We start from the raw sequence: 52,879 nt of genomic DNA, 5'->3' as shown, positions 1-52,879 counted from the left end.
GCCCGGGCGGCCGGTGACGGCCCGCTGGCCGCTCGGGCGCTGGCGCTGCGCGCGCGGGTGGTACGCCCACACAGCCCGGCGGTGGCGCTCCAGATCGCCGGCTCCGCGGCCCGGATCGCCGGCCGCAGCCCGACCCGGGCACTCATCGCCGGCAAGGTGGCGACCAGCGCCTGTGCCGCCGCCGGGGACGCCGCCGGTGTCCGCGACGCGGTCGCCCGCGCCTGGGCGACCATGGCGGAGCTCGGCGAGGAGGCCCACGGCCGGCCCGGTTTCAGCCTCGACACCTACTCGCCGGCCGATCTCGCCCTCGCCTGCGCGGAGGCGCTCACCACCGTCGGCGCCGCCGACGAGGCGACGCCGTACCTCGACCGCGCGGCGTCACTCATCGCGCGCAGCGGCCAGACCGGCATGATCGTCTCGGTCCGGATGGCGCAGTCGCGGGCGGCTGTCGCCCGTGCCTGCCCCGACCGGGACGAGGCGATCGAACACGCCTCCGAGGCGGTGACGCTGGCCGCCCGCCGCCCCGCCGAATGGGTGGCCCGGCTCGTGCGAGACGTCTCCGACCTCGCGGAGATACGTACCGGGCACGGTTTCGACGAGCTGGTCGCGATCACCTCGGCCTGGATCTCCGAGCCTGAGCCGGCGCCGCTGCCCGGCGCCGGCGGCGGCGCCGACTTCGGCGCGATGGTCGCCGCCGCCCCTGGGCGCGGCGGGATCGTTCCCGCCCCGCGCGCGGAGGCGCCGGCCGGTTCCGGCGCGACCGACGAGATCTGAACCGCCCGGCGGAGATCTCCGATGCTCAGGCGGCCCGACGGGGGGCCGGCCGCCTGAGCGCGGTCAGGGCCCGACGGGTGCCCTGACCCTCGCCTGGGCCTGCGCTCCCGCACGCACGGTGATCGGCCCGACCCCGAGCACACCGACCACGGGCAGCCGGACCTCCCGGGACCCTTCGACCCGCACGGTCGCGGCGTCGACGAGCTCCGCGCTCAGGGCCGTCCGGCCGGAGGGGTCCGCCCGGGTCTCGTAGTCGGCGACGGTGTCCTCGATGTCACGCAGCGGCAACGCCTCGAAGTCCTCCGTCGCGCTGTAGATCGCGTTCTCGTCGATGCGCTCGACGGCGGCGAGCGCGGCGCCGTCCGCCGCGGACGCGACCGACCGGCGGGCCAGGTAGACCACCGAGACGTCGGTGACGACCACGGCGAGCATCGCCGCCAGCATGAGGTAGCCGAGCGTGAGGATCAGGATGGTCCCACCATCGGACGCACCCCTGCCCCGGTCCCGGCCCCTGCCCGGGCCGCCGGGCTGGGGCCGGGCTCCCCCACACCGCACCGAGTGCCGCTCAGCCAAGTGGGGTGACCCGCACCGGAATGCCGTTGAGCACGGCGGTACCCGACAGCGCATCCAACCGGGAGCCGTCGGTGAGGATGTTGGTGTTCACTCCGGCATGCTGCGCGGCGACCGACATCCTGGTCCCGGCAAGCCCGTGGCCCCACCCGTGGGGCAGGCACACGACTCCGGCCATCACCTCGTCGCTGACCTGCACCGCGACGTCCAGTGAGCCGACGGCGGAGGTGACGCGGGCGGAGCCACCGTCGCGCACCCCGTGGCGGGCCGCGTCGAGGGGGTGAACCAGCAGCGTGCAGCGGTTACGCCCCTTCGCCATCGCCGGGACGTTGTGCATCCAGCTGTTGTTCGTCCGCAGGTGACGACGCCCGATCAGGGTCAGCTCGGGTGCGTCCGAAGCAGGGCTGCGGCCTGCTTCCGAAGGCGATGCCACCTGGGGCGGTGCGTCCAGGGTGGCGCGCAGCCGGGCCAGCTCGGCCACGATCGGCTCCGGGCACAGCTCGACCGCCCCGCTCACCGTCCGCAGCGGGGCGGGCAGCCGCGGGGTGAGCGGGCCGAGATCGACCCCGTGCGGGTTCGCGAGCAGCGTGCTGAGGCGAAGCCCGTCCGGCCGGGCGCCGAATCCGTCGCCGAAGTGCCCCGTGCGCAGTGCGACGTCCAGCAGCAGCTCCGGAACGCTGTCACCATCCAGCTGGGCGCGTAGCTCGGTGACGTCACGCCCCAGCACCGGCGAGCCCGGTTCGCCGACGGCGCGCCGCAACGCGTCGCCGATCAGGGTCTCGTGGAAGGCCGCCACCGCGTCGGCACTCGGCACCCCCGCCTGCAGCCCCCCGTCGCCGCTGTCACTGTCGCCGGTGCCGGCGCCCAGCGCGATGAGCGCGAGCCTGGCCAGGATGTCGTGCTCGGCCATCCCGCCCGGATCGGGTGGCAGCACCGGTGGCGAGTAGGCCGCCACCGTCCGGACGGCCAGCGGGCCGAGGCTGAAGTCGTAGTGGCCCACGCGCGCCGAGTCGGTCGGCGGGAGCACCACGTCCGCATGCCGGGACGTCTCGTTCAGGTAGGGGTCGACACTCACCATGAAGTCGAGCTGGGCCAGGGCCGCGGCGAGCCGGCCGGAGTCGGGCGTGGACAGGGCCGGGTTGCCGGCGACGGTGAACAGGGCCCGCAGCTGTCCCTCGCCCGGGGTGTCGATCTCCTCCGCCAGCGCGGCGACCGGCAGCTCCCCCATGACCTCGGGCAGCTGGCGCACCCTGGTGTGCCAGCGCCCGATGCTCCACCCGCGGCCGCCGCCGGACCGCCCGGGCTGCCCCGCTGGCCCTGCCGGCACGCGGTCGGCCCGACCGTGCGCGCCGCGGCCGAACATCATGCCGCCGGGTGCGTCCAGGTTGCCGGTGAGCACGTTCAGAACCAGGGTCAGCCAGCTGGTCGTCGCCCCGAACTCGACGGTCGTGGTGCCCATCCGGCCGTAGACGGCGGCCTGCGGTGCCGCCGCCAGCTCGCGGGCGATCCGCCGGGTCGTGTCGGCCGGGATGCCGCAGCTCGCCTCGACGGCCTCCGGCGTGAACGGCGCGGCGAGCTCGACGACCCGCTCGACCCCCGTCACGTGGTCGGCCAGCGCGCGCAGCCGGATCAGGCCTTCCGCGGCGAGCACGTTGACGATCGCCAGCAGCCAGCGGGCGTCGGAACCGGGCCGGATCGGCAGGTGCTCGTCGGCGAGCGTCGCCGTACGGGTCCGCCGCGGGTCGACCACCACGACCTTCCCGCCCCGCGACCGGATCGCGGTCAGCCGGCCCGCGAAGTCGGGAGCCGTGCACAGGCTGCCGTTGGACACCGCCGGATTCGCCCCGAGGACCAGCAGGTAGCCGGTGCGGTCCAGATCGGGCACCGGGATCAGCGCGGGATGGCCGAACACCAGTCCACACGCCACATTCATCGGCATCTGGTCGACCGTCGAGGCGCTGAACAGCGAGCGGGTACGCAGCGCGCGGGCGAAAGGGCGCAGGTGCTGTGAACCGGCCATCGTGTGGGCGGTCGGATTTCCCCAGTAGAGCGCCACCGCGGCCGAACCGTGGGTGCCGACGACCCGACTCAGCCCGGCGTGGACGGCGGCGAAGGCCTCGGCCCAGCTCACCTCGCGGTGCGCACCGGTCGACCGGTCCCGAAGCAGCGGGCGGCGCAACCGGTCGGGGTCATTCAGCAGCGCGGGAAACGATGCGCCTTTGGGACAGAGGTAGCCGCGACTCAGCGGATGGTTCGCGTCACCACGGGCGGTCCTGACCCGACCGCCGGCAATCTGTAGTTCCAATCCGCAGGTGGCCTCGCACAACGGGCAGATCCGCAGCGCGGTGACCGATCCGGTCGTCGGGTTCACTGCCGGTTTGGTGGTCATGATCGGCAGGATCGCATATTCCCGGCACTTCCGCGCGCACCGGCCCCGCCACCTGCCCGGCTGTCGGCCGACGGAGACCGCCGGCCGACGGCCGACGGCTTCACCGAACTGACGCACCGCACCGATCCGACGGACGGAGATCCACCGCGGGGAGATCCGCCGGACCGCGTCCCCTACCGCCGGACCGTGCGCGCGATCCTTCACCCGCGGACACCGATTCCGATGGCCGGGGCGGCCCGACCGAAAAAGGAGGTGCCAGCCACAGCCCTCGCTCGGGATACCCACAAAGGTGATGGATCTCTCTTCATACCTACGCGGACCCGGCGAATCAGGAAGCCTTACGCTGCACAGACGTCCGTTTCACACCTGGCCGAGCAGCGCTACGGTGGTGCAGACCGGAAACAGTGTTACTGGGCCGTCTCCCGGCGGTGGGGTCGAAGCCGCGGAGTATTCCCGCCGTAACCGTGAAATCGCGCGCGCGAAGCTGGGGGCACCTGAGCGCGACCATGAGGAACGAGGTTGCCATGGCGCCGACTGGTCAGGCCGAGGTTGGCGAACGGGTTGCCTATCGTGGGCCACAGCCACCCGGCATGGTTTCGGATGTCGTCATCGCCGACGCCCTCGATCTGGACTGCGACGAGGAGCTCTGGGTTCCGCAGGCTCCCGGTGTGGACTTCCGTCCGCTGTTCCTGTGCGTCACTCAGGGGTACTACGTCAATCTGCTGAGGGTTCGGCGCAGCGGCGTGCTGTCGCGGCATCGGCATTCCGGACCCGTCCACGCGTTCACCCTGCGCGGGCGCTGGCGCTACCTCGAGCACGACTGGGTCGCGACGGCGGGCGGCTACGCTTTCGAGCCACCCGGCGAGACGCACACCCTGGTTGTCCCCGAGGACGTCGACGAGATGGTGACCCTCTTTCACGTCTCGGGGTCGTACGTGTACGTCGATCCCGACGGCAACACGGTCGGTTATGAGGACGTCTTCACCAAGCTGGAAACGGCCCGCCGGCACTACGACGCCATCGGGCTGGGTGACGAGGCCCTCGCCGACGTCGTGCGCTGAACGTCACGGTGCCGCGCCGCTGGAATGGCCGGCGACGTCCCACACCCTTATCTCACCTCCCTTGCATCCGCTGAAGACGGTGCGGTCGCCCGGCGCGAACGCGACTGCCAGCAAGTGGTCCTTGTGGTCGGTGGCGGACCTCGCCACCAGCCGCGGGGCCGCCGGATTCTCCACATCCCACAGGCGGATGGTCCGGTCCCAGCTGCCGCTCACCAGCCGGTTTCTGTCGCTGGAGAATGCCAGCGCCCACACTCTGCTCCTGTGCCCGGTCAGCGGCTTGCCGAGTGCCTTCGGATCGGTCGCGTTGGTCAGATCCCACAGGCGGATGTCGAGGTCCTTGCCTCCGGAGGCGAGCACGAGTCCGTCCCGGGAGAAGGCGAATCCGTGCACCTCGCCACTGTGCCCGCGAAGGGGCCGTGGGATCCGCGACGGGGCGTCAAGGTCCGCCAGGTCCCAGAGCTGGATCGCCTCGCCGTCGTAGCCCACGACGAACGTGGCGTAGGGGGCGAGCGTCGGCCGCGCCCAGGTGATCTTGCCCTGCCGGCTGTCGGCCACACTCGGCACCATGCCAGCCGTGCCCTGCACGGCGTCGAAGAAGCCGAGTCTGCGCGGGCTCGCCGGGTCGGCCACATTCCAGATCCGTACCTCGCCGTACTGGCCCCCGCAGACCAGGATGCGCGGGTCATCGCCGAAACTCACCGACGTCACCCGGTCCCTGCCGGCCGGCAGGCGGAGGTCGATCTCGGTCGGGTTCTCAGGGTCACGGACGTTCCACATCCGAACTTTCCGGTCCCAGTGCCCGCTCACGAGATCTCCCTTGGTGGACAACGCCAGCGACAGCACGCCTTCGCCGCGGCTCGGCAACACACCCACCTTCTGCGGGTGCGCCGGATCCGAGACATCCCACAGCAGGACCGTGCCATCGCTGCTGCCACTGGCCAGGGTCCGACCATCCGGGAAGACCACCAGAGAGGTGATCCAGCCGGTATGCCCAGGCAGTGGTGCGCCGAGCGGGCGTAGAACAGGTTCGTCCGGGGTGCTGTCACGGGCCCGGTTCACGGCGACCGCCGCGCCGACGCCGGCGGCCGCGACAGCCGCGGCGGCGGGCAGGCCGATCAGGAGGCTCCGCCGGTTCGGGTCTCGACCGCTCTTGCCGGGGACAGCAGTGGCGCGGTGCTTACGTCGCGCCGCACCGGGGCGAGGAGTCTGCGGCCCGCCCGGAACGGGGGTGTCGCGAGCAGGCAGATCAAGGCCCGGCAGATCAGAGCCCGGCAGATCAGGAGGAGCCGTGGCCGGGGCAGGCGTATCCGAAGCCGACGCACCCACGGCCGACGCGTCAGATGTCGACCCGGCCGGCGGTGGGGGCGCAGGCGAAGGCGACTCCCGCTCGGCAACCGCACGGACCGCCTCGTCCAGATAGAGCACCATGCCCGTGCGGGCGATCCACCCGCTGCCGTAGGAACTCGCAGCGGCCTCGGCCAGCTCCATAGCCAGTTCCCGGGCCGAGATCGGTCGCTGCGCCGGGTCCTCGGCGAGCGCCCGCAGCACCGCCGCCGTGACTGGCGCCGGCACATCCTCCGGCAGCAGGCGCCGCGCGGCGAGGTGGTCCTGCCACACCATCGGTGGCACGACGGCCGGCCCGTTCGCCGCCGCCACCGTGCCACCTGACAACAGCAGATGCAGGACCACTCCGAGTGAATAAAGGTCGGTGGCCGCGCTCAACCGGCCGGCCGCCAGCTGCTCGGGAGCCATGAAAAGCGGAGTGCCGACCACCGCACTGGCCATCGCCTCCGGGCCGGTCACCAGTTTCGCGATCCCGAAGTCGGCGACCTTCAACAGTCGCGCCGCGTCGAAAAGCATGTTCTCCGGCTTGATGTCACGGTGCAGAACACCGTGGCCATGTGCGCAGGTGAGCGCGCTGGCCACCGCCAGGCCGACCGCACATGCCCGCGGGCCCCCCAGGACATTCAGGTGTTTGCTGAGCGGCCCCCCGGAAAGCTTCTCCATGACAATCAGGCGAAGGTCGTCGAATTCGAGATAGTCGTACACCCGGACAATGTGCGGATGATCCAGGTTCGCCAGGATGACCGCTTCACTGGCGATACCCGCCGCAGCCCGGTCCTCCCCGAGCCCAGGCGCGAGCTCATCCCCGACCCGACCAGCTCCGGCGAGCACCTTGATGGCGACGTCGCGGGCCATACGGCGGTGCGAAGCAGCCAGCACCAGCCCGAAGCCGCCCGAACCCAGCTGCTCACCCAGCTCGTAGCCGGGCAGCGCCGCCGCCACCCGCGCCCGGTCAACCAGCACGGCGGAAACCCGTCATTCGACGGGATTTCCGGACCACCGCGGTGAGCCTACCCATTTCATGTGGCACGGCGCGGATCCTACGGCCGAGCACCTAAGCCCCGGAGAGGGGATACCCGTCCGGTTCCGAGCGGGCAGTTCCCGGCCGAAAGTAGCGGCGGCACGGCCGCGCGGTAAACCGGTCGATTCGATCTACGGCATCCGGTCGAGCTTCAGCACTGGAACACCGCGTAGCCAGGGATGCCATTCACCGAATTAGCCGTGACGAACCGCGTTTCCGGCGGCACGCCCCGTCCGCGGCGAGGCGGACCCCGGCCGTGTACACCCGCGGCGGTGACAGCACGGTCGGCAGGAGGCTCCCCGCAGCGGTCGCCACAGTGTCCTCACCCGCCGACCGCGTGTCCTCACCCGCCGACCGCGGTGTTCTCACCGCCGACCGCGGTGTTCTCACCCGGGCAGGAGTGCCTCCAGCGCGATGTTGTCCGGATCACGGAAGGCGAGCAGCCGCCCGAACGGCAGCTCCCGGGTCGGGGTGAACACGGCACCGATGCCGGCGAGTCTTGACGCCAGCCGGTCCAGGTCCGCCGGTTCCGACACCGCGAACGACAGATGGTCCAGGCCGGGCCGGGTCTCGTCGAAGGCGGTCGCGCCCGGTTGATCGTGTTGACGCAGGACGATGCTCAGCCCGCCGGGAAGCACTCCGTGTGCGAATGATGTCGTTTCACCGCGGTCGCGGAGCAGTTCCTTCCAGTCGAGAACGTCCCGATACCAGGCAGCGCTTCGGTCGAGGTCCGTCACGGTGAGGCTCAGGTGCGAGACACCATCAAATGCCATGGTTTCCTCCTGGAAGAGCCGGGAGACAGTCGGGAGACAGCCGGGACGACGATAGGACGAGAGGGCGGACGGGGAGATTCTCCGCGCTGTCAGTGGCCCGCGCCGAGCAGGGCGATCGCCTGGAGGAAGCGATCGGCGTGGCCGGCCTCCTCGCGTCCGCTGGCCCGCAGGAGGCGGGCGACCTCGGGGTCGGGCTCCGCGGCCGCCCACCGCTGGTAGTCCGCGTCTCCCGCGCGTTCCCCGGCGACGACGGCGGCCAGCAGTGCCGCGTCCACCATGGCGGGAGCCTCGACCGGGTAGCCCTCATCCAGGTCCGGCGTCGGCTGGAAGGGATGGCCGGTTTTGCGGGTGAGAGCGCGACGCACCCGATTGGCGTGCCCCAGCTCCTCCCTCGCGTTTCGGCGGACCAGTTCCGCGGCCTCGCCGTCGTCGATCCGGTCGGCCAGTCGCTCGTAGAGCCGGGCCGCGGTCCGCTCCAGCTTGTAGAGGGTCCTCAACTCGGGCACGCCCAGGTGGTCCATCGCGGCCAACGCCATCGCCGCGGACCGGAAGTCCTGCCCGTCCAATGTCCTCGTCTCCTCGGCGGTAGAGATCCACGAACGCGGACCGCGGGGTCGCGGGCCGGTCGCCAGGCCGGCCCTCGGCCCCTCTGCGTGCACGACAGTAGGGGGATCTCGACACGGGGATACGACCCGAACGGCCTGATTTCCCACTCCGGCGGCCAGATCGCTTTCGGGCGGGCGACGCTCCGAACTACGATCCGGTCGTGCCCGACGCGCCGCTGATCCCGATGCGCCGGAGCGTGACGGTCACCGCCGGTACGGTGGAACATCGCGCGACCGAACCGATTTCCTACTGGCACCGGCATGACCTGCATGAAATCGAGTACGCCGTCGACGGCCTGGCCGAGATCTACACCCCGCAGACGCATTACCTTCTGCCGCCACTGCACGCGGCGTGGATTCCGGCCGGCGTCGAGCATGCACCGTTGCTGCGGGACGTGACCACGATCGCGGTCTTCTTCGACCCCGCGGAGTTCGCCTTCCCAGAGACGCGAACGGCCATCATCGCCGTACCGCCGGTGCTGCGGGAGATGATGCGGTACGCGGTGCGGTGGCCCATTCACGGTGAGAGCGGGGCATGCGGGGAGAGCGGGGCATGCGGGGAGAGCGGGGCGACGGGTGACGGCGCCGAGGCCAGCGTCTTCTTCCACGCGCTGGCCGGGGTGGTTCGCCACCAGCTCGCCCAGGCGGCACCGCTGTCCCTGCCGATCTGCGACGACGTGATCGTCCAGGACGTGATCGCCTACACGGCAGGCCACCTCGCCGACGCCGACGCGGTCTCGGTGTGCCGGGCCGTCGGCATCTCCGAGCGCGCGCTGCGGCGCCGATTCGCGGCGGTGCTCGGCCAGACGTGGCGGGACCATCTGCGGCAGGCGCGGCTGTTCCGGGCCATGGCCATGCTCAGTACATCGACGATGTCCGTCGGCGAGATCGCCGCCGAGGTGGGGTTCGGCAGCGGCAGCGCGCTCGCCCGCGCCTTCCGCACCTGGACCGGGGAGAGCCCGTCGGAATACCGCGAACGCTGGCTCACACCGGGGCCCAGGACGCCCGAGGCCGCGCACCCGGGATGATGGGCCGCGTGGCCGGCTGGTCTTGGGCATGGGTACCGTCGCCGCGTCCGCGCCCCTGCCGCCGTGCGCAGCGTGCGGTTTCGAATCGGCCACCGTGCCACTCACCGAGGTCGCCGGGCGGCTCGCCGCGCTCGTCGCCGGACTAGCCGAGCGCCTCACAGCAAACCCCGTCGAACGGCTGCGGGCACGTCACGCGCCCGGCTGGACGGCTCTGGAGTACGCCGGGCATACCGCCGACGTCCTCGAACTGTTCGCGCGCCGTGTCGCGCATCTGCTCGCCGCCGACGAGCCGGAGCTCGAGGTCATCGAGCACGACGCGCTCGTCGCCGCGGGCCGCCACAACGACCGGACACCCGACGAGCCCTCCGACCGGCTCCGCTCCGGGCTCGCGGCGCTGACCGCCGAACTGGCCGGTGTCGCGGGCCATGGCTGGGAGCGCGGCGGCACAAGGGCAGGCGAGCGACGAACAGTTCGGGAGACCGCCTACCGGGCCGGCGGCCGTCGCCGGCCCCGCGGCCGTCGCGGTCACCAGGTGTGCGTGTCACACCCGGCCCGGAAAGCCTCAGCCGGCCTCGGTAGCTGCAAAGAGGGCGGATGCAGAGAGGGCGGATGCCGTCGCGGTGTCGACCGGCAGGAACGCCTCCAGCTTCAGCTCCGCGAGGGTCACATCGACGGCGGTGGCGAAGGACGTCACGGTCGTCATCAGGCGCAGTTCACCGCGCGACGACTCCAGGTGGAGCGGAACCGCGAAACCGAGAGACCCGTCGGAGGGCGCCAGCTCGGGAACGTAGCCGGCGAGTTCGGCGCGCAGCTGCGGCAGATGGCCCAGGCGCGCCAGGATGTGCCGCGCCCATTCGGCGAGGTTCCGTATCCGGGGCGCAATGCCGTCGGGATGCAGCGCGAGCCGGTATACGTTCTTGCCCGGGCCGACCAGCTCGGGCGCCGCGCCCTCGGTGATCAGGTCGAACGTGCCGTTCGCCGCGATGAGGTCACCGTTGCGGTCCACGACCAGCGCCGGGTACGGCAGGTGCCCACGAACGATGTGCTCGATCGCCGCGCGCACCGGGGCCAGCGCCGGGTCGTCGAGCGAGCTCTCCGGGTAGACGGGCGCGTACCCGGCGGCCAGCAGCAGCTCGTTACGCTCCCGCAACGGCAGTTCGAGTGATTCGGCCAGGCGCAGAACCATGTTCCGGCCGGGGACGGACCTGCCCGACTCGATGAAGCTGAGGTGGCGCTGGGTGGTTCCCGCCCGCAGTGCCAGGTCCAGCTGGCTGAGACGCCGGTCGGTACGGCGGTCGCGGAGCGCGCGAGGGAAGTCCACGGATCTGTTCTACCGGCGTCGGCTTCCCGGGAATTGCCCTCCGGGCATTCCCCACCGGCCATTCCCTGCCGGGAATTGTTGCCGCGCTCCGCGGCCGGGAGCATCGGCGCCATGAGCATCGGCGTACTGCTTCCGACCGGCGCCTCCCAGTGGGGCCCGGGCGATGACCCCCGCGACCTGGTCGCCTTCGGGCGCCGGGCCGAAGGCCTCGGTTTCACCTCGCTCTTCGTCAACGACACGCTGATCAGCCCACGCATCGAGGCGCTGACGATGTTGGCCGCGCTCGCCCCCGCGACCGAGTCCGTGGCCCTGGGAACGGGCGCGCTGCTGCCGTTCCTGCGCAGGCCGATCCAGGCCGCGCAGTCCCTGGCGTCGATCGACCTGCTCTCCGGTGGGCGGCTCACGGTGGCGGTGGGCGCCGGCTTCCCCGGCCCGTTCGGCCGGCCGTTCTACGACCTGTCCGAGGTGCCGTGGGAACGGCGCTTCACCCGACTGGACGAGACGGTCGCGTTGTGGCGGGCGTTGTGGAACGGCGCCGGCTCCTTCCACGGCGAGCTCCTCAGGTTCACCGACCTCCCGCCCGCGACCAGGCCGTTCCGGCCGGACGGCCCACCGATCTGGCTCGGCGGCGCGACCCCGGCCGCACTGGGCCGCACCGGCCGGATGTACGACGGCTGGCTGCCCTACCCGCCCGACCCCGCCGACTACGCGTCCGGGCTCCGGGACGTCCGCACGGCGGCGGCCGGCGCCGGTCGGGCCGACGGTGACATCACCCCCGCGCTGTTCGTCTCGGTACGGATCGACGACGACTCCGAACGCGGCCGCCGAGCGATGGAGGACTACGCCCGGGCCACCTACGGGATGCCGCTGGACGATCTGGCGAGGATCCAGGCGGTGCTCACCGGCTCGTCCGACCAGGTCCTCGCGGGCCTGGCCCGGTATGTCGCCGCCGGAGCGCGCCACGTCGTCACGCGGTTGGGTGCCCTGGACCTGACCTCGCAGCTCGACCAGCTTGAACGGGTCAGCGCGTTGATCCCCGCCCTCCAGGCATCAGCGGACCACGAACTCGCCCTATGAGCCGACAGCGCTGGTTCGCGACGCGACGACCGCAACTGTGGCGTAGGACATCGTGAGGCTGCCGCCCATCGCGTCGATCGCGGTGCCGATGCTCGCCAGGACCGCCGCCAGCCCATCCGGTGGGAGCAGCGTGAGCCCGCCGTGGGTCGGTAGCTGGTCCAGCCACTGGTCCCGGGTGTAGGTGCGCTCCCAGTCGAACCGCCACTGCTCCGGTTCGCCGAACCCGCCCGCACCACGGATACCGTCGGCGATCTTGGTGAAAAGCGCCTGGTAGGCGTCCAGGGCCTGGCGCAGCGGGTCGAGGTTGACCGGCGTGTCCGGCGCGGCCTGCCGGTAGGCAGCGCCGAGTGCGTCCAGTACATCCGGCGGGTACTGGAAGACGTGGTGGAAAGGGGCGAGCAGGCCACCGGGCCGGAGCACTCGGGCCGCCTTCGCCGCCCCGGCGACCGGGTCGACCCAGTGCCAGGCCGTGCCGGCGACGACCGCGTCGAAATCCCGGCCGGCCGGGTCCCAGTCCTCGAAGGTCGCCACCTCGACGTCGGTTCCGCGGCGCCGCGCGAACCGGGCCATCCTGGGGTCGGGCTCGACTCCCAGCACCCGGCATCCCGCCGCCTGGAACTGCCGGGCTTCGATGCCGGTACCGCAGCCGACATCAAGGATGTCCAGGACGTCGACCACGTCGCGCCCGGGACTCGCGGCGACGATCCGCTCCACGAGTGCGTCAGGATAGGTCGGGCGGGTCCGGTCGTAGCGCTCGGCGTCCGCCCCGAAGGACTCCGCGACCCGCCTGGCCTGATGAGGCGCGTTCCCCGATGGTCGCGCTTGGTCCTGCGAGCTAGTGGGCATGCGCCCACTCTAGTGGGCATGCGCCCACTAGGGAATGATCGGGGCCTTCACAGGAGGAGGACCCGGCTGTGCCGACAGGGGTACACATCCGCGACGTGCGCACCCAGTTGTTCGACGCCGCCGAACGGGTCCTGCGCCAGCAGGGGCCGAGCGCGTTGACCAGCCGGGCGGTCACCGCCGAGGCAGGGTGTGCCAAGGGCGTCCTGCACCGGCACTTCGACGACTTCGACGACTTCCTCGCCGAGTTCGTGCTCGACCGCGCCGGCCGACTCGGCACCGGTGCCGCCGCCCTGCGCGAGGCCGCCGGCACCGGAACCGTCGCCGACAACCTGACCGGTTCCCTGGCGGACCTGTTCTCCTCGGTGGCCGTGGCGATCGTCCCCCTCATCATCTTCCGGGACGAGCTGCGCGCCCGGCTGCGCCGGACCTGGCCGGTGGGCGTCCCGGTCCTGACGGAGGCGGCAGCCATGATCGCTTCCTACCTCGCCGCCGAACGCGACCTGGGTCGCGTCACCGCCGACGCCGACATCGACACGCTCGCCCCCGCGCTGATCGGGGCTGGGCATCTGCTGTTCGCCGATCGCACGGGCACGCCACCACAAACCGATGCCCTCCGCGCGACCGTGGTCGCGGTCCTCGCCGGGGCCCTGCGAGAAACAGCACCGTGAGGAACCAGCCGGCACGCGGCCGGAAGCACTGATCACACGATGGCGGGTGAATGAATCGTTTGATTGCGGATTCTGATCCGCCAGGCCGGGTGCCGGGATCCCGGGCAGGGTGCGGTGGTGAAGGGTCCAACCTGTTCCCCTCGCCCGGGTGATCGGCTGAGGTTCGCCGCGCAGGGATGCTGCCGACGGGCTTCCGGATGGCGGGCGAGCCCCGAAGCGAGGAGACAAGGGCGATGCCTGCCCCCGACCCGGCCCAGACGGTCCTCGACACGGTCCTCGACATGTTCAGCCTCGAGAACCGCAACGATCCGTACCCCTGCTACCACGCTGCCCGCGAGCTGGGTCCGCTCGTCTCGACCCCGTTCGATGTTCGCCTGGTCACCGGGCACGACGACTGCATGACGGTCCTGAGCGACCCTCGGTGGGGCCACGGATACTCCGCGGGGATCAGCCCCATCCGGCCCGGTGTCGTGGCCGAGAACATCCCGGGATCCTTCATCCGGATGGACCCACCTGACCACACACGCCTGCGCGGGCTGGTCAGCAAGGCGTTCACCCCGCGGGCGATGGAGCGGCTGCGCCCGCTTGTCGAACGGACCGCCGAACGCGCGGTGGCCAGTGCGCTCGCCACCACCGAGTTCGACCTCGTCGCCGATCTCGCCGCGGTCGTGCCCATCACCGTGATCTGTGAGCTGCTCGGCGTTCCGATCGAGGACCACCCGCGCTTCGACACCTGGGTCCGGGCGCTGGCGAGGGGCCTCGACCCGGATCCGCTGCTCGCCGAGGACGAGCTGCGCGGCCGGGAGATCGCCGCGGCGGCCTTCTCCGAGTACTTCCGCGGGCTGGTCGCCGAACGCCGCGCCCGGCCAGGGCCGGATCTGATCAGCCAGCTGGCCACGATCGACGACGCCGGGGACCGTCTCACCGAGAGGGAACTACAGGACATCTGCGTGCTGCTGCTCTTCGGCGGCTACGAGACGACGGTGCACATGACCGGCAACATGGTGCTGGCACTCAGCCGTCACCCCGCCCAGCTCAACCTGCTGCGCGAGCGGCCCGATCTGGTCCCCGCGGCCGTGGACGAGCTGCTTCGTTTCGATCCACCGGTCCATTTCACCAACCGGGTCGCGCTCCAGGATCGGCACCTGGCCGGCCGGGACTTCGGCCGCGGCGAGGCCGTTGTGATCCTGGTCGCCGGCGCCAACCGGGACCCCCGGGTGTTCCCCGACCCGGACCGACTGGACGTCACCCGCTTCGCCGGCCCCGCTTCGGCTCCTCGCCACCTGACGTTCGGCCTCGGCATCCACTTCTGCCTCGGGGCACAGCTCGCCAGGCTGGAGCTTGAGATCGTCCTGGCGACGCTGCTGCGCCACGCGCACGCCTTCGCCGTGCTGGATCCGGAGCCGAGCTATCGCGAGACCCTGACCATCCGCGGCCTTCAGAGCCTGCGGGTGCGGTTGGAGGGCTCACGGGCCTCGGAGCTGCCCCGCACGACCCAAAGCGCGACTCGAACAGCGCCGTAACTTCCTGGTGCGGATGAACCCCTCGGAATCGACCTCGGCGCAGTGGCCGCCGTCGTGCGCCACGCCTGCGCGGGCACGACGACGGCCGCCCGGACCGGACTCCCAGCACATCGTGGTGTCTGGGTACACCGGGCTTCTCGGGTATTCCGGCTACGTATGACGGCTCTCAGCCGCCATGCCCCCGGTCCGGCAGCCGCAGAGTCGCGACGATGCCGGCATGGTCGGACGGCCACAGCCCTGACGGCGTGCGGTCACTCTGCCTGTCCCCAACCCGGTGAATATCAGCCACGTCGAAGCCTCCGCGGAAGAGGACCAGATCAATTCGCGCAATCAGGGCGGAGACCGGATTACGCAGGTCAGGTGCCTGGCAGCAGGTGAAGCCAGGATTTCCGGGGTTCTTCTTGGTCCAGGCGTCGACAAAACCGGAATTGAGCAGGAACTGGTACGTGGGGAATGTGGGGTTCTGAGGGTCGTTGGCCGTGGTGTTGAAATCACCGGCGAAGACCACCGGGAGCCTGGTGTTCGCCGCGCTCGCGACAAGATCCTGTGCCTGTGCCAGCTGGGTGGTGAACGGCGGGGCCGCCTCCAGGTGCGTCGTGACGAACCGGAAGGCGCGGCCACCGACGACGGCATCGACCGACGTCCAGCCGTTACGGAAGGTAATCGAGCCGACCGCCGACTGGAACACCTGGTTGACCGCGAACGTCTGTGACTGCAGGTTCGACACCCTGATGCGACCGACCCGGGCGAGGATCACGTTCCGCGCGCTGATGCGCACATCGAAGCCAAGGGTGCTTGGGTATTCGGCATCGAGCTCGGGCACGATCGCCACCGGCTGGTAGGGCTGGCCCTGCGCGCGGAGCGCAGCGAGGAGAGCCTTGAGCTGGTCTGATTGCACGTTTGTCGCCGGTGCCGCCCCGGTACGTACGATGTCCGCCTCCTGCAGGGCGACCAGATCGGGCTGGTTCCGCACGATCTCGCGGGCGACCGCGGCGGCGCGCGCCTTCGGGTCTGACGCCAGAATCTGCTGGTATGTCAGCGTCACCGCCGCGACGAACTCCGCCGGCGTCTTCGCGTCGACAATGGCCTGGTAATCGCTGCCCACATACGTGTTCTGTGTCATGACACGGATGTTTGCCCTGCCGGGACCGTCCGCGAGCGCGGCCGCGTTAGGCAGCGTCGCGACTCCGACCAGCGAACCCGCTAGAAGTGCGCCGACGATACACCTAGACCGGACTTTCGAACCAAGCCCGGTGAATCGAGCAAATTTCATGGACCTCTCTCCAAAAATACCGCGCCAGCAGCGCCAGAATCTCCAGCGGATCTTCCCGCGGACGAGAGGAGCATCGGTTGCCGGACCACGAAGCCGGGCTCGACACGCCGGACCGGACTCGCGCTCCCGCGGGACTCCTGCGGAGAAGCCGGCCTCGCCGGACAATCAAATACGAGCCTCAGCCCACGTTCTCCACTGCCAAGATTCAAAGGCACGATTCAGAAGTGAGTGGGAACGCACCTGTGCACCGTGGCGTCGTCGATTCTCATCCGCGTTGTTCTCCGAGTCCGAGAATGACGGCACGCCCATCTCGGCTCCGATCCGTAGCCGAGGTCTTCCGCGATGAGGCGGTCGCCTACGCGGGCGCGATCTGGGCCGCGGGTGGTTCGGCCGACCTGCATGTCTGGGCCGGCGGTTTCCGCGATCCGACGGGATCACCCCGCAGGCGACGATCTCCGCGCAGGCGCACGCCAGCCGAGCCGCGTTCATCAGCCGCGTCCTGCGGGCAGCCGGATGACGAGCTGGCACCCGACCCGAGCGAGACCCTGACCAACGAAGAAAGTGAACACCCACTTGTGATGCTGTCTCATCCAAACTAACGTCCTGGTCAGCCAACGCGCCGACCAGGAGTTTGCGAATGACCACGCACGGACGTCTCGGCGGCAAGGTCGCCGTCGTCACCGGGGCCGGCTCGACGCCAGGCCCCGGCATGGCGACCGGTCGGGGCTGCGCCATTCTGCTGGCCCGCGAGGGCGCGCGAGTGGTGCTGGCAGACATCGACCCCGACCGCGCCACCGAGACCCAGACGATCATCGAGGGTGAGGGTGGGGAGGCGGTCGTCTTCGGCGGCGACATGACGAAGGCGGCGGACTGCGAGTCGATGGTCGCCACGGCCGTCGACGCCTTCGGCACGGTGGACGTCCTGGTGAACAACATCGGCGTCTCGGTGGCCGGCACCGTCGTCGACACCAGCGAGGCCGACTGGGACCGGGTGCAGGCGCTCAGCCTGCGCACGATGTTCCTCGCGAGCAAGAGCGTGGTTCCCGTGATGGCGGCCAGAGGCTCCGGGTCGATCGTGAACATCGGCTCGATCGCCGGGGCCCGCGGCGGCGGCTATGCCAGCTATGCCGCGGCGAAGGGTGGCATGCACGCGCTCACCGTTGACATGGCGTACGCGCACGGCAGGCAGGGAATCCGGGTGAACGCGATCGCCCCCGGCCACATCACGACCCCGTTGTTGTTCTCGGTCGTCGGTGTCACTCCGGAGGCGGACTACCGTCAGCGGATAGCGGCGGCGTCAACGATGCTGGGCACGGGCGGCGACGGCTGGGACGTCGGCTGGGCCGCCGTGTTCCTCGCCAGCGACGAGGCCCGCTGGATCACCGGGGTCGTCCTGCCGGTCGACGGCGGCGTGATGGCGGTGACACCGCTGATGATGGCGGACCATCTGCGGGCTGTGCATCCACCGCCACCAGCCTGAGCGCCTGCTCGTACTCCTGCGAATGTCGCTACCACGGAAAACTGGAGGTAGTGGAAGACGTGACCACGGAAAACGGGACAGGACAGTGGAACATGGTGGAGGAAAGGCCTGTGAGTGATACCAGGTTCGAGGTGCGACGGCATATCGCGGCGCCTCCCGAGAAAATTTTCGAGGTTCTCCGCGACCCGCGGGGTCATGTGGCGATCGACAGTTCCGGAATGCTCCAGTGGAGCGACGGAAAGCCGGCGACAGGCGTCGGCGACGAGTTCGTCGTGCACATGGACCGTGAGTCCCTCAACGACTACCCGCTCGGAAGGTACGAGGTCACCGTCGTCATCACGCGGTTCGTCGCCGACGAGCTGATCGAGTGGACCATCCGGGGGGTGATGCTCGATCCTCCACCGCGCCACCTGTATGGATACCGTCTCGAACGAAACGACGCCGGCACCATGGTCACCTCGTACTACGACTGGAGTGAGATCGACGAGGCGTACCGCACAAGAGGCGCCTTCCCCGTCATCCCCGAGGCAGCCCTTCGCGCCACACTCGGCATCCTCGCCCGCACCGTGGAACAGCCAGGACAGGCAGCCAGCTAGAAACAGAGCCGATCCTGCCGAACCGCCGCGACGCCGTCAGCCCGCCTGGTGCACAGGCGGGCCGACGATCGCAGCGTGCCGCCTCACCCACGGCGAGGAAGGATCACCCGGCGGGTTCTGTCGCCTCCGCGGCGCTGAGGCGCCCGGCGATCTCGTCGGGCTGCCAGACGCCGTGGGCGCCGGGCAGCCCGGCCAGGTAGGCGGCGATCCGCGCCGGCGGCCAGCCGTGGGACTCACGCAACCCGGCCGCCAGCATGTCCAGATAGGCCCCGGAAGGAGCGGTGGGAGCGACATCGGCCAGCGCCCACGGGGCGGTGAACGTGAGCAACGGCACCGGGCCCCAGTACCCGACGAGCAGCACCGTCTCGTACCGGCCGGGCCCGAGAACGGCCCGGCCGGCGCCGGGCCGAGCGGTCAGAGCGGTCAGGTCGAGGTCGCCGCCGGGTTCCCGGTGCATCTCCTGCGCCGCGACGTCGACGAACTGCTGACGGCTGAGCAGATACGCGCGGGCCGCGGCCAGCCCGGGCGCCGCCGGGTCGTAGAACGCCATGCCACCACCCCAGACCTTCGATTCCAGGGCGAAGTACACCGATCCCGGCAGCAGGAGCGGCGCGGCGGCACGCGGCGGACGGCGGTCACGGCAACCGGGGTAGGCGTGGGTCGTGCCCGGCATCGCCCCACCCGCCAGGTAGTAGGCCAGCCGCGACGACCGCAGGTTCGACCCGTAGCTCACATACCAGACCAGCGGCGTTCCCGGCCGATCCATCGCCTCCTCGTCCACCGCCTCCTCGGTCTCCGGGTCCACCGCCACCTTGGTCTCCTCGTCCACCACGCGCCGCCGGCCGACGTCCACGCGCGTCCCGTCCCGGACCGTTGGCGGTGTCATCCCCCGCCGCACCCCCGGATCATGGTCCCTACGGGAGACCGCGCCGCCGCGATACCGTGTCGGGCATCAGCGCAGCCAACGCCAACCGCGCCCGGGGGTCCACCGCGATGCCACGCCGCACCGTATGAGCGTCGGCGACCAGTGCCCATGCGGCTCCCGCCGAGGGTATGCGCGGTGCTGCGAGCCCTTCCATCTCGGGACCCCGGCGCCGACCGCCGAAGCGCTCATGCGGTCCCGCTACAGCGCCTTCGCGCGCGGTCTCGCGCCGTACCTGCTGCGTACCTGGCATCCGTCGACACGCCCAGATCGCCTCGACCTGGACGCCGGTCTGACCTGGCGCGCTCTGCAGATCGTCGACACCGTGAACGGCGGCCCCGGCGACGACACCGGTGTCGTGGAATTCCGCGCGATCGCGCGCACGGCGGACGGCGAGCGGCACGTGCAGCACGAACGCAGCACGTTCACGCAGATCGACGGCCAATGGCTCTATGTGGATGCCGGCACGGGACCGCTGCTCCGCGACCGATGATCCGGCCGCCGTCTCCGTCCAGCTCAGGGACGGCCTACGGCCGATTCCAGTCCGTTGAACTGCAACCGCATGCCCGCCCCATCATCCCAAGGGCCTCCGGAGGCAATCGATCCCGAGCAGGCAGAGAAGGAGGGCGGTCGCGTCACCCCCGGTCGCCGGGCCGATTCAGCCAGACGTCGAGGACCTGGGCTGCGGTGCTCGCGATCGTCTGGCCGGTGGTGTCGATGACCGTTGTGCCTGGCGGATCGTTCTGGTCGATCATTTCAAGCTGCCGGATCGTTCGGGCGAGCTGCGCCTGCGCACCGGATCCGATCTCTCGGCGGTGAATCCGGCTGGCGAGCGTCGGAAGGTCGGCGGTCAGGCGGACGACGGTGATGTCCGCACCGGGCACCGTGTCCGCAATCCAGGCCGTGTCCTCAGTGAGGGCGGCGAAGACACCGGTTAGCAGAAGCCGTGTGTGGCCGAGGGCTGCGAAGGTGGTCCAGATCGCGGCGAGGTTGCGTCGGGACAGCTCACTGGCGGGCAGTCCGGGAGGCGGCCAGGGGTGGACTCGGTCAAGCTCATCAGAGTCGATCACCGCGTGTGCCACGTTGAGGGCACTCAGCCGATGGGCGACCTCGTATGCGGTTGAGGATTTACCGACGCCTGCTGCGCCGCAGATCAGCAGGATGTGGGTGGCGGACATGCGCTGGATTCTCGGCGTGCTGTGGAGGCGGTCGCTATTCAGTTTCCACGCCCGCGCTTGCGGCCGAGCGCGGGCGCACCGAGGCCTGGTTCAGCGCGTTCCATCTGGCCGAGGAACGCAAGCGGCTGGGGTTGACCCAGCGTGAGGTGGCCGAGCTGATGGACGTCTCTCCGGGCCGGGTGAGCCAGATCGAGAACGGCGACCTCGACGCGAACGAGGTCGCGACGTTGAGCCGGTACGCCCGGGCACTCGGTGTCCGCCTGCGGATCATCTTCGACTACGGAAACGATCTCCGCCAGATCGCCTGACCGTCCGCGGCTCGGCTGAACATCGCGATGGCCACGCCTGGCCGGCGAGGGTGGCCAAGCGAGCTGACACAACCACCGTGATCACATTCCACGAGAAGCCCGTCGGACGCCGTAAAATCGCGCGATCAGACGTAACCCGCGAACTCCAGAAAGCATTGGCGCTACTGGGCTTCTCGCCTATCCGCACGGAAAGCATCCACCACCACGGTGAACTGGCCGTTCATTTGACGTTATCCGCTGCGCTCACCTGCGAAAAGCCTGATCCGGCGCGAACGAAAGCGCGTCAGTTCACCGTGGTGTTGTCGATCTTCCGTCGGAGTCTTCCTCCCATCCGGATGGTAGGGCTCCTGGGATGGAGCCCACCCCCGGCCCCGGACGCCCACCCGGCCGCACCAACCGGCGACAGGCAATCATCCGACCAGTCGGGAAGACCACGGGCAGGTCAGCAAGCTCAGAGGCAGGTGTGTGTGAGCTCCAGCGAGGAACCGATGGGGACGACGCTGCCGCCGGCCTGGCTCTGGGTCATCACATAGCCATATCCATTGGCGCACTCCGTCAACATGACGGCGACGATGCCCGCCTCATCGAGCGTGCTCCTGGCTTCGTCCACCGGCATCCCGAGGACATCTGGAACCACGACCATGCCCGGCGGCACTGGCTGGCCGTCGAGGCACTCGGCGGTGACGATGACGCCCTGGACCTGTGGGTACACGGTTCCAGGAGCGACCTGCTGTTCGATCACCTTGCCGTAGCGTAGGCAGTCCTCCGGGCGCAGCCACATGGTGAGGCTGGCGGCGGCGAAGGACTGGATGGCGTCGTCCTTCGACATGCCCACGATGTTCGGCACTTCGCTGCAGGCGATGGCCACGCCCAGCATGATCTGCGTATCCGCGTCGACCACGCTGCCCGCAACCGGGCTCTGGGTGATGATCGTGCCGAGTGTGAGGTCCTCGTTCGGCCGGCATGTCTCCTGCGACATGGAGTTCGCGAACCCGGCCGCGGTGAGCACGCTGGCGGTCTCGTACGGCCGGCGGCCGAGGAGGTTGGGTACGACTGCTTCGCCTGGTCCGGGTGACGGCGCGACTGTCGGAGACGGGGACTCCACGGGTGGGGACGACGGCTCCGGCGAGGGAGATCCCGTCGGGCTGGTCGTCGGGGCTGGAGACGTCGTCTGCACGGGTCCCCCCGGACCTCCCGCACCCGGGACGGGGATGGGGATGGGTTTGCACGCGGTGCCGACCAATGCGGTTACCGCGAACAACAGGTACGGGAGCAGACGGCGCACGAAATCCTCCGGCAAGCGCAGATACGACGGAGGCCACGTTAGATCCAAGCGTTGCCGAGGAAACGATCAGTATACAAATTTGTGCGAATGGTGGCCGTTGCGGGATGCGAACGGCGCGCAGCACAAGATTCCGACGATCTGCGCCTCCGCCGCGATGGACGACAGCCGAGACCGTGGACGACCCGGCGACGGTGCGAAGGTCACCGCCGAGTTCGACGACTCGAGCTACATCGTCGCCTGACCGCCACCCGCCCGACGGGGCCGGCTCCGCGGTCGGCCGCGGAGCCCGCGGCAGGCCCGTTTTTTGGCAGCACCGATCATGCTCGTAGATCCGCAAGAATACGGAGCTCAGTTCTCAGGGGTCGATCGCAACCCGCTCCAGGCGCGCGAGCCCGCCGGTTTCAAGGGCGACATGGACAATGCCGTCCCCGGTGACGGCAAGGCCGTGCGGTTCGCTGGACGGCGTCGGCAGATCGTATTCGTCGATCTTTCCGTCCGGGGCGATGTGCCCGATCCGGCCCGCAGCCCATGTAGTGAACCAGCAGCCGCCGACGGTCGGGTCGGCGATGATCGCGTGAGGCCGAGCGTCCCGGTCGGGAAGAGGAAACTCCTCAATCCTTCCATCGGGACTGATTCGGCCGATTTGGCCGGCGGCGATCTCGACGAACCAGATTGCGCCGTCGGTGTCGCGGCAGATCCCGACCGGGGCGGCGCCCGGGGTGGGCAACGGGTGAAGCGTGATCAGCCCGGCAGGGGTGATGCGGCCGATCGCGTTCCCCTGGTTGAGGGTGAACCAGACGGCCTGATCGGCTCCGGCGATGATCGCCGCAGGAAGGGCCTGGCTCACGGAGAGCGGGTACTCGGTAATCGCGCCGTCCGTGGTGATGCGTCCGATCTTGTCACTGTTCATCTCGGTGAACCAGAGGGCGCCGTCCGAGCCGGTTGTGATGCCGAAGGGCCCGCTGTCCGGGGTTGGGACAGGGAAGGATGTGGTCTCGCCGTCGAGGGCAATCCTTCCGATCCGGTGGTCACGGTTGCGGGTGAACCACATAGCGCCGTCCGGACCCTCGGTGATGATCGACGGCCCACAGGAGGCCGGGGCGAGCTGGTAGGAGTCAAGATGGCCGTCTCGGACCAGCCGCACGATCTGCCCGGCGTGGACCATCGTGACCCAGAGCGCCCCGTCGGGTCCGGCACTCAGGTCGTAGGGGCCAGCGTCAGGCCCAGCTATCCGCGTCTCGTGAATCACGGCGCTTCCATAGTTGGGAATCACGGGTCTCCTGGCGGAACAAGCATCGTCACCGAGGGCGAGGTTGCCGACTCGCCAGCCGGCACGGACCAATCCGACCGGATCATCGGCAGCTCTCCTATCACGACGACTGTAGCGTTAGGATCGTGTCACAGCTGCTCCCGTCAGGCAAGGGACTTTCGCGATGCTCCAACCCCACCCGGGCACCGCGCCGGACGGCACTCAACCACCGCCCAGCCCCTCAGGCGTTCGCATGCGTCCCGGTGGTCGCAGCGCCCGCATCCGGGCACTGGTTCTCGCGGCTGTGCGCGCCGACCTGGTTGAACACGGCTACGACAGCCTCACCATCGACACCATCGCTGACCGGTCCGGGGTGCACCGCACCACCGTCTACCGGCGATGGCGCGACGTCGGTGGCCTGCTCGCCGACGTCCTCACCGAAGCCACCGCCGACATCTGGCAGCCGCCGGATACCGGCACCCTGGAAGGCGACCTATCCGCGATCAACCGTGAGATCTATACCGCTCTCACCGCGGACCCGCCGATAACGACCGCGCTCATCGCCGCTTCCTTCCGCTCGCCGGACGCAGCTCGTGCCCTACAGGCCTTCTGGAGCGACCGCTACGCCCGCTGCCGACCGGTCGTCGATCACGCTGTCGCCCGCGCTGAGATCCCTGCGGATACCGATCCACACCGGCTACTGATAGCCGCCACCGCCCCGCTTTACCACCAGCTGGTCCTTCTCCGTGCACCGGCCAGCCCGGAACTCCCCGACCAGGCGGCCCACGACGCGGCGGTAGCAGCGACAGCCGGCGCCTTCACGTCCAGCAGCACCTCCCCTAGGCGCTCCGCTTAAACACTTCGGCTCATCAGACTAGAAAGACCCTGGTCAGGCACTTGACCGGTCAGCGCGATAGGCATCGATGACCACGGTGAGCTGGCCGTTCAATCCATGTTCTCCGCCGTGCTGAGCTGTGAAGAGAAACTTTGGACGTGAACGGAACCGCGCCAGTTCACCGTGGTGTTGTCGAGCCTCTGCCGATCTCTTCTTCCGAGCCTCGGAGTGGCAGGTCGACTCTGAACGCGGTCGTTCCCAGTTCGGAGTCGACCTGCTCGGTGAGGCACAGGGTCGTTGGTTCTGATCGTTGTTCAGCCGCCGGATTTGATGATCTCGTAGAGAACGGTCCAGTTCTCGGTTCCGCGGCCCGCGACGACAGCCTGGTCGTAGTGCGCCCTGACGGCTTCGGGAAGACGGATGTCTATACCAGCCCGCTCGCTTGTCCAGACGATGTGGTTCGCCGTGGCGCCCATCATCCGCGCGGTGCTGAGGTCGCCGGGGTGTTCGCCGGTCTCCAGGCGCCGGGCGAGGTCCTGTCCGTCCCCAATCATCATTGGGATACCGGTGAGGGTGTTCAACGCGCCGGGCAGAAAATCGGCGGCCGGGACACCGGCAGAGGTGACGAGCGCTGTGGCGTGGAGGAGGCTTGACAGGGCGGTGAGGAAGACGTCGAGGTGCGCCTGGTAGAAGAGCTGGGCCAGGCCCGGGTCCTCCCCGAGGTACCTGGGCTCACCGAGCTGTCTGAGCGTCGGTTCGTGTACGTCGAACACAGCGCGCGGTCCGCTGTAGAACACGTATGCCCCTGAGCCTCCCACGGCGGGAGCGGGCACCATCACGCCTCCGGTCACGAAGCTCGCCCCGTGTCCGGCCGCCCATTCCGACGCGCCCCGAGATGCGTCCGGAGTGTCCGAACTGAGATTGACCAGGACCTTACCGGCAAGAACACCGGAAGATCGTGCACCCTCCGCGACCGGGCCGAGGATGTCGTACATCGCCTGGTAGTCGGTGAGACTGAGAATGATCAGTTTGCTGGCGGTCACCGCGGCTGTCGGGGTGGGCGCGAGCGTGGCGCCGCCAGCGACGAGGTGGTCGGCGCGCTTCTCGGTACGGTTCCACACCGTCACCGGATGGCCGGACCGCAGCAGCGACGCGACCATCGCTCGGCCCATGGGGCCAAGGCCGATGACCGTCACAGGTGACAGGCTGCGCTGGCTGCTCATCGGGCCTTCCTGAGCTCTTCGAAGATGCGGGCGGTGCCCTGCCTGCCGTACCCGGCGGCGAGCTGCCGGCGAACAAGGTCGTGGACGGGCCGCAGCACCTCGACGTTGACGCCCTGGTCGAGGCTGGCCGTTACCAGCGAGTCCAGCGCGGTTTCGGTGAACTCAAGGCTCTGCTGGCCCGCCCCGGCGTAGTCCCCGGCGTCTACCACGGCCGCGAGACCGGCAAGCTGCCCGGTCATGGCGGTGAGGAACGGCACCTGCTGTCGGGCGAATTCGGTTGCCGACACGCCTTCGGAGCCGACCATCGCCGCGCCGTGCAGGAAGCCGGCGAACATCGTGTACATCCCGACGAGCATCGCCATGTCGCGGAGCGAGGCCATGCCGGGGTCGGCCCCGAAGTATTCGCTTCGCCCCCACAGATCGAGCAGTTCCCGGTTCTCCTCGAAGGCGGCCTCGGGGCCGCTGTAGAGAATCGCCGCACCCGGACGGCCGATCATTCTGGGTACGGCCATGATCGCGCCGTCCAGGTAGGTGATGTTGTGCTCCGTCGCCCAGGCCGCCAGGCCGCGGGCCTGATTCGGTGTCGTCGTTGTCAGATTGACCAGAGTGCGTTTGGCGAGGCTGGCGGCAACCGGATCGATCACGGCGCGCACCGACTGATGGTCGAGCAGGCACACGAGGATCACGCCGTCGCCGGCGATGGCCTCCTCCACGGTCTCGGCGATGGTGGCGCCACGCCTGCCGAGGAACCCTGCTCTGCCCGGGGTGCGGTTCCACACCACGGCTGGTCGGCCGGCGTCGAGGGCTGCGGCGGCGAGCGCGCTGCCCATCGCTCCCAAGCCCAGGAAGGTCGTGCTGGTAGTCATCGGATCGTTCCCCGCTCCGCTCGGTGGTCTGACTGGCGCGCCGTCTCGACCCTCCGCCCGAGCCTTCCCTTCCGGCAAGTACCTACAATTTTGTTCAATACTCACCTGAAAGTAAGTGTCCAGCCGAGAAGAGGTGGAGGTCTGATGACGACGAGCGCGAGGCGCGGCCCCTACGTCTGCGGCATCGATGCCGGTATGGACGTGGTGTCGGGAAAATGGAAGTCGCTGATCCTCTGGGAGCTGAACAACCACGGAACCCGGCGGTTCGGAGAGCTGCGGCGCGGCCTCCCCGGCGTCAGCGAGAAGATGCTCATCCAGCACCTGCGCGAGATGGAGGAGGACGGCCTGGTGCACCGCGAGGTGTATCGCGAGGTCCCGCCCCGGGTCGAGTACTCCCTCACCGAGCACGGCACCTCGCTCAACGAGGCCCTCCGCCCTCTGGGGGAGTGGGGGAAGCGACGACGCGAACGCCTCGTCACCGAGGACGCGCTCGAAACCGCGTAACCGCCGTGCCCCGCCAGAGGCCCGGTCAGACTCACACTGAGCGCATCCCCCGGTGCCCGTGCGGATCGGCGCCGACGTGAATTCGGCTGCACAGGGTCTCGACAGAGATCGGGCGTTGATGGCGCTGCCAGTGGAGCACATTCTCGGCACGTTCCCAGTGGAGCAAGCCCTGCTTGCGTGCCTCTCGCGCAGTTCGATACGACTCGGTATCCGCCGGTTTCCGCCGTTCAAGCCGTTGCCGGTACCGCAGCGTCAGCTCTCTTCTCCGGAAACCAGCCAGGAAATCCCCTACCGGGCACCTGACCGGTCAGCCCGGTAAGCATCGATGACCACGGTGAACTGGCCATTCTTTCCGGGTTAGCGCTGTGCTCACCTGCAAAGACCCTGATCCCGCGTGAGCGAAAGCGCGCCAGTTCACCGTGATGCAAAAGATCTTCTTTCGGCACGGCCTCGCCCGTCGAGATCAGCGCCCGATCGGCCATGCGCGGCACCGACGGGCATCACTCCGCAGCGCGCCCGCGAGCCTCGCCAGACCCTCGACCCGGCTGTCCGCGACATCCGCGGTAGAGATTTCGTCCACTGGTGTCCGCCTGCACCCATGGCCGCCCGTCGGCTCGATTGTCCACTCGACCGCCAGCGCAGCCCTCCGCGGAACCTTCCGTCTACATGGAGTTGATGTATAGGCCAAGCTATAGTCGATCCGTGTCGACGGAGCCGCCCCAACGATGGAGGATCAAGGTCACGTCCGAGGTGCGGGAGTGGTTATACGTACTCCGCCAGTCGGACCCGGCCACCTACCGATCGGTCAACATCGCGATCGACATGCTCGCAGAGATCGGCCCCGGACTTGGACGTCCCCTCGTCGACACCCTGCAAGGATCGACGATCAAGAACCTCAAAGAGCTGCGGCCGAGATCGGGCCGGGACGTCGCAATCCGTGTGATCTTCGTCTTCGACCCGTGGTCACAAGCAGTGCTGCTGGTCGCCGGCAACAAGGCCGGCGACTGGGCGCGGTGGTACAGGACAGCGATCCCCATGGCAGAGACTGCCTACGGCGATTGGCTGGCCTTCGAGAGGAAACGGCGGGAGAGCTCATGACCGAGTTCCACGACTGGGACGACATCCGCGCCGAACAGCACGACGGCGACGACGAGGCGCTCGCAGCCGAGCGCGGGCGCACCGAGGCCTGGATCAGCGCGTTCCACCTGGCCGAGGAACGCAAGCGGCTTGGACTGACCCAGCGCGAGGTGGCCGAGCTGATGGGTGTCTCCCCGGGCCGGGTGAGCCAGATCGAGAACGGCGACCTCGACGCGAACGAGGTCGCGACGCTGAGCCGGTACGCCCGGGCACTCGGCGCCCGCCTCCGGATCATCTTCGACTACGGAAACGATCTCCGCCAGATCGCCTGACTATCCGCTGCTCGGCACCTCATCGCGATGACCACGCTCGGCCGGCGAAGCACTGGTACTACGGGGTTTCCCGCCTATCCAAGCCATATGGGAAGGCAGGTCATGGGCGTGGTACACAGGGCCGTCACACGAGATCATCTGGAAGGCATCGCGCATACAGCCCTGGGCACCGAACATCGTCTCGTAGGCATCTCGCGGCTCCGAGGTGGAAGCAAGAAGGGGGTGTACCGCCTCACCTTCGACGATGACACCACCGTGATCGTCTACAGCTGGGACGATGCCGAGAACTACTGGGTCACCCCACCTGCCGACCACACGGACCCCTTCGCACCCGCCTGCGGCATCGAACTCTTCGAGGCCTCCGCGATGCAGCGACACCAATGTCCACACTTCGGCAAGGTCGCCCTGATCGAAAAGGGCAGCTCCTCCGAGGGCAGCACCTGCGAGCAGGTCGTCCTGGGCCGCGCGCTCGACGACCTCACCGAGGCCGCCTCTCGCGACCCGCGGATCACACGTTTCCACGAACATCTGGAGACAGTGGTTCGCACGCTGGCCGCGGCGGTGCGCCCACGCTCACAGTACGGGCTCATCCACGGCGAGCTCGGGCCGGACCACGTGCTGGTGGACCAGCACGGGCAGCCGGTCCTCATCGATATCGAGGGACTGATGTTCTTCGACGTCGAGTGGGAGCACGCGCTCCTGCACCTGCGCTTCGGTGAGCATTACCGGTGGCTGGGCCAAAGCGACCTCGACGAGCAGCGTCTGACGTTCCACACACTGGCGATGCGCCTGTCTCTCGTCGCCGGGCCCTTGCGGCTCCTCGACGGCGACTTCCCCGACCGCGCCCTCATGAGAAGGATCGCCGAGCGCAACCTCCAAGAGGCGCTCGCTTTCCTGCCGATCACCGGCCGCCGACCCCTTGGACTCGATCTTAGAAACGATCAGCCAGGCTCATGCTGCGGGCGCCTCGCGGGCACGCTCGTCCGCCAGCACGGAACCGTGGCGATGGCCGGCGGCCAGCACCGCTGGCCGAGTCAGCACCAGTTATCGCTCCTCCAAGCGCTATGCCACGGGACTTCACATCATCGACCCAGCAAACTCGCAGGTCAGGCGCTTGATCGGTCGGCCCGGTAGGCGTCGACGACCACGGTGAACTGGCCGTTGACGGTGACGTCGGCGAGACCGCCGGCGATGGCACCGACGCCGGGCAGGGGGACGAGGGCGCGCACGCAGATGACAAAGCGAGCGCCCGGTTCCAGGGTGGCGGCGCCGTCGCCCGGGTTGCCCGCGCCGCAGTCGGCTCCTTGCGGGGCGAACCTGATCTCCGGTGCGGTGTGGATGCCCTGGTCGGTGAAGGCGAGCTGGGCCGCGAGTCGGGCGCGTTCGAGGCCGGCTGTCTCATTGGGGGCGGTGGCGTAGGCGCGGCCTGCCTCGCGGGCAGCCTGAGTCACCCCGAACGCGGCGCGTTGGACGGCGAAGACGGCCAGGAACAGGTAGACGAAGGGAATCAGCAGCACCAGGGACAGCCCGATGAACTCGATCATCGCCGAGCCGCGGTCCGCCTCGACCGGGCGCCGCCACCGCGGCAGGCGCCACCGCGACAGGTGCGGACGTCCGCCAGCACGGCGGCTGCGGACTCGTCCAGAGCGCCGGCTGCGGATCGAGGGCCTCAAGGGGTCTCCTTCAGCGCGTGGCCGGTCACAGTCACGGTCACGCCGTCACCGAGCGGGACGAGGCTGAGTGGCACGACCACCGTGCAGGTGACCCGCACCAGCGGAATGTCACCCGGCCCGTCCTCCTCCTGGCCGGTGCAGACGGCGTCGGAGCGGCCGGGCAGCGACTCGGCGATGAGTCGTTGCGCGTAGCTGCCGCCCTCGATCGCCGGCACGTCGAGGTTCGCGGCGTGCCGGGCGCCTTCCGCCGCGTCCGCCGCGAGGGTGTTGCGCACGTGCAGGACGAGCCCGACCTGGATGACGCCCAGGATGAGGATCAGCAGCAGCGTCCCGACCAGGACGAACTCGACGATCGCCGAACCGCCGTCCGCAGGCCTGGTCTGGCCGGCAGGGCCGGCAGGGCCAGCGGGGCCGGCGGGGCCGGCGGTATGGATGTCATCCGGCTGTGGGCTCCTGGCGCCAGGCAGGAGCCTCCGGATTCGCCCGGGCACGGCCGGTGCGAGGGCGGTCGATCAGTTCCCGCCGATGCCGGTCACCTGTTCGATGGCCGAAGTGAAGAGGGTCTGCAGGGCCGGCGTCGCCAGGGTGGCGATGGCGACGACCAGCGCGGCAGTCATCACCGTGACCATCACCCAGCCGGGCACGTCGCCGCGGTCGGCACCGGCCGCCGCCAGCCGGGCGCGCCGCGACTCCCAGTGAGCCGCCGCTCGCGACACGGCGGCACCGACTCGCTGGCGCGCCGTACGGCCAGCGAGGCAGGCCGTGTCGCCGTCCGTGTCGCCGTCCGTGTTGCCTGCTGTGCGGTCGACTTCGTCGCCGGTGTTGCCTCTGATCCTTCTCATGTCCCCTCCCAGGATCCGATCAATCGGTGCCATCGGTTCGGCACCGCCCGGTGCCGGATGGCACCGGGAAACGTCACTGCGCGATCACCGTGAAGCTGACGAGCGCCGGGTAGAACGCGAAGATCACCGTGGTCGGGAGGATCAGGAAGACGACCGGGATCATCATCGCGATCTCCTTGCGCCCGCCGGCTTCCAGCAGCTGGCGCTTGCCCGCCTCACGGACGTCCACTGCCTGTGCCCGCAGGACGTCCGCCAGCGGTGTGCCGCGCTCGATCGCCACCGCCATGCCGTCGACGAACCTGGTGAGCGGCGGCAGCGAGGTGCGGGCGGCGATGCCTTCGAGGGCCTGGACGAGGGTGGCGCCGGCACGGGCGTCGGCGAGGGCGAGCCGCAGTTCGGTGCCGAGCTCGCCGCGGGTGAGGCGGCTGACCCGTTCCAGCGCGCCGATCGCGGACTCCCCGGCTGTGACGGCGAGCGCCAGCAGCTCGGCGACGGTGGGGAACTCCATGAGCATCCGGTCCTCGCGCTCCCGGATCGCGCGGGTGAGCCACCAGTCCCTGGCCAGGATGCCGCCGGCCGTTCCGGCGACGACGAGCGCGACACCGACGAGCGCGGGTGGGCCGATGCCGAGCAGGGTGCGCAGCGCCAGCACCGAGGCCCCGAGCAGAGCACCGACCACCGCGGTGATCACCTGCTGGACCCGGAACTCCTCGATGGTGGTCCGGCCACCGGCCTGGACGAGTCGGCGGGTGAGCGCGGTCCGGCCGCCGAGGAAGCGGTCGAGGCGCCCGGCGGCGTCCGCGATGAACGGGCGTAGCAGCGCCTCCACCGTGCCCAGCCCGACCAGGATCCGCGTCTCGGCACCGGCCGCGCGCCGGCCGTGCGCTCCGCGCCGGGAACCCGCGGCGAACCGCGCGCCTGACCCGGCTGAGGCCGACCCCGGCCCCGAGGCGGTGGCGGAGGAGGTCGAGGTGGAGTCGGTGGCCCGGCGACCGGCGGCCGCGCCGGCCTCGGGTGCGTCCGAGAGCAGCCTGGACGGGGACGGTGTGTCCCGCAGGTAGGGATCCATCCGGTCGGCGAGGCGCACCTTGCGGGCGGGCGGTGATCGGAAGATCACGATGACCAGGCCGACGCCGAAGAGGAGCCCCACCAACGCGCCTGTCGCCGCAGTGCTCATGGCCGAAGCACCCGTTCCTCCTCGGGCAGCCGCCCGATCCGCTTCATGATCAGATAGGCCAGGACGGACACGCCGGCACCACCGGCGAGCACGGCCACCCCGGTCGGGCTGTCGTAGGCCCGCACGTTCTCGCCGCGGCTGGCGAGCAGCAGCAGGACGATCCAGGGGGCCGCCATCGCGAGCCGGGCGGCGTTGACCGTCCAGGTCTGGCGGGTCTCCAGCTCCGCGCGGGTGCGGGCGTCCTCGCGCAGGAAGGTCGACAGGGTGCGCAGCAGGCGGCCCAGGTCGGTGCCGCCGACCTCACGGGCCATCCGCAACGACTCGATGATGCGGTCCGCGACAGGGTCGGCCAGCTCGTCGGCGAGCCGGTCGAGGCAGGTCGAGAAGGAACCGGTCGCCCGATAGTCCTCGCCGAAGCGGGTGAAGGCGGGGCGCAGCGCCACCGGGCCGCGCACGCCCACCGCCGCGAGCGCTTCTGGCAGCGACAGACCGGCCCGCACGGCACTGGCGAGGTTGTCGACGACGTCCGGCCACACCTCACGCAGGTCGTGCATGCGGCCCCGGCGGCGGCGCAGCACAAGCTGACGGGGCAGCAGCGAGGCGAACACCCCGAACGCGCCGGCAAGGGAGAACGTCCCGGAGAAGGCCAGTACGACCAGGCCGACGACCAGCCCCAGCGCGGCGCTGATCAGGACGAACTGCTGGGGGCTCACACCGCGGATGCCCGCCTGGACGAGCGTCTCGCGCAGGTTGCGGGACCAGGTGGGCTCGGCTCGCTGCTCCCTGGCACGGGGACGCCCGCTCATCACGATCAGGAACAGGCCTAGGCCGAAGAGCAGGCCGATGAACATGCCCATCAGCGCTCAACCGCGATCTGCGGGTGGTGCGGGTAGGGATTCTGCTGGTACGGGTGCTGCTGGTTCTGGTGTGGGTGCGGGTAGCCGCGCTCGTGGCCGGGTGCGGCGAGCAGCGCGGCCAGGTCGTAGCCGGCGCGCAGGAACCGCTCGGGGTGGGGCGGGTAACCGTCAGCCCGCAGCAGCATCGAGCCGTGGGTCTGGAAGATCTGGGCGACCTCGACGATGTCGCCCTCGGCCCGGCCCGGCAGCGCGACGATCTCGGTGACCCGGCGACGTCCGTCCGCCTCCTTGGCCAGGTGGACGACGATGTCGACGCTGGAGGCGACGGTGGGCACCACGAAGGCGTGCGTGACGTTCTCCCCGGCCAGCAGCGGGAGGGTACAAAGCTTGGTCACGGCCTCGCGGGCCGAGTTGGCGTGCAGGCTGCACATGCCGGGCAGCCCGGAGTTGAGCGCGATGAGCAGGTCGAGGGCCTCTTCCTGACGCACCTCGCCGACGAGGATCCGGTCGGGGCGCATCCGCAGCGCCTCCTTGATGAGCCGCCGCAGGCGGATCTCACCGGTGCCCTCCAGGTTCGCCTGCCGGGTCTGCATGGCGACCCAGTCGGGCGCGCGCAGTCGCAGCTCGAAGACCTCCTCGACGCTGATCACCCGCTCGCGGGCGGGGATCGCGGAGCCCAGGCAGTTGAGCAGCGTCGTTTTCCCGGCCTGGGTGCCGCCGGCGACGATGACGTTCAGCCCGGAGATCACCGCCGCTTCCAGAAACAGCGCCGCGTGCGGCGTGATCGTCCCGAGCGCGACGAGCTCGTCCAGGCCGGACGCGGACAGGACGAACTTGCGGATGTTGACGGACCAGTGCACCCGGGTGACGTCCGGGATGACCACATGCAGGCGGGATCCGTCGGGAAGCATCGCGTCGACAAACGGGGTGGACAGGTCGACCCGGCGCCCGGATGACTTCAACATGCGTTCCACCAGGTCCTGGACCTGGTCATGGGTGAGAATCACGGTGGTCAGCTCGCTGCGGCCGTGCCGGGCGACAAACACCCGGCCGGGCTCGTTGATCCAGATCTCCTCCACCGTCGGATCGTCGAGATGCCGCTGCAGCGGGCCGAAACCGGCGACGGCGTCATAGACCGAACGGGCGGTGGCATCCCGGTCCACCACCGGAGGAAGGTCACTGGTGAGAGCACGCTCTTCGTAGTCGGCGACAACGTCGTCGACGAGCTGGCGAATGTGCGCGGGTTCCCGGACCGGGTCGAGTGATCGACGACGTATCAGTTCACGGACCTCTCCTTCCACGTGAGAGGTCGCATCCATCCAGTTCCCGCGTACCGCCGCCACGGAGAATCGCCGCTCCTCGCCGCCATCGACGCAACCTGCCGCACACACTTCGAAAGACCTGCCACGAAGCGTAGAAAGTCGGTCACTCCCTATCAACCCTTCCAAGCAGGTACTCAAGCAACAACGTTCGCACAACCTCCGGCGCCCCTTGGCGCCGGGTCGACCACCAGCGGCCACCCACCGCGCGCGATCCGACCAGATCCCACCTTGCCGATTACTTTCCGTAACCACCATCCCAACCTGGCAACGATCTCCATGTGCACGTTTGCCCGAGTTGTGGTGCCGCACCCGCACGGTCGGACGGGTTTGCCATCCGCCCCGGCAACGGGTCGACAGATCGGCACCGAAACGCCGGCCGTATACGCCGGGATCAAGGCGCTGGAGCGGTAATCTGCCGGCGGCCAGAAAGCCAGCACGCCCACACACCGGAGTACCGAAACTCGCCACTCCACCGAACTGGAACGCCGCGCCACCGCACTCGAAACCGACAACGCACGGTCCGCGCCGACCGGCGGTACTTCCCCCACACCGCCCCGCACGTCGCCGACCGCCGCCGAAGCCTGCCTCGGGGGTCATTCACGTGCCCGGTCAGCCATTGACCCGTACCACCGAACGCCCACCGGGCACGGCTGCCCCAGCGTCGCCGCGGAAAGCGGCAGCGTTCGGAGCACGCCGACCGACACTCACCCGGGGACAGTGATGAACACCTACCACGGTGCCGAGCCGTCCGATGTGTTCGCGACCGCATGGGATGTATTCCGACGAATTGTCGACAACTGTCCGGTCGGTGTGTTCACCGCCGACGTCTCAGGTCGGCATGTTTTCGTGAACCGACACTGGTCCGTGCTGACCGGAGTCCCTCGCGACAAGGCGGTGGGGCGCGGCTGGGAACGCGCCGTGCATCCCGAGGATGTACGCACCGTGACCAGACAGTGGCGCCTCCTGGTAACCGAGGGTGACGAGCTCTCAATCCCGGTCCGGCTGCTTGCGCCGGACGGGACGGCGCGGCCGGCGATCCTGCGCGCGGCCGCGGTCGTGGGCGAGAACGGACATCGCCGTTTTGCCGGCACGCTGACCGCGGTACCGGACCGCGGCGAGGCGGATGCCGAGCTACCGGACCCGAACCCAGGGGCAAGGCCCGGCCAGAGGCTCGGGTTCGACCTCGAGCTGGGCAACCTCGAGCTGGGCGATCTGGACCTGGGCGATCTGGAGCTGGGCAGCCTCGACCCTTCGCTGTGGTCCGCCGAGTTGCTGGGCCCAGACGCCGCCGAGCCGGCAGTCGACCAGCCTGCGGGCGGCCGTGGCAGCACCCAGATCGAGTGGCCCGGCGAGACCACGGCCGATGATCGAGCGGTCGCCGCGTCCGAGCCCACGGACGATGACCACGCTGCCGACGGCGGTGGCGGACCAGACGACCTGCCGTTGGACACCGTCGAGCTGCTCCGGGAGGAACTCGACCGGTTCGATCTGGCCACCGACGACCTTTGGCTCCTCCCCGGCGACGCCGAGGAGCCGGCGGGTCCGGGCTGGACGGTTCCGCCTCCTCGGCGGCCCTCCGCGGGCGAGGTCGATCCGCCAGCCGTCGAGCCCGCGGAGCACCCAGGCCGGCCCTTCAGCGAGCGGCCATTCGCCGAGCGGTCCTTCACCGAGACGCCGTTCGACGAAGCCGGAGCTGAGGAGGTTCCGTTCAACGACATCCCGTTCGGTGAGACTCACGTCGAGCAGGCTTCCCTCGGTGATCATCCCGGGACGGAGCCGCTTGCCGGCCCGACCCGGGCGCGTGCCACGGGACGAACCGCACCGGGTCCGGAATCGGCCGGCGACGGCACCGGAAACTTTTCTGCCGGTACGGGCGGGCTTCGTCCACCGGCGCCTGGGCCCGGTGCAGGACCGCTGCGCGGCGGCGCGCTCCCTCCGGGCGCGGAATGGCGGGCGGCGGTCACCCCACACGGCGATCTGGGAAGTGCGCATCACCGCACCAGCCGCTCCGGGCCGGTGGGCGGTTCGTACCCGCTGGCCTCAGGGCCGACCGGCCCCTTCGGACCGCGCCGTGGGTCGTCACTGTCCTTCGGCGGCCCGACGGCTCCGGGACCGGCGAGCGGCTCCGGGCACGGCAGCTGCGACTGCGCGTTCGCCGAAATACGTCGTCTCTCGGATGCATGCCATGAACGCGAACGCTGGCTGACCGCGCTGATGGCCGAGCTGCCGTCAGCGGTGCTGGTCGCCGATGCGGACGCCAGGGTCGTCGCTGTGAACCAGACCTACTGCGATCTGTTCGAACTCGCGGAGTCTCCGGTCGATCTGGTGGGCACGGACTGTCGCGCGCAGCTCCGCCCGCTGCCCGGCCTGGTCGAGGATCCGGCGGGCTTCGCGAGCCGGCTGGACACCCTGCTGCGGCGCCGACGGACCATGCGGCGCGAGACAGTGATGTTCGCGGACGGAAGGGTCTTCGAACGCAGTCACATTCCGCTCGCGGGACCCAACGGCTACCACGGCCATGTGTGGATCTACGCCGACGTGACCGATCGACGCATCGTCGAGGCGGAGATCGAGGGCCTCATCTCCGGTCTTTGACGGCTCCGACCTTCGACAGCTCGGTCTGCGACGTAGCCGACCTGCGACAGGCCTGCGGCTCGCGACGGCGGCACCGTCAGGCGAGACCGCTGTGGTGCCGAGCCTGAAGATCACGGGCCTGGCCGACCCAGTCGTCGGAGATGATCCGGCCGCCGAAACCATCCAGCATCTTCGCGAGCCGGTCGACTTCGGTGTCGCCCATCTCTGCAAGCTGGCGGAAGGTGGTGATCCCCAGTACCCGCAGCCGGGACTCGACCACCGGCCCGACTCCGACGATCTCCTTCAGATTGTCGGATGACGGGACGGGTTCGGCGGGCCCGCCCCAGGACGGCACGACGGCCACGGACACAGGCATTCCATCAGCTGAATCTGATCTGTCGGCATCCATGCTCGCTCGATCATGGTGCTCGTTCATCGCAGCGGACGTGGCTGCCCCGACAAGCGCCGCACCGATCAGCTCCAGATCCTCCTCACGGGAGCCTGCGATGGCGCACAGCAGCGGGCCGGCGTCGAAGGCCCCGGCGTTCGACGGCACGTCGTCCGACGGCGCTTCGTCTGTGGACAACACGTCATCGAACGGCAGGTCGTGGGCCTGCTCGCCCTGGGGCCACCCGCCCGGGGACGAGTTCTGCTGCTCGTGGCCTTCGTCGCCCTCGATCGGACCAGCCGCCGGCACCGGCTGGGCGGAACTCGCCGGCCCGGCGCTGGGCTGCGGATCGACGGCCAGGGGGAGCTCCTCCTGATAGCCGGCGAACTCGTCGGCCGGCGGCAGCGCCATCGATACCCGCGCCTCCTCCGCCTCCGCGATACGAGCGAGCAGCTTGATCCGTTCAGCCGCCCATTCCGCCTGGTGGCGGTCCAGGCGTGTGCTCATCGTGGCCACCTTCCGCTGGGCGTCCTCCGCCTCGGTGCGGACCATGGCAAGCCTCGAGGAGAACTTGGCCGCACGCGCCTCGGCCTCCTGGAGCTGCTCACGCAGCTCGGCCGTCTCGCGGGCCAGATCCGCGACGGAATCGAACCCGGACTCGGCTTCGACCGGATCAGCCGAACGCGCAGGAATGCCAGGAACCGTCAGAACTGCCGGTGACACGGGCTGGACGACTGTTGGCGCACTCGCCGCGTCGACGTCGACGTCGACGGGTGCCGCCCGCAGAGCTGACTCGATCTCGCCGATGCGGGCCCGCGCATCGGCGACCTGCTGCTCGGCGACCGCAACCCGCCGCTCGGATTCGACGGCCTGACGCTCGGCCGCGCCCAGCCGGGTGACCAGCTCCGCCTTCTCCGCGGACCACCTCTCCTCCTGCTCCCGCAGGCGGCCGAGAAGTGCCTCGATGTCTCCGGCGGCGCCCCTGGGCTCCACCGCCCGGGCCGCCACCTCAGTCTCCTGGGGCACGACCGTGTCACGCTCCGGGACCGCGCCAGGCTCGCCAGACGTTACAGACACGCCAGACGTACCCGGCCGGGCAACGCTCGGACTGCTCGGACGCGCCGGCTGCTCGTGATCCTGGGAGTCGGCTGCGCCCTCTGCCGCGACCACGCGCTCGCCCACGGCCGGCGGATGCTTCGCGGCCGTCGTGCCCTGGGCGGAGACCGAGCCCGCCTCCGGACCGCCGGTGGCCGACAGCACCGCGAGGCGCGCCTGCCGCCGCAGCGGCGCGACGAGGAAGAGCCAGGCCAGACCCGCGCCGATCAGCATCGCCACGAGGACGAAGACCAGAATCTGCCCGGCGAGATAGAGCACGGTTCACCAGCCTCCTACGTCACGCCACAGATTTACCGAGGCCAAGGAACACACGATGGAGAACCGACGACAACCCCCGCGAAGCCGTGGAGCACGCCGCGAGCCAGCCACAGCCGGACCCGTCGGCACACCCACACAAGGTGAGCCATGAGGGAGCAACCAGTTCCGCAACAACACTATTCGGAGCATCGACCGATGCCCGCCGCGGGGCGTCAAAAGCAACGTCGAGACGACACGACCGTTACATCGCGCGGCACCGAAGATCACCTGGCGACGTCGAGAAGCTACATCCGCCGGACATGGTCAAGCAAAAGGACAATCAATCAGCAAGTGACGACAACGACCGCTGTCGATCGGCTGTCAGCGTGTCGGCGCTGACAGGACAGGGGAAACACGACGGATCACACCGCCACAGCTCATCAGCAGTGCGACCGGGCAGCACGGGCCCGTGCGAACGGGGCGGACCCCCGTGAACGGGGCGGACCCGTGCGAACGGGGCGCCGCTACGCGCCGCCAGGGCTGGACGTGACTGCCACCACTCAGAGGAGGTCGGCGAGCTCCTGGGTGGCGAACCACAGGAGCTCGAAGCCCTCGGCACCGTCGACGACGAAGGCGGCGTCATCGCTGCCGAGATCAGCCTCGAGCACGGCGTCGACAGCCGCACGCACGGCGGCCTGCGCCTCGTCGTCCGCCGGATCGTCTGTGTGGACGGCGCGGACGGAGGCCAGCGGGACGGGCCCGAGCACCTCCACCGCGCCCCGCTCCAGGTCGTCGCGGACCCGGACGCCCTTTTCCTCCACATCGGCGGCGAACACGAACCGCCGCGGCGGGGCGTCAGGGTCAGCGTCCAGCAGGCGCAGGCATGCCCGTGCCGCGTTCTGCAGCGCCGCGAACTCCATCTCCTCGGTGTCGGACTGGCTGTACCACTCCCGCAGCGCCGGAGTGACCGCGAACGCGGTGCCGGCCGGCACCGTCCGATCCCGCAGCACCGCTCGGGCGGCCGTGAGCGTGGAGGGAAGGTAGACGCGCATGGGGTCAGTGTGGCAACCCCGCGTCAGCCGACCAGACCGAGGTCCGCGTTCTGGTCCTCCACACCGCCGCCAGCCGCACCGCCGGTCGTGGCCCGGGCGCCCCGGCCCGGCTGATCCAGTGACTTCTCCAGTGACTTCTCCGACCTCCGTGGGCCGGTGGCACCGGCACCACCGCCGGTACCACCCGCTGCGTGTGGGCCGGTCGCACCCGTACCACGCGGACCGGTCGCACCCGTGCCGCGTGAGCCGGCAGCGCCCGTGCCACGCGGACCGGTAGCGCCCGTTCGACGCGGGCCGGTCGCACCCGCGCTCGCGGCGGCACCGGCCGCGGCGGCGGCCCGCGCCGGACGTACCGGCACCTCCTGCAGCGCCCGCAGGGCCTGCGTCGACGTACGCAGCGACGTCTCGAACACCTCCGCGCGCCGGGTCAGGTCCATCATGTTGCCGCCGATGACCTCAAGATCCTCTGGCCCAGGGCAGAGCACCGTCACCCGGATGCCCGCGGCCTGGACGAGTTCGATCTCGCGGGCCAGCCGGCGGGTCGCGGCCCGGCGCATCTGCCGCTCGACGAGCGCGACGGCGCCGCGCGGGCGGTCACATTCGAACGAGCAGGCGGGCGCGAGCACCGTCACCTCGTCCAGGTCGGAGTCCGCGAGGAGGTCGAGGGAAGCAGGCGAGCGGGTCCCGCCGTCGACGAACCGGCGGCCGGCGATTCTGATCGGCGCGTACCAGCCGGGAATCGCGCAGGACGCCATCACCGCCTCTGGCAGCGGGGCCGGCGGAGCGCTTTCGGAGCCGAACAGCACCCGGCCGCCGGTGTCGAAGTCCATCGCCACGACGCGCAGCCCTGGGCTGCGTGGCCAGCCGTTCGGCTTGAGGGCCGTCAGTGTCCGTCCGCGCCGGGCACCGGGCGGGACGGACGCCGAACGCTTCGCCGAGAGCGGATCGAGCGGCTCGTCGAGGCGCGCCACCGCCGCGGAGACCAGGTCGCCGATCGCCGCGATCTGCCCGCGCCCCTGCGGAAGCAGGGCCGCCAGCGCCACCATCGGCGAAGCCTGGCGGGGATGAAGCGCAGTCGCGGTCAGCAGCCGCGGCGACCCCATCCGCATCCGCGGCCGGGGTGGCAGCGAGGCACCGAGGTCGCGGTAGTCCAGCACCGGATAGCCCGGCTCGAAGATCCCCCGCTCCGAGTTCACCATCACGTCCGCGCCGACTCCGAGACCGAGCAGCGCGGCGATGACCGATCCCGCCGACGTTCCGACGACGACATCATGGTCCCGGACGTCGATGCCCTGCTCCGTCTCGATCGCGCGCAACGCGCCGATCATCCAGGCGGATCCGAGCACACCGCCCGCACCGAGCACGAGTCCCCTGTGCGAAGCCCGCTTCCTCGGCATTGCGTCACCTCCCGGCGCGGTGCGTTCGGCCACCACACGGGTCCGGGTGTGCATGTGACACCGATGTCGCCGCTCCCTCGCGGGCCGCCCGCGCCTGCTGGCTACAACCGGCCCGACCCGACAGAAATGCCGGCCCTGCTCCTACTCCGGCGGCTCGTGCGGCTCATGTTCCTCGGGGAAGCTGGTCTCGAGCACTCCCCACGAACGTAGCCTCTCGGCGAACTCCTGGGGGGTCGTGTCGTGTAGGAGCGCCAGCGCCCGAACGTCACCGTCGCGGATGGACAGCACGTGACCGGCGTAGTCGTCACGCTGCCGCTGAATCTGCGCGACCCATCTCCGCACCAGGGCAGACGAGTCCGGCGGCGCCGCGGCGAGCTTCTCGAGATTGAGCACCGTGCGCGGCCTGCGTTCCCGCGGTGGCAGCTGGTCCTCGTTTGGCAACAGCGCGGAGACCGGAACGCCGTAGAAGCCGGCGAGCTCCGACAGCTGATGGACGCTGATCATCCGATCACCGCGTTCATAGGAGCCGACCGCGGCGGTCTTCCACCGACCACGCGACTTCTGTTCTACGCCCTGCAGAGACAACCCCTGCTGGATCCGGATTGCCCGTAGGCGAGAACCCACGGCCTTCGCGTACTCCCGGCTCATCCGACACACCCCCTGTCGTCTCGACCGAGCGATCGACGTGTTCCGTCAGCACGCTGACCTGCGCGATGACGCCTCACGCACACACTAACTTAACGTCCCCGAAAGCGACGATTCACCATCCGACAGGCGAATGATGCAGATAGCGGTGAGTCCGCCACCCAGCCGGACCTGGTTAACACGGGCCGCGGCGTAGTGCTCACCACGGGACGCGATGTTCGACCTCCCTGTCGCTCATAGCCAGGACTTCGCCACTGCTCGCGGATAACCGCTCGACGATTCGATGCCCCTGAATCGCTCCCTGTAACCATTGGGGTCACCGACGGCCGGCGCCCGCCCGACGAATGTCACAACGATCCGATCAGCGGCCGTGGAATTTGTCCGCGCTGAGCCCCAAATCACGCGATTTGAATCGCCATATCAGGTATGGGCAGTCCGGAACGACTGGACTCGGCCGCGATGGCAGACGCCCGTGACGGACCTCGGCGCCGGACTCGGCGCCAGCCGGGATGGCCGAGAGGGCCGAGAGGGCCGAGAGGGCCGAGAGGGCCGAGAGGGCCGGGATGGCCGGGATGGCAGGCAGATCAGCGGCGATCAGCGTTGCGCCCGGCGCAGTGTCGAGCGCCGCCGTCGTGAGGTGGCCGCGGCACCGGCCAGCGCCGCGGCAAGGTCCCGAACCGCGAGCCGAGCCGGTGAGGCCGGTGCGATGTCGCGCAGGAGCTGGCCGGAGGCCGCCGCCGCGTCCAGACCGGCGAGATCATGGGGAACCAGCGCCACGGGCTCACGCCCGGTGTGCCGGACCATCGCACGCGACACCTCGCGGCGCGGATCCCCGCCGACCACCGAGCCGCGCAGCTTGTTGACCACGATCAGCGGGTCGGCGTGTGGGACGACCTCGCGCAGCTCCGCGAGCCCCCGGACGAACCGCACCAGACCGACCGGCTCGGCGGACGCGACCGCGAGCACGGTGTCCGCCGCCTCGAGGACCGCAAGCGTCGCGCCGTTACGCCGTGGCGCCGTGGTGTCGAAGGAAAGCTCCTCGTCCGTTTCCAGGCAGAAGCCACAGTCGACGACCACGAACGAGGTGAGCCGGCGGGACAGCGCGATGACCGTCTCCACCGAGGTGGGCCGAAGCTCGGGCCAGCGCGACGGCCGGGAGATCCCCGGCAGCACGCGCAGACCGCCGCCGAGGTCCCGGCAAAGCATGGCGAGCCGGGGGACGTCCAGCAGGCCCTGGTTTGCCGAGCGCGCAGCGGCGGCGAGGCCGGGCGCCTCCTCCAGCAGGCCTACATGCTGACCGATGGAACCGCCGTACGAATCCGCGTCGATGAGAAGAGTGGGGCGGCCGAGCCCGGCGAGCTCGGCCGCCAGGCCCAGCGCGATCGTCGTCCGCCCCGGAGAACCGACGGGACCCCACACCGCGATCACTCGGCCCTGCGTGAGCTCGCCGGTCGCCTCGACGCCGTCGATGCCACCGAGACCGGCGACGCTGCCGACGCCACCGACGGAGGATCCCGGCCCGAGCGGTCGCAGGCCGGCGAGCGGCTCGCTGAAGGCCGCGGGAAGCGCCGGCGGACCGGCCAGGTCCGTCAACGCCCGGGTGGCCTCGACCACCGCGGTCGCGACCACCTCGGCAGTGGCGTCCGCAGTGATCACAGCGACGACGCCGAGCTGACGCAGCCGACGATCCGCGTCCTCGTCACCGGGCGCAATCAGGCCGACGACGGCGACGCCGGACATTGCCAGCCGGGCCAGTGCCTCCCTGTCCAACCGCCTCAGGTCGGCGGAGAGCAGCGCGGCCCGCGCCGCGCCGGTCGTCGCGGCGGCGAGCAGGTCGGGAAGGTCGACGCAGCGACGCACAACGGTGACACCCAGGTCATGACGGTCGAAGGCCGAGACGAGCCCGGCCTCCACGACCGAGTCGGTGACCGCGGTCAGAATCGGCAGGCTCACCGCCCGTACCCCGGCACCGCGGACGGGCCGGGCACCCCGACCTCTCCCCGCGCATCACGTTCGAGCTTCACCACGTCGACCCGTTCGCTCTGGGACGCGGCGACCGCGCGGATCGCGTCCTCCACCGGCACCCTCAGCTCAAGGGAGTGGTCGCCGCCGCTCAGCCGGTCTTCGGAGACGAACTCGACGTCGTGCAGCACCTGGATCTCGGCACCCGCGCCACTGGCCGCGGCCCGCTGCTCCGCGCCGCCGCCCGACGAGCCGGAGCCAGCGCCGGAACCCGAACCTGCACCCGAACCAGAACCCGTACCGGCATCGGTGGAGGGCGGTGCGGCATCCGGCTGGTAGACGAAGACGTCGACATGATCGCCCGGGGTGAGCGCCGGCAGTCGGCCAGCCTTGACGATCACTGGCACGAGCCTGGTCGCCGTGGCGCTGGCCCCGGCGAAATCGGCGCCGCTGAGCAGCTCCCCGCGGCTGACCGGACGCGCCAGCGTGGCCCCGACGAGCTCACTGCGCCGATCTCCGGGGTAGTACCGGTCGGACGTGGCGTGGTCCAGCTGCGCGCTGACCGTTCGAAGGTCGCCTTCGACGACGAGATGGCCCACCGGGAGGTCCGCGGCGGCGACGACCCACTGCCTGCTCTGATCCGCCGCCGTGAACAGGCGGGTGCCGGCCACGACGGACACGAGCACCAGCAACACACCGACAAGCAGCCGCGAATCCCGCCAACGGCGCCGGCCCAGTCTTCGCGCCGCGGGCGACGGCGGAACTGGCGGGGTCGGTTCCGGTCGCGCCGGCGCGACGGTCAGCTCGGTCACCGGGCCCTCCTCACTCCTCGCTGCTCCAGCCGCGTCGAGCCGCGCCCCGGACACAGCCGGCGCAGGGCGGGGTGGACCCGCCCGAAGCAGCGGACGCCTGGACGAACCCTACGGTCGCAGAGCGTACGTAGTCGACGACCACAAACTCCTCTATTCGGCCATACCGCATGGAGTCGTCACCGTCGCCGCCCGCCGTCGCCTCATCCGACCTTCCTGACATATGACGCCTGACGACCCCCTCACGATGCGCAGCGGCCGGGACGGGCATAAGGCTGCTGGGTGCGCAGACCGCCGCCACCGTGCCTGACCTGGCCTGATGGATCTGCCCGGAGGGAGCTCGGCGCAGAATGGACGACAGGGCGCCGGGGAGCGCCGACGTGTCGTCGGCCTCGAAGCGACTGCCCGGGCAACTGTCAGATAACAGCCCATCAGGCGGTATCGCGCGCAGTTATCCACAAGCCGAGGCATTCGAACGCGATGCGATGCGGGAACTCTGATACACAGGGAAGACGCGCCGACCGTCACCGGAGAGGGGGCGTTGATGAACGACCGCTTCCTTCAGCTCAGCGATGTGGCGGAGATCCTCAACATCTCTGCCAGCCAGACGTACGCACTCGTCCGCTCTGGTGAGCTACCGGCCATCAAGATCGGCGGGCGGGGCCAGTGGCGGGTTGAGCGCACCGAGCTCGAGGCCTACATCCAGCGCGCCTACGAGCAGACGCGGGCCTTCGTCGCGGCCAATCCGATGAGTCGCAACGAGGCCGTTCCCGACGACTGACACGGCGGCCGATCAGACGACTGACCAGGCCCGCCCCTGGCCTGCCACGGCCGTTCTGGCGCTCGCGCCCCTCAGCTTCGGCGGATGAAGGCGAGCCCGTCGAAGGGAATCGTCCAGCCGGAGCGGATCTCCGCCCTGCGGGCGAACTCCCCCAGCGGGTGTTCCGCGAGTTCCAGGAAGTCCGCGCCGACGCGCAGCAGCGTGCCGGTCAGCGCGGCCCCTCCCAGCAGCGTGACCACGCAGACCGACCGGTCTCGCACGAGACCCCGCACGACATGCCGTAGATCGAGGCGCGCGGCCAGGCGGCCCTCGTGCCCCGGCTGAGCCGATACCGCGGTCAACCCACGGACCGCGAGCAGCGAGGCTCGGGGCACCAGCAGCTCGGTCGACCCCGTCTCGTTCAGCAGAAGCCAGTCGACACCCAGCGCGGAGAGCCTGCCGTTGACGGCGAACGGGCCCGGGCCGGGCCCGCCGCGCAGTAGGCAGCGCACCTCGGAGCCGATGGCCGGCCGCATCCGGTCGAGCATGCGCAGATAGGCGGCCTCTCTGCGGGTCCGGTCCGCGATCTCCGCATCCAGCTCGGCCGCCTCCGCGGCCTCCCACTGCAGTTCGAGATCCGAAAAAAGATCTTCCCAGCGCATCCGTGCGCCAACCTCCGCCCTCACCGATCAACCGTCACCAAGACGAGTAAACGCGGCAGAGCGGATTGACATCCACCCTCTCGCGGGTTACACAAGCAAACGTAACCAAACTGCACCGTTCGCGCATCAGCTCCCTGACCCCGAGCTAATGCGCTTTACAGCACGGTCAGCGATCGTCATCCCTGCCTACTCACGGCCAGCGCAAAGAAGATCGTCCGTGTCAGGCACCCGAATCCACATCGGACGGACGGGTACGAAGAGCATGATCTCAGGGGCAAGACGGGACATCGCCGCTCGGGTAGGCGGCGCGACGGCCGCCCTCGGCATCGCCGCGGTACTGGTCCTGCTCGGTCCACGGTTGGCCGACTTCCCCTCGAAGCCGGGCGAGGTCTGGCCATGGTTTCGCGGAACACCCGAGCTGGCCCTCGCCAACTGTCTGGGGCTCATCGCCTGGATCTGCCTGCTGTGGTTGTGCGCGGGGGTGGTCCTCGGAGCACTGGCCGCTCTGCCGGGTGCCGCTGGCCGCGTCTTCGCCGCCCTGGCCCGTCGGGTCCTGCCCAGGGCCGTACGCCGGATCGTCGAGGTCGGGCTCGGGGTCACACTCGTGGCCGCCAGCGTCAGCCCACTCGTCGCCGCCAGCCCCGCCTCCGCCGCCACCACCACCGGTTCAGCGCACGCGACCGCCGTCACCCAGTCGGTGTCCGCAGCGCCAGGCGGCACAGGCACCGCTTCGCCGCAGACCAGTGAGCACAGCTGGCCCTTCCTCGGGCATGACAACACGGGGCCGAACAACACCGGTCCGAACGGCTCAGGGCTCGGGAGCACGTCCACGGGCAGCACGTCCACGGGCAGCACGTCGACGGGCAGTACCGACGAACTGCGCGCCGCCGTCGGAGACGTCCTTCCGGACGACCTCCTGATCGTGCCACTGACTCCGGTGCGGGCAGCGGGAACAGCCGCGGCCCCGGCGCAGTCGACCGCGCTGACCGCCCGTGACCCCGGCAGCCAGCCCGCGGCCACGGCGACCACCCCTGCTTCGGAGCAGGGGTGGCCCAGCCTCAGCCATCCCACGAACAGCAAGCCGGGTCCCCCGCCTGGCCAGCCCGATGCCTCCGGCACCACCAGCCAGCCCGGCTCCACCAGCCAGCCCAACCCCACCAACACCACCGGCCCCACGAGCCAACCCAGCCCGACCCGCCCGCCCAGTGCCACCAGCCGACCCGCCGCAGGCCAGTCCAGTCCCAGCAGCCAGCCCAGCCAGCCGGACACCGCTACCCGACCGCCCGCAGCAACCGTTGATCCTGTCGTGCCGGCCGCACCGCTGGGCACCGGCACGCCGGCGACAGCACCCGGCGCACCGCCACAGAACCCGATGTCCAGCGCGGGCGGATCAGCCGAGATCGTCGTGCTGCGGGGGGACAGTCTCTGGTCCATCGTCGCCCGCCACCTCGGCCCGGGCGCGACGTCCGAACAGATCGCCGCCGAGTGGCCGCGCTGGTGGTCCGCGAACGCCGATGTGATCGGGCCTGACCCAGATCTGATCCTGCCGGGTCAGCGCCTCGTCCCACCACCTGCGTCCTGAGCCGACCGTTTCCGACCGCCTACACCCGACCGCCCAACGCCCGACCGCTGTGAAAGGCCCGCCGTGACTGCGACGACCGCCCTGACCCTGCCCCGTCGTCGGCGTCCCCACGTGGTCGCCGTGCCCGGGCTGCTGCCCGTGCGCTCTGTCGACCCGCCCTACGACGACGAGATCGCCCCGGGCACCGGGGCGGCTCCCGGTGCCCGGCACCGCTCGATCGACCGGCCACGACCCGGACGAGCCACCGGCGGCGCCGTCTCGACAGCTCCTCGGGAGGTCACCAGCGGGGCACATCGACTCGCCGAGCGGGGAGCGCTCCGCCCGCTGCTGCCGGAGCAGCTGACCTTGCCGCTGTCCCGCCAGCGCGAGCAGAGCCCACCGCGCCGTGCGGCGTTCGCCCCGGCGACGAGCGGGCACCCACAGCACCCGCAGGCACCGGACCCGCGGCGCACCGCCGCCGTCGTCGTCCGCCTGATCGTCGAGGTTCTCTCCGGTGCGCGCCCGATGGCGCATCTCACCCCATGGACGACCGCCGACCTCCAGCACGACCTTCAACGGACCGCGGCGGCGCTCACCAACCGCCAGCCCAGCCAGGTACGCAGCGTGCGGGTCAGCGAGCCGACGCCCGGCATCGCCGAGGTCAGCGCCGTGATCAGTCGAGGCCAGCGCATGCGGGCGCTGGCACTCCGAATGGAGCGCGGCGCGGACCGCTGGCAGGTGACCACCTTGCAGCTCGGCTGATCAGGCCCGCCCCGGCCGTTCAGAACCGGGGTTGCTCAACCGAGCAGCCCCGGTTCTGCCGAGCCCTGGCAATGCCGAGCCCTGGCGATGCCGAGTCGCGAACACGCCGGCCAGCGGACCGCAGGCATGCTCTGCGGTCGCAGCGCCGCGGTCAGTCGCTGCGCCGTGCCGGGTCACCGTGGCAACGCTTGAACTTTCGACCCGACCCACAGGGGCACGGCGCGTTGCGCGCCGTACGCGCCGCGCCGCCCTCACCTGCACTGACACCGCGGCCCATCGCGCCGCCCGCGCCCGAACCGCGGCCGGCACCGTTCGTCAGCCCAGCTCCGCTGTCGACGGTGACGGTGGGCGTGGCGTCACCGTCAACGCTCGGCGCCGAGTACTGCAGGTTTCCCGATGGACGGCGGGGTTCCAGGCCCTTGACGAAGACCGGTGGCGGCACCGGGGCCGGGGTGGGCACCGGAACAGCCGGTGGCACCGGCGAAACCCGACCGGCGGCACCCGCCCCACTGGCATCGGGCGCAGGCGGAAGCTGCGGCGCGGCTGGTGCGACCGCTGGCGCCTCCGGCGCGGCGGCCTCCGCGTCCCGACCGGGAACCTGGACGTCGACGTTGAACAGGAGGCGGACCGACTCCTCCTTGATCCCCTCCATCATCGTCTGGAACATGTCGAAGCCCTCGCGCTGGTACTCGACGACCGGGTCGCGCTGACCCATCGCCCGCAGGCCGATGCCCTCCTGCAGGTAGTCCATCTCGTACAGGTGCTCGCGCCACTTGCGGTCGAGCACCGCCAGTACCACCCTGCGCTCCAGCTCGCGCATCACCGCTTCGCCGTCCGGCTTGTCACCGAGGTCCAGCTCACGGCGGTCATAGGCTTCCTGGGCATCCGCCTGAAGATCTTCGAGAAGCAGGTCGGAGGTCAGCCCCTCGCGGTCGTCCGTGCCCGGCGCGTCCACTCCGATCGGGTAGAGCTGCCCGAGGCCGGTCCAGAGCGTCTCGAGGTCCCACTCCTCCGGGTAGCCCTCGCCCGTGGCACCCCGGACGTACCCCTCAATGGTGTCGTCGACGAAGTGGCGAACCTGCTCGTGCAGGTCGGCTCCCTCGAGAACCTTGCGGCGCTCCTCGTAGATCACGGTGCGCTGCTTGTTCATGACCTCGTCGTACTTGAGAACGTTCTTGCGGATCTCGAAGTTCTGGCCCTCGACCTGGGTCTGCGCGGAACGAATCGCGCGGGTGACGATCTTCGATTCGATCGGCACGTCGTCCGGGATGTTGAGGCGGTCCATGATGCCCTCGACCGCGGCGGCGTTGAACAGCCGCATGAGGTCGTCGCCCAGCGAGAGGTAGAACCGGGACTCGCCGCGGTCACCCTGGCGCCCGGCACGACCACGCAGCTGGTTGTCGATACGGCGGGACTCGTGACGCTCCGTACCCAGAACATAGAGACCGCCGGCGTCAACGACCGCCTCATGCTCGGCCGCGACCGAGGCCCGTGCTTTCTCCAGCGCCTCGGACCAGGCGGCCTCGTAGTCGTCGGGAGTCTCGACCGGAGAAAGACCGCGCTGGCGGAGCTCCGCCTGCGCGATGAACTCGGGGTTGCCACCGAGCATGATGTCAGTGCCTCGGCCGGCCATGTTGGTGGCCACGGTGACAGCGCCCCGCCGCCCCGCCTCGGCGATGATGTGGGCCTCACGCTCGTGCTGCTTGGCGTTCAGCACCTCGTGCTTCACACCGCGCTTGGTCAGCTGCTTGGACAGGTACTCCGACTTCTCGACACTGGTCGTGCCGACGAGGACCGGCTGCCCCTTCTCATGGCGCTCCGCGATGTCCTCGACGACGGCGTCGAACTTGGCGACCTCGGTCTTGTAGACGACGTCCGGCTGGTCCGCCCTGGCCATCGCCTTGTTGGTCGGAATGGGGACCACGCCGAGCTTGTAGATCTGGTGGAACTCGGCGGCCTCGGTCATGGCCGTGCCGGTCATCCCGGACAGTTTGTCGTACAGCCGGAAGTAGTTCTGGAGAGTGATCGTCGCCAGGGTCTGGTTCTCCTGCCGGATCTCGACCTTCTCCTTGGCCTCGATCGCCTGGTGCATGCCCTCGCTGTAGCGGCGACCGTGCAGAACCCGGCCGGTGAACTCGTCGACGATGAGGACCTCGCCATCGGTGACGATGTAGTCCTTGTCCACCTTGTAAAGCTCTTTGGCCTTCAGCGAGTTGTTGAGGTAGCCGACGAGCGGGGTGTTCACCGACTCATAGAGGTTCTCGATGCCGAGCTGGTCCTCGACCTTCTCGACCCCGGCCTCGGTGATCGCGACCGTACGCTTGCCCTCCTCGACCTCGTAGTCGACGTCCCGCTCCAGCAGCGGGGCGATGCGGGCGAACTCGGTGTACCAACGGGTCGGGTTGTCGGCGGGGCCACTGATGATCAGCGGCGTGCGGGCCTCGTCGATGAGGATCGAGTCGACCTCGTCGACCACCGCGAAGTGGTGACCGCGCTGGACCAGCTCGTCCGCACTCCAGGACATGTTGTCGCGCAGGTAGTCGAAGCCGAACTCGTTGTTGGTGCCATAGGTGATGTCGCACCGGTACTGCTGGCGACGCGCCGCGGGTGGCATCTGCGGGTGGATGACGCCGACCGTCAGGCCGAGGAAGCGGTGAACGCGGCCCATGTTCTCCGCGTCACGCCGGGCCAGGTAGTCGTTCACCGTGACGATGTGGACGCCGTCCCCCGCCAGCGCGTTGAGGTAGGCGGGCAGAGTGGAGACCAGGGTCTTGCCCTCACCGGTCTTCATCTCGGCGATGTTGCCCATGTGCAGCGCCGCGCCGCCCATGATCTGGACGTCGAAGTGACGCTGGCCGAGCGTCCGCCGGGCGGCCTCACGCACCACCGCGAACGCTTCGGGCAGCAGGGAGTCGAGGGTCTCGTCCTCGTTCGCCAGGCGCTGGCGGAACTCGTCGGTCATCCCGCGCAGCTCGGCGTCGGTCAGCCCGGTGAAGTCGTCCTCAATGAGGTTCACCTGCTCGGCGATCGCCTTGAGCTTGCGCAGAATCCGGCCCTCACCGGCACGCAAGATCTTGTCTAGAACCACGGCGGAACCCCTCCGGCAGGCATGTCGGCGAACTCACCGACACCACGATGCTAGTCCCTCGATCGTCGCCCACGGCCCCAGCTCGAACCACCGGCGACGCGGTGGGTTCACCGGGACACGTCGGCATGCCCGGACAGCCGCGTTCGGCCCTCTCCCACCGACACGTCCAACGTCTGTGGGGTGGCGCCGGTGCCCGCCGGCCACACCGACGACGGACAACACGCCCACCCGGCACCACCACGGCCAGTCGTGCATCAACCTGCCCGCCCGACGCCGACGCGCCCGCTCGACACGGCCACGCCAGACGCTGGCATCGTGACGGTATGCGTCCCGACATCAGGCCCGATCGACACGGGGCAGCGCCGCTCCCGGCCCGGCCGCCGCTGGAACCGGTCGAGATCACGGCGGGAGCACTCCATCTGCGCCCCTGGCGAACGACCGACGCGGGCGCGATGTTCAGCGCCTGCCAGGACCTGGAGATCCAGCGGTGGACACAGGTCCCCGCGCCGTACACGCGGGAGCACGCCGAGGACTTCGTCGGCCGGCAGGCCAGGGCGGCCTGGGCCGCGGCCACCAGCACGCCGCTCGCGGTCGTCGACGCCACCACGGAGGCGCTGCTGGCCTCCGTCACTCTGCAGAGCATGACCGACGAGGGTGACGCCGAGATCGCCTTCTGGTGCGTCCCCGAGGCGCGCGGTCAGGGGGTCACGACCCGCGCCGCCGCCGCGTTGCTGCGTTGGGGATTCGGGGCGCTCGGCCTGGAGCGGGTCGAGTGGCGGGCCGCGGTGGGTAACCACGGGTCCCTGCGGGTCGCCCAGAAGCTCGGCTTCACCCTGGACGGCACCCTGCGCCACGCCATCGTTCTCGGCGACGGCGCCCGGCACGACTGCTGGGTCGGCTCACGCCTGGCGACAGACCCGCCCGTCTGAACAGCCCGCAGGCGTCCCCTGGGCCGTCCGGGAACCGGAAGCGGCCGCCGGAGGCGCCGTGGCGCCTCCGGGCGCCGAAGGCCAAGCCCGATGCCCGAGAGGCCATCGGGGCGTGTGCAGCCTGTCAGGTGATTTCGAGCAGCTTCTCCCGAACCGCGTAGACCACGGCCTCCATTCGGGAGTGCAGCTGCAGCTTCTCCAGGATGTTGCGGATGTGGTTCTTGACGGTGTTCTCGCTGATGTAGAGCTGCTTGGCGATGTCGCGGTTGTTCAGACCCTTGGCCACCAGCCGGAGGACCTCCATCTCCCGGTCGGTCAGCCGCGGAGTCGGGAGCTGGGGGCGGTCGTCCTTCGTCTTGATCATCGCGGCGAACTCGCTGAGCAGCTTGGACGCCATGGATGGGCTGATGAGGCTCTGGCCGTTGTAGACCCAAGGCCGCGTAGTTAGGCGTGGTTGGTGGCTGTCAAGGGACGTCGGCGTGTCGTGGTGCTGGTGGTGAACGCGCAACGGGACCGCTGGTAGGTAGGAGATCCGCCAAGATCCGCCTGCTGCCAGAGGTCCCGTTGCCTGCTCAGTGTCCCACGGTCTGTCTGACGCGTTCCCTCACGGTCGCCGAGGGGGTGTTCGCGCCCGGGCATCTGGGTGAACTGACCCAGCACGCGCCGTTCGAGCTGGTCGATGCCGTGCTGACGGAAACCGGCCGTGTGCAGCAGCGGGTGCGTGATCTACCCAGCCGGGTCGGGATGTACTTCGTTCTCGCGCTGGGCCTGTACGGGCATCTGGGGTACGCCCGTGTGTGGGACAAGCTCGTGGCCGGGCTGCGGGACCTGCCCGGCCTGGTGCTGGTCACGCCTTCGGAGAAGGCGCTGCGGGACCTGCGCCGCCGGATCGGGCCCGCCCCGGTCGAAGGCACTGTTCGAGGTGGTCGCAGGGCCGC

General features: G+C 70.0%; 48 protein-coding genes and 5 pseudogenes. 23 read left to right on the top strand and 30 right to left on the bottom strand.

Annotated elements, in window-relative coordinates; translation table 11 throughout:
• Positions 1-774 (top strand): hypothetical protein (locus FREUN1FDRAFT_RS18010; RefSeq protein ID WP_006541557.1); only part of this gene is annotated, 774 nt, incomplete at its 5' end.
• A gap of 63 nt (positions 775-837) precedes the next feature.
• On the opposite strand, the gene FREUN1FDRAFT_RS18005 is transcribed toward FREUN1FDRAFT_RS18010, so the two are convergent.
• Both FREUN1FDRAFT_RS18005 and FREUN1FDRAFT_RS18000 read right to left on the bottom strand, forming a co-directional pair.
• Positions 838-1,347, bottom strand: a complete 510-nt coding sequence (locus tag FREUN1FDRAFT_RS18005) for a pilus assembly protein TadG-related protein (protein WP_369809804.1) — start codon at positions 1,345-1,347, stop codon at positions 838-840.
• Positions 1,340-3,733 (bottom strand): molybdopterin-dependent oxidoreductase, encoded by a 2,394-nt coding sequence (locus FREUN1FDRAFT_RS18000; protein WP_050795915.1) that lies wholly within the window; start codon positions 3,731-3,733, stop codon positions 1,340-1,342. The genes FREUN1FDRAFT_RS18005 and FREUN1FDRAFT_RS18000 overlap by 8 nt, the downstream gene beginning before the upstream one ends.
• 524 nt (positions 3,734-4,257) lie before the next feature.
• Here FREUN1FDRAFT_RS18000 and FREUN1FDRAFT_RS17995 point away from each other — a divergent pair.
• Positions 4,258-4,794 (top strand): 2,4'-dihydroxyacetophenone dioxygenase family protein, encoded by a 537-nt coding sequence (locus FREUN1FDRAFT_RS17995; protein WP_006541554.1) that lies wholly within the window; start codon positions 4,258-4,260, stop codon positions 4,792-4,794.
• A 3-nt stretch (positions 4,795-4,797) separates the two neighbouring features.
• Here the strand turns inward: FREUN1FDRAFT_RS17995 and FREUN1FDRAFT_RS17990 are convergent, their stop codons facing one another.
• From FREUN1FDRAFT_RS17990 to FREUN1FDRAFT_RS17980, 3 genes are all read right to left on the bottom strand, one after another.
• Positions 4,798-7,101, bottom strand: a complete 2,304-nt coding sequence (locus FREUN1FDRAFT_RS17990) for a WD40 repeat domain-containing serine/threonine protein kinase (protein WP_006541553.1) — start codon at positions 7,099-7,101, stop codon at positions 4,798-4,800.
• Between the two features lie 444 nt (positions 7,102-7,545).
• Positions 7,546-7,932, bottom strand: coding sequence for a VOC family protein (locus FREUN1FDRAFT_RS17985; RefSeq protein ID WP_006541552.1), 387 nt, complete (start codon positions 7,930-7,932; stop codon positions 7,546-7,548).
• An 89-nt stretch (positions 7,933-8,021) separates the two neighbouring features.
• Positions 8,022-8,498 carry a ferritin family protein gene (locus FREUN1FDRAFT_RS17980; RefSeq protein ID WP_006541551.1) on the bottom strand — a complete coding sequence of 159 codons (477 nt, stop codon included), beginning with the start codon at positions 8,496-8,498 and terminating at the stop codon, positions 8,022-8,024.
• Between the two features lie 200 nt (positions 8,499-8,698).
• On the opposite strand from FREUN1FDRAFT_RS17980, the gene FREUN1FDRAFT_RS17975 reads away from it, so the two are divergent.
• Positions 8,699-9,565 carry a helix-turn-helix transcriptional regulator gene (locus FREUN1FDRAFT_RS17975; protein WP_006541550.1) on the top strand — a complete coding sequence of 289 codons (867 nt, stop codon included), beginning with the start codon at positions 8,699-8,701 and terminating at the stop codon, positions 9,563-9,565.
• A 142-nt stretch (positions 9,566-9,707) separates the two neighbouring features.
• Here the strand turns inward: FREUN1FDRAFT_RS17975 and FREUN1FDRAFT_RS17970 are convergent, their stop codons facing one another.
• Together FREUN1FDRAFT_RS17970 and FREUN1FDRAFT_RS17965 are read right to left on the bottom strand one after the other, a co-directional pair.
• On the bottom strand, positions 9,708-9,992 hold the full coding sequence (locus FREUN1FDRAFT_RS17970; RefSeq protein ID WP_006541549.1) for a hypothetical protein: 285 nt from the start codon (positions 9,990-9,992) through the stop codon (positions 9,708-9,710).
• 135 nt (positions 9,993-10,127) lie between these two features.
• On the bottom strand, positions 10,128-10,886 hold the full coding sequence (locus FREUN1FDRAFT_RS17965; protein WP_006541548.1) for a helix-turn-helix domain-containing protein: 759 nt from the start codon (positions 10,884-10,886) through the stop codon (positions 10,128-10,130).
• 111 nt (positions 10,887-10,997) lie between these two features.
• Here FREUN1FDRAFT_RS17965 and FREUN1FDRAFT_RS17960 point away from each other — a divergent pair, with 111 nt between their 5' ends.
• Positions 10,998-11,963, top strand: a complete 966-nt coding sequence (locus FREUN1FDRAFT_RS17960) for an LLM class flavin-dependent oxidoreductase (RefSeq protein WP_006541547.1) — start codon at positions 10,998-11,000, stop codon at positions 11,961-11,963.
• Here the strand turns inward: FREUN1FDRAFT_RS17960 and FREUN1FDRAFT_RS17955 are convergent.
• Positions 11,958-12,809, bottom strand: coding sequence for a class I SAM-dependent methyltransferase (locus tag FREUN1FDRAFT_RS17955; RefSeq protein ID WP_006541546.1), 852 nt, complete (start codon positions 12,807-12,809; stop codon positions 11,958-11,960). The two genes, FREUN1FDRAFT_RS17960 and FREUN1FDRAFT_RS17955, sit on opposite strands and share 6 nt — an antisense overlap.
• Before the next feature lie 68 nt (positions 12,810-12,877).
• On the opposite strand from FREUN1FDRAFT_RS17955, the gene FREUN1FDRAFT_RS17950 reads away from it, so the two are divergent.
• Positions 12,878-13,477: a TetR/AcrR family transcriptional regulator gene (locus FREUN1FDRAFT_RS17950; RefSeq protein ID WP_006541545.1), complete on the top strand. Its 600-nt coding sequence runs from the start codon at positions 12,878-12,880 to the stop codon at positions 13,475-13,477.
• Positions 13,478-13,710: 233 nt separating this feature from the next.
• Entirely contained in the window at positions 13,711-15,000 is a 1,290-nt protein-coding gene (locus FREUN1FDRAFT_RS17945) for a cytochrome P450 (protein WP_006541544.1), read from the top strand.
• 166 nt (positions 15,001-15,166) lie between these two features.
• Here FREUN1FDRAFT_RS17945 and FREUN1FDRAFT_RS17940 read toward each other — a convergent pair whose 3' ends face one another.
• Positions 15,167-16,273: an endonuclease/exonuclease/phosphatase family protein gene (locus tag FREUN1FDRAFT_RS17940; protein ID WP_006541543.1), complete on the bottom strand. Its 1,107-nt coding sequence runs from the start codon at positions 16,271-16,273 to the stop codon at positions 15,167-15,169.
• Positions 16,274-16,596: 323 nt separating this feature from the next.
• On the opposite strand from FREUN1FDRAFT_RS17940, the pseudogene FREUN1FDRAFT_RS48080 reads away from it, so the two are divergent.
• The 3 genes and pseudogenes from FREUN1FDRAFT_RS48080 to FREUN1FDRAFT_RS17930 all read left to right on the top strand — a co-directional run.
• Positions 16,597-16,790 (top strand): annotated as a pseudogene (locus FREUN1FDRAFT_RS48080) (alpha/beta hydrolase); the annotation flags it as partial.
• A gap of 120 nt (positions 16,791-16,910) precedes the next feature.
• On the top strand, positions 16,911-17,753 hold the full coding sequence (locus FREUN1FDRAFT_RS17935; protein ID WP_006541542.1) for an SDR family NAD(P)-dependent oxidoreductase: 843 nt from the start codon (positions 16,911-16,913) through the stop codon (positions 17,751-17,753).
• 92 nt (positions 17,754-17,845) lie between these two features.
• The gene (locus FREUN1FDRAFT_RS17930; RefSeq protein ID WP_006541541.1) at positions 17,846-18,349 is read left to right on the top strand and encodes an SRPBCC family protein; all 504 of its coding nucleotides are present in this window, start codon (positions 17,846-17,848) and stop codon (positions 18,347-18,349) included.
• 103 nt (positions 18,350-18,452) lie between these two features.
• Here the strand turns inward: FREUN1FDRAFT_RS17930 and FREUN1FDRAFT_RS17925 are convergent, their stop codons facing one another.
• Positions 18,453-19,115 (bottom strand): hypothetical protein, encoded by a 663-nt coding sequence (locus FREUN1FDRAFT_RS17925; RefSeq protein WP_035952108.1) that lies wholly within the window; start codon positions 19,113-19,115, stop codon positions 18,453-18,455.
• A gap of 244 nt (positions 19,116-19,359) precedes the next feature.
• Between FREUN1FDRAFT_RS17925 and FREUN1FDRAFT_RS17920 the strand changes: the two genes are divergently transcribed.
• Positions 19,360-19,764 (top strand): YchJ family protein, encoded by a 405-nt coding sequence (locus FREUN1FDRAFT_RS17920; RefSeq protein ID WP_035952085.1) that lies wholly within the window; start codon positions 19,360-19,362, stop codon positions 19,762-19,764.
• Positions 19,765-19,906: 142 nt separating this feature from the next.
• Here FREUN1FDRAFT_RS17920 and FREUN1FDRAFT_RS17915 read toward each other — a convergent pair whose 3' ends face one another.
• Complete coding sequence (locus FREUN1FDRAFT_RS17915; protein WP_006541538.1) at positions 19,907-20,449, bottom strand: hypothetical protein; 543 nt, start codon at positions 20,447-20,449, stop codon at positions 19,907-19,909.
• A 53-nt stretch (positions 20,450-20,502) separates the two neighbouring features.
• Here FREUN1FDRAFT_RS17915 and FREUN1FDRAFT_RS47425 point away from each other — a divergent pair.
• Positions 20,503-20,757, top strand: a pseudogene (locus tag FREUN1FDRAFT_RS47425) (helix-turn-helix domain-containing protein); the annotation flags it as partial.
• 451 nt (positions 20,758-21,208) lie between these two features.
• Here FREUN1FDRAFT_RS47425 and FREUN1FDRAFT_RS17905 read toward each other — a convergent pair.
• Positions 21,209-21,862 carry a PASTA domain-containing protein gene (locus tag FREUN1FDRAFT_RS17905; RefSeq protein ID WP_035952083.1) on the bottom strand — a complete coding sequence of 218 codons (654 nt, stop codon included), beginning with the start codon at positions 21,860-21,862 and terminating at the stop codon, positions 21,209-21,211.
• A gap of 277 nt (positions 21,863-22,139) precedes the next feature.
• On the opposite strand from FREUN1FDRAFT_RS17905, the gene FREUN1FDRAFT_RS43960 reads away from it, so the two are divergent.
• Positions 22,140-22,283, top strand: coding sequence for a hypothetical protein (locus tag FREUN1FDRAFT_RS43960; RefSeq protein ID WP_157474941.1), 144 nt, complete (start codon positions 22,140-22,142; stop codon positions 22,281-22,283).
• Positions 22,284-22,397: 114 nt separating this feature from the next.
• On the opposite strand, the gene FREUN1FDRAFT_RS17900 is transcribed toward FREUN1FDRAFT_RS43960, so the two are convergent.
• Positions 22,398-23,315: a hypothetical protein gene (locus FREUN1FDRAFT_RS17900; protein WP_006541535.1), complete on the bottom strand. Its 918-nt coding sequence runs from the start codon at positions 23,313-23,315 to the stop codon at positions 22,398-22,400.
• A 229-nt stretch (positions 23,316-23,544) separates the two neighbouring features.
• Here FREUN1FDRAFT_RS17900 and FREUN1FDRAFT_RS17895 point away from each other — a divergent pair, with 229 nt between their 5' ends.
• Positions 23,545-24,147 (top strand): TetR/AcrR family transcriptional regulator, encoded by a 603-nt coding sequence (locus FREUN1FDRAFT_RS17895; RefSeq protein WP_006541534.1) that lies wholly within the window; start codon positions 23,545-23,547, stop codon positions 24,145-24,147.
• 293 nt (positions 24,148-24,440) lie between these two features.
• Here FREUN1FDRAFT_RS17895 and FREUN1FDRAFT_RS17890 read toward each other — a convergent pair whose 3' ends face one another.
• Together FREUN1FDRAFT_RS17890 and FREUN1FDRAFT_RS17885 are read right to left on the bottom strand one after the other, a co-directional pair.
• Positions 24,441-25,349, bottom strand: coding sequence for an NAD(P)-dependent oxidoreductase (locus FREUN1FDRAFT_RS17890; protein ID WP_006541533.1), 909 nt, complete (start codon positions 25,347-25,349; stop codon positions 24,441-24,443).
• Positions 25,346-26,215 (bottom strand): NAD(P)-dependent oxidoreductase, encoded by an 870-nt coding sequence (locus tag FREUN1FDRAFT_RS17885; RefSeq protein ID WP_006541532.1) that lies wholly within the window; start codon positions 26,213-26,215, stop codon positions 25,346-25,348. Before FREUN1FDRAFT_RS17885 ends, FREUN1FDRAFT_RS17890 begins: the two co-directional genes overlap by 4 nt.
• Positions 26,216-26,359: 144 nt before the next feature.
• Here FREUN1FDRAFT_RS17885 and FREUN1FDRAFT_RS17880 point away from each other — a divergent pair, with 144 nt between their 5' ends.
• The 4 genes and pseudogenes from FREUN1FDRAFT_RS17880 to FREUN1FDRAFT_RS17865 all read left to right on the top strand — a co-directional run.
• Positions 26,360-26,719 carry a helix-turn-helix domain-containing protein gene (locus tag FREUN1FDRAFT_RS17880; RefSeq protein WP_006541531.1) on the top strand — a complete coding sequence of 120 codons (360 nt, stop codon included), beginning with the start codon at positions 26,360-26,362 and terminating at the stop codon, positions 26,717-26,719.
• A gap of 702 nt (positions 26,720-27,421) precedes the next feature.
• On the top strand, positions 27,422-27,817 hold the full coding sequence (locus FREUN1FDRAFT_RS17875) for a type II toxin-antitoxin system RelE/ParE family toxin (RefSeq protein WP_157474938.1): 396 nt from the start codon (positions 27,422-27,424) through the stop codon (positions 27,815-27,817).
• Positions 27,814-28,128 (top strand): transcriptional regulator, encoded by a 315-nt coding sequence (locus FREUN1FDRAFT_RS17870; protein WP_006541529.1) that lies wholly within the window; start codon positions 27,814-27,816, stop codon positions 28,126-28,128. Before FREUN1FDRAFT_RS17875 ends, FREUN1FDRAFT_RS17870 begins: the two co-directional genes overlap by 4 nt.
• A gap of 102 nt (positions 28,129-28,230) precedes the next feature.
• Positions 28,231-29,028: pseudogene (locus tag FREUN1FDRAFT_RS17865) on the top strand (phosphotransferase); the annotation flags it as partial.
• A 206-nt stretch (positions 29,029-29,234) separates the two neighbouring features.
• On the opposite strand, the gene FREUN1FDRAFT_RS17860 reads toward FREUN1FDRAFT_RS17865, so the two are convergent.
• The 6 genes from FREUN1FDRAFT_RS17860 to FREUN1FDRAFT_RS17835 all read right to left on the bottom strand — a co-directional run bounded on the left by FREUN1FDRAFT_RS17860 (position 29,235) and on the right by FREUN1FDRAFT_RS17835 (position 33,996).
• On the bottom strand, positions 29,235-29,672 hold the full coding sequence (locus FREUN1FDRAFT_RS17860) for a hypothetical protein (RefSeq protein ID WP_006541527.1): 438 nt from the start codon (positions 29,670-29,672) through the stop codon (positions 29,235-29,237).
• A 125-nt stretch (positions 29,673-29,797) separates the two neighbouring features.
• The gene (locus tag FREUN1FDRAFT_RS17855; RefSeq protein WP_006541526.1) at positions 29,798-30,292 is read right to left on the bottom strand and encodes a TadE/TadG family type IV pilus assembly protein; all 495 of its coding nucleotides are present in this window, start codon (positions 30,290-30,292) and stop codon (positions 29,798-29,800) included.
• A gap of 21 nt (positions 30,293-30,313) precedes the next feature.
• Positions 30,314-30,517, bottom strand: coding sequence for a hypothetical protein (locus FREUN1FDRAFT_RS17850; protein ID WP_035952092.1), 204 nt, complete (start codon positions 30,515-30,517; stop codon positions 30,314-30,316).
• 199 nt (positions 30,518-30,716) lie between these two features.
• On the bottom strand, positions 30,717-31,820 hold the full coding sequence (locus tag FREUN1FDRAFT_RS17845) for a type II secretion system F family protein (protein ID WP_006541524.1): 1,104 nt from the start codon (positions 31,818-31,820) through the stop codon (positions 30,717-30,719).
• Positions 31,817-32,677: a type II secretion system F family protein gene (locus FREUN1FDRAFT_RS17840; RefSeq protein ID WP_006541523.1), complete on the bottom strand. Its 861-nt coding sequence runs from the start codon at positions 32,675-32,677 to the stop codon at positions 31,817-31,819. The genes FREUN1FDRAFT_RS17845 and FREUN1FDRAFT_RS17840 overlap by 4 nt, the downstream gene beginning before the upstream one ends.
• On the bottom strand, positions 32,677-33,996 hold the full coding sequence (locus FREUN1FDRAFT_RS17835; RefSeq protein WP_050795911.1) for a CpaF family protein: 1,320 nt from the start codon (positions 33,994-33,996) through the stop codon (positions 32,677-32,679). Before FREUN1FDRAFT_RS17835 ends, FREUN1FDRAFT_RS17840 begins: the two co-directional genes overlap by 1 nt.
• A 723-nt stretch (positions 33,997-34,719) precedes the next feature.
• Here FREUN1FDRAFT_RS17835 and FREUN1FDRAFT_RS17830 point away from each other — a divergent pair.
• The gene (locus FREUN1FDRAFT_RS17830; RefSeq protein WP_006541521.1) at positions 34,720-36,594 is read left to right on the top strand and encodes a PAS domain-containing protein; all 1,875 of its coding nucleotides are present in this window, start codon (positions 34,720-34,722) and stop codon (positions 36,592-36,594) included.
• Between the two features lie 76 nt (positions 36,595-36,670).
• Here FREUN1FDRAFT_RS17830 and FREUN1FDRAFT_RS17825 read toward each other — a convergent pair whose 3' ends face one another.
• From FREUN1FDRAFT_RS17825 to FREUN1FDRAFT_RS17800, 6 genes are all read right to left on the bottom strand, one after another.
• On the bottom strand, positions 36,671-38,335 hold the full coding sequence (locus tag FREUN1FDRAFT_RS17825) for a hypothetical protein (protein WP_006541520.1): 1,665 nt from the start codon (positions 38,333-38,335) through the stop codon (positions 36,671-36,673).
• Between the two features lie 539 nt (positions 38,336-38,874).
• Positions 38,875-39,366 (bottom strand): hypothetical protein, encoded by a 492-nt coding sequence (locus FREUN1FDRAFT_RS17820; RefSeq protein ID WP_006541519.1) that lies wholly within the window; start codon positions 39,364-39,366, stop codon positions 38,875-38,877.
• A 23-nt stretch (positions 39,367-39,389) separates the two neighbouring features.
• Positions 39,390-40,763, bottom strand: coding sequence for a patatin-like phospholipase family protein (locus FREUN1FDRAFT_RS17815; RefSeq protein WP_006541518.1), 1,374 nt, complete (start codon positions 40,761-40,763; stop codon positions 39,390-39,392).
• Between the two features lie 141 nt (positions 40,764-40,904).
• Positions 40,905-41,411 carry a transcriptional regulator gene (locus tag FREUN1FDRAFT_RS17810; protein ID WP_006541517.1) on the bottom strand — a complete coding sequence of 169 codons (507 nt, stop codon included), beginning with the start codon at positions 41,409-41,411 and terminating at the stop codon, positions 40,905-40,907.
• Positions 41,412-42,002: 591 nt separating this feature from the next.
• Positions 42,003-43,361 (bottom strand): chromosome partitioning protein, encoded by a 1,359-nt coding sequence (locus FREUN1FDRAFT_RS17805; RefSeq protein WP_006541516.1) that lies wholly within the window; start codon positions 43,359-43,361, stop codon positions 42,003-42,005.
• Entirely contained in the window at positions 43,358-44,182 is an 825-nt protein-coding gene (locus tag FREUN1FDRAFT_RS17800; RefSeq protein ID WP_006541515.1) for an SAF domain-containing protein, read from the bottom strand. Before FREUN1FDRAFT_RS17800 ends, FREUN1FDRAFT_RS17805 begins: the two co-directional genes overlap by 4 nt.
• A gap of 541 nt (positions 44,183-44,723) precedes the next feature.
• On the opposite strand from FREUN1FDRAFT_RS17800, the gene FREUN1FDRAFT_RS17795 reads away from it, so the two are divergent.
• Complete coding sequence (locus FREUN1FDRAFT_RS17795) at positions 44,724-44,960, top strand: helix-turn-helix domain-containing protein (protein ID WP_006541514.1); 237 nt, start codon at positions 44,724-44,726, stop codon at positions 44,958-44,960.
• Positions 44,961-45,031: 71 nt separating this feature from the next.
• On the opposite strand, the gene FREUN1FDRAFT_RS17790 is transcribed toward FREUN1FDRAFT_RS17795, so the two are convergent.
• Complete coding sequence (locus FREUN1FDRAFT_RS17790; RefSeq protein WP_006541513.1) at positions 45,032-45,601, bottom strand: hypothetical protein; 570 nt, start codon at positions 45,599-45,601, stop codon at positions 45,032-45,034.
• 217 nt (positions 45,602-45,818) lie between these two features.
• On the opposite strand from FREUN1FDRAFT_RS17790, the gene FREUN1FDRAFT_RS17785 reads away from it, so the two are divergent.
• Positions 45,819-47,183 (top strand): LysM peptidoglycan-binding domain-containing protein, encoded by a 1,365-nt coding sequence (locus FREUN1FDRAFT_RS17785; RefSeq protein WP_232295256.1) that lies wholly within the window; start codon positions 45,819-45,821, stop codon positions 47,181-47,183.
• Positions 47,184-47,246: 63 nt separating this feature from the next.
• The gene (locus tag FREUN1FDRAFT_RS17780) at positions 47,247-47,924 is read left to right on the top strand and encodes an Rv3235 family protein (protein ID WP_006541511.1); all 678 of its coding nucleotides are present in this window, start codon (positions 47,247-47,249) and stop codon (positions 47,922-47,924) included.
• 151 nt (positions 47,925-48,075) lie between these two features.
• On the opposite strand, the gene secA is transcribed toward FREUN1FDRAFT_RS17780, so the two are convergent.
• Positions 48,076-51,012, bottom strand: coding sequence for a preprotein translocase subunit SecA (gene secA, locus FREUN1FDRAFT_RS17775; protein WP_006541510.1), 2,937 nt, complete (start codon positions 51,010-51,012; stop codon positions 48,076-48,078).
• A 323-nt stretch (positions 51,013-51,335) separates the two neighbouring features.
• Here secA and FREUN1FDRAFT_RS17770 point away from each other — a divergent pair, with 323 nt between their 5' ends.
• Positions 51,336-51,941, top strand: coding sequence for a GNAT family N-acetyltransferase (locus FREUN1FDRAFT_RS17770; RefSeq protein WP_006541509.1), 606 nt, complete (start codon positions 51,336-51,338; stop codon positions 51,939-51,941).
• A gap of 124 nt (positions 51,942-52,065) precedes the next feature.
• Here FREUN1FDRAFT_RS17770 and FREUN1FDRAFT_RS17765 read toward each other — a convergent pair.
• Positions 52,066-52,371: pseudogene (locus tag FREUN1FDRAFT_RS17765) on the bottom strand (helix-turn-helix transcriptional regulator); the annotation flags it as partial.
• 134 nt (positions 52,372-52,505) lie between these two features.
• Between FREUN1FDRAFT_RS17765 and FREUN1FDRAFT_RS17760 the strand changes: the two are divergent.
• Positions 52,506-52,879: pseudogene (locus tag FREUN1FDRAFT_RS17760) on the top strand (transposase domain-containing protein); the annotation flags it as partial.

The sequence above is a fragment of the Parafrankia sp. EUN1f genome (assembly GCF_000177675.1).
Lineage (GTDB): Bacteria > Actinomycetota > Actinomycetes > Frankiales > Frankiaceae > Parafrankia.
Note: the sequence above shows the minus strand (reverse complement) of the source record. Positions and strands in the feature narration are given on the sequence as shown.

What these genes read in the sequence shown, in the direction of transcription:
- FREUN1FDRAFT_RS17810 (WP_006541517.1), bottom strand. Translation starts at nt 41,411, where the DNA reads ATGAGCCGGGAGTACGCGAAGGCCGTGGGTTCTCGCCTACGGGCAATC.
- FREUN1FDRAFT_RS17940 (WP_006541543.1), bottom strand. Translation starts at nt 16,273, where the DNA reads ATGAAATTTGCTCGATTCACCGGGCTTGGTTCGAAAGTCCGGTCTAGG.
- FREUN1FDRAFT_RS17835 (WP_050795911.1), bottom strand. Translation starts at nt 33,996, where the DNA reads ATGGATGCGACCTCTCACGTGGAAGGAGAGGTCCGTGAACTGATACGT.
- FREUN1FDRAFT_RS17930 (WP_006541541.1), top strand. Translation starts at nt 17,846, where the DNA reads ATGGTGGAGGAAAGGCCTGTGAGTGATACCAGGTTCGAGGTGCGACGG.
- FREUN1FDRAFT_RS17960 (WP_006541547.1), top strand. Translation starts at nt 10,998, where the DNA reads ATGAGCATCGGCGTACTGCTTCCGACCGGCGCCTCCCAGTGGGGCCCG.
- FREUN1FDRAFT_RS17935 (WP_006541542.1), top strand. Translation starts at nt 16,911, where the DNA reads ATGACCACGCACGGACGTCTCGGCGGCAAGGTCGCCGTCGTCACCGGG.
- FREUN1FDRAFT_RS17820 (WP_006541519.1), bottom strand. Translation starts at nt 39,366, where the DNA reads ATGCGCGTCTACCTTCCCTCCACGCTCACGGCCGCCCGAGCGGTGCTG.
- FREUN1FDRAFT_RS17890 (WP_006541533.1), bottom strand. Translation starts at nt 25,349, where the DNA reads ATGAGCAGCCAGCGCAGCCTGTCACCTGTGACGGTCATCGGCCTTGGC.
- FREUN1FDRAFT_RS17945 (WP_006541544.1), top strand. Translation starts at nt 13,711, where the DNA reads ATGCCTGCCCCCGACCCGGCCCAGACGGTCCTCGACACGGTCCTCGAC.
- FREUN1FDRAFT_RS17815 (WP_006541518.1), bottom strand. Translation starts at nt 40,763, where the DNA reads ATGCCGAGGAAGCGGGCTTCGCACAGGGGACTCGTGCTCGGTGCGGGC.
- FREUN1FDRAFT_RS17895 (WP_006541534.1), top strand. Translation starts at nt 23,545, where the DNA reads ATGCGTCCCGGTGGTCGCAGCGCCCGCATCCGGGCACTGGTTCTCGCG.
- FREUN1FDRAFT_RS17915 (WP_006541538.1), bottom strand. Translation starts at nt 20,449, where the DNA reads ATGTCCGCCACCCACATCCTGCTGATCTGCGGCGCAGCAGGCGTCGGT.
- FREUN1FDRAFT_RS17995 (WP_006541554.1), top strand. Translation starts at nt 4,258, where the DNA reads ATGGCGCCGACTGGTCAGGCCGAGGTTGGCGAACGGGTTGCCTATCGT.
- FREUN1FDRAFT_RS17955 (WP_006541546.1), bottom strand. Translation starts at nt 12,809, where the DNA reads ATGCCCACTAGCTCGCAGGACCAAGCGCGACCATCGGGGAACGCGCCT.
- FREUN1FDRAFT_RS17880 (WP_006541531.1), top strand. Translation starts at nt 26,360, where the DNA reads ATGACGACGAGCGCGAGGCGCGGCCCCTACGTCTGCGGCATCGATGCC.
- FREUN1FDRAFT_RS17790 (WP_006541513.1), bottom strand. Translation starts at nt 45,601, where the DNA reads ATGCGCTGGGAAGATCTTTTTTCGGATCTCGAACTGCAGTGGGAGGCC.
- FREUN1FDRAFT_RS17985 (WP_006541552.1), bottom strand. Translation starts at nt 7,932, where the DNA reads ATGGCATTTGATGGTGTCTCGCACCTGAGCCTCACCGTGACGGACCTC.
- FREUN1FDRAFT_RS17870 (WP_006541529.1), top strand. Translation starts at nt 27,814, where the DNA reads ATGACCGAGTTCCACGACTGGGACGACATCCGCGCCGAACAGCACGAC.
- FREUN1FDRAFT_RS18000 (WP_050795915.1), bottom strand. Translation starts at nt 3,733, where the DNA reads ATGACCACCAAACCGGCAGTGAACCCGACGACCGGATCGGTCACCGCG.
- FREUN1FDRAFT_RS17885 (WP_006541532.1), bottom strand. Translation starts at nt 26,215, where the DNA reads ATGACTACCAGCACGACCTTCCTGGGCTTGGGAGCGATGGGCAGCGCG.
- FREUN1FDRAFT_RS17795 (WP_006541514.1), top strand. Translation starts at nt 44,724, where the DNA reads ATGAACGACCGCTTCCTTCAGCTCAGCGATGTGGCGGAGATCCTCAAC.
- FREUN1FDRAFT_RS17920 (WP_035952085.1), top strand. Translation starts at nt 19,360, where the DNA reads ATGAGCGTCGGCGACCAGTGCCCATGCGGCTCCCGCCGAGGGTATGCG.
- FREUN1FDRAFT_RS17845 (WP_006541524.1), bottom strand. Translation starts at nt 31,820, where the DNA reads ATGAGCACTGCGGCGACAGGCGCGTTGGTGGGGCTCCTCTTCGGCGTC.
- FREUN1FDRAFT_RS17830 (WP_006541521.1), top strand. Translation starts at nt 34,720, where the DNA reads ATGAACACCTACCACGGTGCCGAGCCGTCCGATGTGTTCGCGACCGCA.
- FREUN1FDRAFT_RS17970 (WP_006541549.1), bottom strand. Translation starts at nt 9,992, where the DNA reads ATGGCCCGCGACACCGGCCAGTTCGGCGGTCAGCGCCGCGAGCCCGGA.
- FREUN1FDRAFT_RS17840 (WP_006541523.1), bottom strand. Translation starts at nt 32,677, where the DNA reads ATGGGCATGTTCATCGGCCTGCTCTTCGGCCTAGGCCTGTTCCTGATC.
- FREUN1FDRAFT_RS17770 (WP_006541509.1), top strand. Translation starts at nt 51,336, where the DNA reads ATGCGTCCCGACATCAGGCCCGATCGACACGGGGCAGCGCCGCTCCCG.
- FREUN1FDRAFT_RS17860 (WP_006541527.1), bottom strand. Translation starts at nt 29,672, where the DNA reads ATGATCGAGTTCATCGGGCTGTCCCTGGTGCTGCTGATTCCCTTCGTC.
- FREUN1FDRAFT_RS17925 (WP_035952108.1), bottom strand. Translation starts at nt 19,115, where the DNA reads ATGGATCGGCCGGGAACGCCGCTGGTCTGGTATGTGAGCTACGGGTCG.